The sequence below is a fragment of the Granulibacter bethesdensis genome (genome assembly GCF_001889545.1).
Classification (GTDB): Bacteria; Pseudomonadota; Alphaproteobacteria; order Acetobacterales; family Acetobacteraceae; genus Granulibacter; species Granulibacter bethesdensis_B.
This window is the reverse complement of sequence record NZ_CP018194.1, coordinates 1,765,247-1,822,540: the sequence shown is the minus strand read 5'-3', so window position 1 is coordinate 1,822,540 and position 57,294 is coordinate 1,765,247. Positions and strand designations below refer to the sequence as shown.

The 57,294-nt window shown below is 58.1% G+C and carries 54 protein-coding genes (2 of these 54 only partly in view); 40 read left to right on the top strand and 14 right to left on the bottom strand.

All coding sequences use genetic code 11. The features are described 5' to 3' along the window. The 4 genes from feoB to GbCGDNIH8_RS08265 all read right to left on the bottom strand — a co-directional run. Positions 1–185 carry the 5' portion of a ferrous iron transport protein B gene (gene feoB, locus GbCGDNIH8_RS08280; RefSeq protein ID WP_072572841.1) on the bottom strand. 1,663 nt of this gene lie to the left of the window's left edge, so 185 of the gene's 1,848 nt are visible here — the first part of the coding sequence; its start codon is at positions 183–185; the stop codon falls past the left edge of the window. A gap of 71 nt (positions 186–256) precedes the next feature. Further along, positions 257–517, bottom strand: coding sequence for a FeoA family protein (locus GbCGDNIH8_RS08275; RefSeq protein WP_072572840.1), 261 nt, complete (start codon positions 515–517; stop codon positions 257–259). Positions 518–747: 230 nt separating this feature from the next. Then, a complete protein-coding gene (locus tag GbCGDNIH8_RS08270; protein ID WP_072572839.1) occupies positions 748–3,345 on the bottom strand; it encodes a S8 family serine peptidase in 2,598 nt (865 codons plus the stop codon). Between the two features lie 153 nt (positions 3,346–3,498). After that, positions 3,499–4,419, bottom strand: a complete 921-nt coding sequence (locus tag GbCGDNIH8_RS08265) for a catalase family peroxidase (protein ID WP_253735992.1) — start codon at positions 4,417–4,419, stop codon at positions 3,499–3,501. A gap of 402 nt (positions 4,420–4,821) precedes the next feature. On the opposite strand from GbCGDNIH8_RS08265, the gene thrS reads away from it, so the two are divergent. The 3 genes from thrS (at position 4,822) to GbCGDNIH8_RS08250 (ending at position 8,758) form a co-directional block, all read left to right on the top strand. Then, entirely contained in the window at positions 4,822–6,750 is a 1,929-nt protein-coding gene (thrS, locus tag GbCGDNIH8_RS08260; protein ID WP_072572837.1) for a threonine--tRNA ligase, read from the top strand. Between the two features lie 239 nt (positions 6,751–6,989). Then, positions 6,990–7,511, top strand: coding sequence for a translation initiation factor IF-3 (infC, locus tag GbCGDNIH8_RS08255; protein WP_011632315.1), 522 nt, complete (start codon positions 6,990–6,992; stop codon positions 7,509–7,511). Between the two features lie 143 nt (positions 7,512–7,654). Next, positions 7,655–8,758, top strand: coding sequence for a hypothetical protein (locus GbCGDNIH8_RS08250; protein WP_072572836.1), 1,104 nt, complete (start codon positions 7,655–7,657; stop codon positions 8,756–8,758). Between the two features lie 20 nt (positions 8,759–8,778). On the opposite strand, the gene GbCGDNIH8_RS08245 is transcribed toward GbCGDNIH8_RS08250, so the two are convergent. Continuing rightward, the gene (locus GbCGDNIH8_RS08245) at positions 8,779–10,449 is read right to left on the bottom strand and encodes a Hint domain-containing protein (RefSeq protein ID WP_157692599.1); all 1,671 of its coding nucleotides are present in this window, start codon (positions 10,447–10,449) and stop codon (positions 8,779–8,781) included. A 373-nt stretch (positions 10,450–10,822) separates the two neighbouring features. Here GbCGDNIH8_RS08245 and ffh point away from each other — a divergent pair, with 373 nt between their 5' ends. The 8 genes from ffh to GbCGDNIH8_RS08205 all read left to right on the top strand — a co-directional run bounded on the left by ffh (position 10,823) and on the right by GbCGDNIH8_RS08205 (position 26,876). After that, positions 10,823–12,190 carry a signal recognition particle protein gene (gene ffh, locus GbCGDNIH8_RS08240; protein ID WP_072572834.1) on the top strand — a complete coding sequence of 456 codons (1,368 nt, stop codon included), beginning with the start codon at positions 10,823–10,825 and terminating at the stop codon, positions 12,188–12,190. 33 nt (positions 12,191–12,223) lie between these two features. Beyond that, entirely contained in the window at positions 12,224–12,808 is a 585-nt protein-coding gene (gene betI / locus GbCGDNIH8_RS08235; RefSeq protein WP_072572833.1) for a transcriptional regulator BetI, read from the top strand. A 459-nt stretch (positions 12,809–13,267) separates the two neighbouring features. After that, positions 13,268–14,785, top strand: coding sequence for a betaine-aldehyde dehydrogenase (betB, locus tag GbCGDNIH8_RS08230; RefSeq protein ID WP_216634439.1), 1,518 nt, complete (start codon positions 13,268–13,270; stop codon positions 14,783–14,785). Positions 14,786–14,801: 16 nt separating this feature from the next. Then, positions 14,802–16,505: a choline dehydrogenase gene (gene betA, locus GbCGDNIH8_RS08225; RefSeq protein ID WP_072572832.1), complete on the top strand. Its 1,704-nt coding sequence runs from the start codon at positions 14,802–14,804 to the stop codon at positions 16,503–16,505. A 471-nt stretch (positions 16,506–16,976) separates the two neighbouring features. Further along, on the top strand, positions 16,977–17,327 hold the full coding sequence (locus tag GbCGDNIH8_RS08220) for a hypothetical protein (protein WP_216634438.1): 351 nt from the start codon (positions 16,977–16,979) through the stop codon (positions 17,325–17,327). 252 nt (positions 17,328–17,579) lie between these two features. Continuing rightward, positions 17,580–20,255, top strand: a complete 2,676-nt coding sequence (locus GbCGDNIH8_RS08215) for an adhesin (protein ID WP_172822931.1) — start codon at positions 17,580–17,582, stop codon at positions 20,253–20,255. Between the two features lie 232 nt (positions 20,256–20,487). Then, positions 20,488–24,609 (top strand): AIDA repeat-containing protein, encoded by a 4,122-nt coding sequence (locus tag GbCGDNIH8_RS08210; RefSeq protein ID WP_253735991.1) that lies wholly within the window; start codon positions 20,488–20,490, stop codon positions 24,607–24,609. A gap of 53 nt (positions 24,610–24,662) precedes the next feature. Then, entirely contained in the window at positions 24,663–26,876 is a 2,214-nt protein-coding gene (locus GbCGDNIH8_RS08205; protein ID WP_157692598.1) for an adhesin, read from the top strand. Positions 26,877–26,929: 53 nt separating this feature from the next. Here GbCGDNIH8_RS08205 and GbCGDNIH8_RS08200 read toward each other — a convergent pair whose 3' ends face one another. Next, positions 26,930–27,928, bottom strand: a complete 999-nt coding sequence (locus GbCGDNIH8_RS08200; protein ID WP_301335575.1) for a Hint domain-containing protein — start codon at positions 27,926–27,928, stop codon at positions 26,930–26,932. Positions 27,929–28,510: 582 nt separating this feature from the next. Here GbCGDNIH8_RS08200 and GbCGDNIH8_RS08190 point away from each other — a divergent pair. Further along, a complete protein-coding gene (locus tag GbCGDNIH8_RS08190) occupies positions 28,511–29,080 on the top strand; it encodes a recombinase family protein (protein WP_072572827.1) in 570 nt (189 codons plus the stop codon). 33 nt (positions 29,081–29,113) lie between these two features. Here GbCGDNIH8_RS08190 and GbCGDNIH8_RS08185 read toward each other — a convergent pair whose 3' ends face one another. From GbCGDNIH8_RS08185 to GbCGDNIH8_RS08160, 5 genes are all read right to left on the bottom strand, one after another. Beyond that, complete coding sequence (locus GbCGDNIH8_RS08185) at positions 29,114–29,356, bottom strand: hypothetical protein (protein ID WP_072572826.1); 243 nt, start codon at positions 29,354–29,356, stop codon at positions 29,114–29,116. A 232-nt stretch (positions 29,357–29,588) separates the two neighbouring features. Next, positions 29,589–30,323 (bottom strand): hypothetical protein, encoded by a 735-nt coding sequence (locus tag GbCGDNIH8_RS08180; protein WP_072572825.1) that lies wholly within the window; start codon positions 30,321–30,323, stop codon positions 29,589–29,591. Positions 30,324–30,663: 340 nt separating this feature from the next. Continuing rightward, a complete protein-coding gene (locus GbCGDNIH8_RS08170) occupies positions 30,664–31,638 on the bottom strand; it encodes an AIM24 family protein (RefSeq protein WP_081368919.1) in 975 nt (324 codons plus the stop codon). Between the two features lie 63 nt (positions 31,639–31,701). Further along, complete coding sequence (locus GbCGDNIH8_RS08165) at positions 31,702–33,846, bottom strand: catalase (protein ID WP_095206443.1); 2,145 nt, start codon at positions 33,844–33,846, stop codon at positions 31,702–31,704. Positions 33,847–33,997: 151 nt separating this feature from the next. Continuing rightward, positions 33,998–34,612, bottom strand: coding sequence for an NAD(P)-dependent oxidoreductase (locus tag GbCGDNIH8_RS08160; protein WP_072572823.1), 615 nt, complete (start codon positions 34,610–34,612; stop codon positions 33,998–34,000). A 208-nt stretch (positions 34,613–34,820) separates the two neighbouring features. Between GbCGDNIH8_RS08160 and GbCGDNIH8_RS08155 the strand changes: the two genes are divergently transcribed. The 3 genes from GbCGDNIH8_RS08155 to GbCGDNIH8_RS08150 are packed head-to-tail and all read left to right on the top strand — an operon-like array spanning position 34,821 to position 36,114. Continuing rightward, positions 34,821–35,177, top strand: coding sequence for a hypothetical protein (locus tag GbCGDNIH8_RS08155; RefSeq protein ID WP_253735989.1), 357 nt, complete (start codon positions 34,821–34,823; stop codon positions 35,175–35,177). Next, positions 35,174–35,380, top strand: coding sequence for a winged helix-turn-helix domain-containing protein (locus tag GbCGDNIH8_RS13120; protein WP_216634437.1), 207 nt, complete (start codon positions 35,174–35,176; stop codon positions 35,378–35,380). Before GbCGDNIH8_RS08155 ends, GbCGDNIH8_RS13120 begins: the two co-directional genes overlap by 4 nt. Beyond that, positions 35,380–36,114: a restriction endonuclease gene (locus GbCGDNIH8_RS08150; RefSeq protein WP_216634436.1), complete on the top strand. Its 735-nt coding sequence runs from the start codon at positions 35,380–35,382 to the stop codon at positions 36,112–36,114. The genes GbCGDNIH8_RS13120 and GbCGDNIH8_RS08150 overlap by 1 nt, the downstream gene beginning before the upstream one ends. A 180-nt stretch (positions 36,115–36,294) precedes the next feature. On the opposite strand, the gene GbCGDNIH8_RS12920 is transcribed toward GbCGDNIH8_RS08150, so the two are convergent. After that, positions 36,295–36,606: a hypothetical protein gene (locus GbCGDNIH8_RS12920; RefSeq protein ID WP_157692597.1), complete on the bottom strand. Its 312-nt coding sequence runs from the start codon at positions 36,604–36,606 to the stop codon at positions 36,295–36,297. A 102-nt stretch (positions 36,607–36,708) separates the two neighbouring features. Next, positions 36,709–37,506 carry an XRE family transcriptional regulator gene (locus GbCGDNIH8_RS08140; RefSeq protein WP_072572821.1) on the bottom strand — a complete coding sequence of 266 codons (798 nt, stop codon included), beginning with the start codon at positions 37,504–37,506 and terminating at the stop codon, positions 36,709–36,711. A gap of 274 nt (positions 37,507–37,780) precedes the next feature. Between GbCGDNIH8_RS08140 and GbCGDNIH8_RS13115 the strand changes: the two genes are divergently transcribed. From GbCGDNIH8_RS13115 to GbCGDNIH8_RS08125, 3 genes are read left to right on the top strand one after another with little or no spacing between them, the layout of a single operon-like run. Beyond that, entirely contained in the window at positions 37,781–38,629 is an 849-nt protein-coding gene (locus GbCGDNIH8_RS13115; RefSeq protein ID WP_072572820.1) for a YdaU family protein, read from the top strand. Beyond that, positions 38,626–39,093 carry a hypothetical protein gene (locus GbCGDNIH8_RS08130; protein ID WP_072572819.1) on the top strand — a complete coding sequence of 156 codons (468 nt, stop codon included), beginning with the start codon at positions 38,626–38,628 and terminating at the stop codon, positions 39,091–39,093. The genes GbCGDNIH8_RS13115 and GbCGDNIH8_RS08130 overlap by 4 nt, the downstream gene beginning before the upstream one ends. Further along, a complete protein-coding gene (locus GbCGDNIH8_RS08125; protein WP_157692596.1) occupies positions 39,090–39,647 on the top strand; it encodes a DUF6456 domain-containing protein in 558 nt (185 codons plus the stop codon). Before GbCGDNIH8_RS08130 ends, GbCGDNIH8_RS08125 begins: the two co-directional genes overlap by 4 nt. Positions 39,648–39,725: 78 nt before the next feature. Here the strand turns inward: GbCGDNIH8_RS08125 and GbCGDNIH8_RS08120 are convergent, their stop codons facing one another. Further along, entirely contained in the window at positions 39,726–39,920 is a 195-nt protein-coding gene (locus GbCGDNIH8_RS08120; protein ID WP_157692595.1) for a hypothetical protein, read from the bottom strand. Positions 39,921–40,675: 755 nt separating this feature from the next. Between GbCGDNIH8_RS08120 and GbCGDNIH8_RS08115 the strand changes: the two genes are divergently transcribed. From GbCGDNIH8_RS08115 to GbCGDNIH8_RS08015, 22 genes are all read left to right on the top strand, one after another. Continuing rightward, a complete protein-coding gene (locus tag GbCGDNIH8_RS08115) occupies positions 40,676–42,085 on the top strand; it encodes an outer membrane beta-barrel protein (RefSeq protein WP_081368918.1) in 1,410 nt (469 codons plus the stop codon). Between the two features lie 152 nt (positions 42,086–42,237). Next, complete coding sequence (locus GbCGDNIH8_RS08110; RefSeq protein WP_072573742.1) at positions 42,238–43,071, top strand: c-type cytochrome; 834 nt, start codon at positions 42,238–42,240, stop codon at positions 43,069–43,071. A 469-nt stretch (positions 43,072–43,540) separates the two neighbouring features. Continuing rightward, on the top strand, positions 43,541–44,092 hold the full coding sequence (locus GbCGDNIH8_RS08105; RefSeq protein WP_072572815.1) for a terminase small subunit: 552 nt from the start codon (positions 43,541–43,543) through the stop codon (positions 44,090–44,092). A gap of 12 nt (positions 44,093–44,104) precedes the next feature. Next, positions 44,105–45,535 carry a phage terminase large subunit gene (gene terL / locus GbCGDNIH8_RS08100; protein WP_072572814.1) on the top strand — a complete coding sequence of 477 codons (1,431 nt, stop codon included), beginning with the start codon at positions 44,105–44,107 and terminating at the stop codon, positions 45,533–45,535. Between the two features lie 32 nt (positions 45,536–45,567). Next, positions 45,568–46,809, top strand: coding sequence for a phage portal protein (locus GbCGDNIH8_RS08095; RefSeq protein WP_072572813.1), 1,242 nt, complete (start codon positions 45,568–45,570; stop codon positions 46,807–46,809). A 27-nt stretch (positions 46,810–46,836) separates the two neighbouring features. After that, positions 46,837–47,814, top strand: coding sequence for a DUF2213 domain-containing protein (locus GbCGDNIH8_RS08090; RefSeq protein ID WP_072572812.1), 978 nt, complete (start codon positions 46,837–46,839; stop codon positions 47,812–47,814). Between the two features lie 2 nt (positions 47,815–47,816). Continuing rightward, positions 47,817–48,266, top strand: coding sequence for a structural cement protein Gp24 (locus tag GbCGDNIH8_RS08085; RefSeq protein ID WP_072572811.1), 450 nt, complete (start codon positions 47,817–47,819; stop codon positions 48,264–48,266). A gap of 24 nt (positions 48,267–48,290) precedes the next feature. Continuing rightward, the gene (locus GbCGDNIH8_RS08080) at positions 48,291–49,241 is read left to right on the top strand and encodes a DUF2184 domain-containing protein (RefSeq protein WP_072572810.1); all 951 of its coding nucleotides are present in this window, start codon (positions 48,291–48,293) and stop codon (positions 49,239–49,241) included. Positions 49,242–49,244: 3 nt separating this feature from the next. Then, positions 49,245–49,637: a DUF4054 domain-containing protein gene (locus GbCGDNIH8_RS08075; RefSeq protein WP_072572809.1), complete on the top strand. Its 393-nt coding sequence runs from the start codon at positions 49,245–49,247 to the stop codon at positions 49,635–49,637. Then, the gene (locus tag GbCGDNIH8_RS08070) at positions 49,634–49,939 is read left to right on the top strand and encodes a hypothetical protein (RefSeq protein ID WP_072572808.1); all 306 of its coding nucleotides are present in this window, start codon (positions 49,634–49,636) and stop codon (positions 49,937–49,939) included. Before GbCGDNIH8_RS08075 ends, GbCGDNIH8_RS08070 begins: the two co-directional genes overlap by 4 nt. 3 nt (positions 49,940–49,942) lie before the next feature. Continuing rightward, entirely contained in the window at positions 49,943–50,308 is a 366-nt protein-coding gene (locus GbCGDNIH8_RS08065; protein WP_072572807.1) for a hypothetical protein, read from the top strand. Positions 50,309–50,320: 12 nt separating this feature from the next. After that, positions 50,321–50,854: a phage neck terminator protein gene (locus GbCGDNIH8_RS08060; RefSeq protein WP_072572806.1), complete on the top strand. Its 534-nt coding sequence runs from the start codon at positions 50,321–50,323 to the stop codon at positions 50,852–50,854. After that, the gene (locus GbCGDNIH8_RS08055) at positions 50,847–51,923 is read left to right on the top strand and encodes a DUF3383 family protein (protein ID WP_072572805.1); all 1,077 of its coding nucleotides are present in this window, start codon (positions 50,847–50,849) and stop codon (positions 51,921–51,923) included. The genes GbCGDNIH8_RS08060 and GbCGDNIH8_RS08055 overlap by 8 nt, the downstream gene beginning before the upstream one ends. A gap of 35 nt (positions 51,924–51,958) precedes the next feature. After that, on the top strand, positions 51,959–52,396 hold the full coding sequence (locus GbCGDNIH8_RS08050; protein WP_072573741.1) for a phage structural protein: 438 nt from the start codon (positions 51,959–51,961) through the stop codon (positions 52,394–52,396). A gap of 14 nt (positions 52,397–52,410) precedes the next feature. Beyond that, on the top strand, positions 52,411–52,896 hold the full coding sequence (locus GbCGDNIH8_RS12915; protein WP_172822996.1) for a phage tail assembly chaperone: 486 nt from the start codon (positions 52,411–52,413) through the stop codon (positions 52,894–52,896). Between the two features lie 71 nt (positions 52,897–52,967). Next, positions 52,968–53,105 carry a hypothetical protein gene (locus tag GbCGDNIH8_RS12910; protein ID WP_216634435.1) on the top strand — a complete coding sequence of 46 codons (138 nt, stop codon included), beginning with the start codon at positions 52,968–52,970 and terminating at the stop codon, positions 53,103–53,105. 4 nt (positions 53,106–53,109) lie between these two features. Then, complete coding sequence (locus GbCGDNIH8_RS08035; protein WP_072572802.1) at positions 53,110–54,825, top strand: hypothetical protein; 1,716 nt, start codon at positions 53,110–53,112, stop codon at positions 54,823–54,825. A gap of 71 nt (positions 54,826–54,896) precedes the next feature. Then, positions 54,897–55,019 carry a hypothetical protein gene (locus tag GbCGDNIH8_RS13270; protein WP_301335563.1) on the top strand — a complete coding sequence of 41 codons (123 nt, stop codon included), beginning with the start codon at positions 54,897–54,899 and terminating at the stop codon, positions 55,017–55,019. After that, positions 55,003–55,491 (top strand): hypothetical protein, encoded by a 489-nt coding sequence (locus GbCGDNIH8_RS08030; RefSeq protein ID WP_072572801.1) that lies wholly within the window; start codon positions 55,003–55,005, stop codon positions 55,489–55,491. The genes GbCGDNIH8_RS13270 and GbCGDNIH8_RS08030 overlap by 17 nt, the downstream gene beginning before the upstream one ends. Before the next feature lie 101 nt (positions 55,492–55,592). Then, a complete protein-coding gene (locus tag GbCGDNIH8_RS08025; protein ID WP_072572800.1) occupies positions 55,593–56,294 on the top strand; it encodes a phage baseplate protein in 702 nt (233 codons plus the stop codon). An 18-nt stretch (positions 56,295–56,312) separates the two neighbouring features. Beyond that, positions 56,313–56,672, top strand: a complete 360-nt coding sequence (locus tag GbCGDNIH8_RS08020) for a phage baseplate plug family protein (RefSeq protein ID WP_072572799.1) — start codon at positions 56,313–56,315, stop codon at positions 56,670–56,672. A 313-nt stretch (positions 56,673–56,985) separates the two neighbouring features. After that, positions 56,986–57,294: the beginning of a hypothetical protein gene (locus tag GbCGDNIH8_RS08015; protein ID WP_157692594.1), read on the top strand. The gene runs 384 nt beyond the window's last position; 309 of the gene's 693 nt are visible here — the first part of the coding sequence; it begins with the start codon at positions 56,986–56,988; its stop codon lies beyond the right edge, outside the window.

The following is a 57,294-nucleotide window of genomic DNA, read 5'->3' as shown; positions in this document are numbered from 1 at the left end:
AAATCCAGCACCTGCACGGAGCGCCCGCTTGGTGTGGTCAGGCGGCCTGATTTCCGCTCGATGGTCACACCGGCATAGTTGGCGACTTTCTGGCGGCTGCCGGTCAGCCGGTTGAACAGCGCCGTCTTGCCACAATTAGGATTGCCGACCAGCGCAATCCGCAGCGGGTGTGTGGTAGTTGACATCGGATCCAGTCGTTACAATCAGGAAACTGAAATAACAGGCGCATCAGCAAGGCAGAGGCAGGAAGGAATGATTACTCAGCGGCCAGATGTTCGCCCGGATCACTGCGCAGAATAACGCGGTCAGCCTCGGCCTGACGCAGGGCAAAGCGGGTAAAGCCGATTTCTACTGCCACCGGATCGCTGCCCAGCGGGCCATGTGCGATCATCCGCACCGGTTCACCGGGGACGAAGCCCAGCTCCTCCAGACGTCGTGCGATGACGTCATCCGGTCCGAGCGGCTCGATATGGTCGATGACACTGTGGCTGGCAACCGACAACTGGGTCAGGCGCATGGGTCAACTCCTTGGCACGAGGGCCATGGGATCCTTCCACCCAATTCCAGACAGGAGGAGGGAGGAAGTTGAGAATGAGGATTAGTTAAATTCTTGTCTGATGTCCAATGCACTGCCGGGATGGGTTCCCTGCAAAAAGCCGCAAAGGCATAAAATATATTTCACGACGCCAAAAAGGCGATGCCCGGATGGAGCACCGCCTGTTCGTGGCTCAGGAAAAATAAGGTTTCTCAGGTCATAAAGCTGTATTGATTGATGCTGGTGACGCCGAGCAAGGTGATATGGGTATTGTCACTGAGCGTCAGGGACAGGCCGGATGCAGTCTGCTGAGCACCGGCGAGGACGTTCTGGACGACATTGTCGCCATATCCCTGTAACTGGATGAAGTCTTTCCCATCCTGGAAATTGCCAATGGTGACGTTGCCGCCGGCCTGTCCGTTGGCGAACAGGAACAGATCGGTGGAGGCACTGGCCCATGCGTTGCTGGTGCCACTGCCGAAGCCGACGGCGTAGGAGCCTGTCTCGCCGACGATATTGGCATTGGCGCTGTTGGTGAAGATGGCGGCATTCTGCCCACCGAACAGGGTGGTGGCGCCCTGATCCATCACCACCAGATCGTGGGAGCCATTGCTGAGGATGGTGCCGCCGCCAGCGCCCCCGAACACGGTATTGCTGGCCCCCTGCGTTGCGAGGGTGACGGCACCGGTTTTGCTGCCGAGCAGCACGTTGCCATTCCCATTGGCGAACACCGCGCTGCCCGCGCCATTGGCGGTGAGCTGACTGCCACCGGCACTGCCGCCGATGATGGTATCGGCGCCGGCGCCACCGAAAACTGTGATCTTGCCGGCCCCACCATTGACGTTCATCGCCCCTGTTCCACCGATCACGGTGCTGGCCCCGGCAGAACTGACGAAATTCAGCTGTGCCGCATTATTGAACACCATGGCATTGCCGGAGGCACGCACAGTTGCCGCACCTTGCGTTGCGGTGATGGTGTCTTGCCCCCTGGAGTTGACGATGTTGTTGGTAGCACCGAGCAGAACAGTATTATCGCCATAGCCAGGATTGAAAACCATGGCGCTGTTGCCGCCCACCAACGTATCATTACCATCGCCTGTATAAATCGCGGAAAGTGTGGTCGCCGGATCGATTGAAGCGGCCGTATTGCCGATGGAAAAGAAATGCTTCGGAATGTTAATGTTGACCGCCAGACTGACGGCCGAAGCATTGAAAATCGGCTTGCTCTGTGTGCTGGACAATGTCAGCCGTGATGCGCTCTGACCGGCCAGTGTCGGAAAGTCATTGGTATAGACGATGTCGTGGCTGGATGGCTGCGATCCTATCACGCTCAGCGTGGCATTGTTCAGCGTATCGGGGGTCCTGGGTGTTGAGAAATGCTCATTGTCGAGGATACTCAGCGTCCAGGTGCCCTGGGCATGCTCTCCCCAGAACAGCGGGGAAGTCAGTGTGAACCCTCCCTGTGCCCAAGGTACGTTCTGCATGTCGGGTACGTTCAGCAGCAGGGTTGCCGTCGTCCCGTCCGGAGAGGTCAGCTGCGCGCGGAGATTGCCTGAATCCGGCACTTTCATATTCAGATTGAGGCTGACATGCTCTACTGAAATGGCATTATCGATGGTGAATGTGATCTGAGTCGGCGCTGTCCCGTCCGGACCTTGCGCGATATCGATCGGGCTGGTGGGCTGATAGGCTGCGGTCAGCGTCTGCTCTGTTCCGGTGATGCTGCGCCCCCGGTAGCTTTCAGCGAGGCGTACTGCAGCACGCGCATCGACCAATCCAAATCCGTAATCAGAATTATAGAAATGGCCGCCACCATTCCAGTCGCTGGTATGGGTCTGGAACCATCCGGAGGAGCCTGTATCGTTGATGCGCGCTGTTTGCAGCAGAATTTGCTGCACATCACGATAATTCAGATTTGGATTGGCCTCGAGAATCAGGGCCACGACGCCTGATACGATTGGTGTAGAGCCGGAGGTACCGCTGAAATTATAGACATAATCTCCGGCAGCTCCAGCGAGGGTGTTGTATCCATCTGAGCCGGTACGATCAGTAGTGACCAGACCGGGGCCTGGTGTGCCAGTCGCCGGACCCATTCCCGAGCCACCAGGTGCTGTAATCAGCAGGCTGGCGCCGGGCGTGCTGTAATTTGCCACAATGCCTGTATTGTAGATGGCACCAACTGTAATAACATACTGCGAACTTTTAGTGGCGTTCATGATGGCGTTGGAGCCAAAGCTGCGGCTGTCGCCGCTGGACATTACGATGACTGTTCCCAGTCCGTGACGGCCCTGCTCTGCCAGTGTCTGGAGTTCGGACATGGAGCCTACGAAAGGCGCTCTTGTACCCCAACTGGCATTGACGACGTCCATCTTGTCGTTCAGTGCATGGGTCAAGGCAATCGCGAACTGGTTTGTCTTGACCCCGGATGTGTTCTGCCCCTCATCCACGTAATAGACGCCGAGAGTGGCGCCCGGTGCGACTCCTACTCCGCCAATGCTGTTATTCGCGGTGGCTGCGATCAGGCCAGCGACAGCGGTGCCATGATTGTCCAGGGAGACCATCGGATTGCCGCCTGGCTGATCATGGGCTGCGTCCCATGTAGCGTTCGGATCGATATTGGCAACCAGATCGGGGTGATTGAGCTGGGTTCCGGTGTCCACAACACCAACACGCACTCCTTTGCCGGTATATTGTGACCAGAGTGGTGTGACATCGATATCAATTCCCGGTGTGCCTCCTGATTGCCCTGTATTCAGCAGATACCATTCATATTGAAACAGCGGATCATTCGGCAGGCCGGAAAAAGACATTTATCAACCCTGAATATAAAAAATGAAACAAAGATACATAAATTATATTTTATCATTTCTTTCATTTCTTCAATGGAATCATTGTGAAAGAATGGCTGGCGCTGAAAAGCCGTACACACTGTGGTTTCCGTGCATGGCTTTTGCTGATATCGCTTACTGCCGACGCGAGAAGGACACTGCATAGGCGGCATTCCGCGCGTCGATCAGCGGATCGGCCGAGGCTTCGATCCCGGCTTCCAGATTGCTGGGCAGGAACAGGATGGAGGCTGCCTGTTTGGCGGCATCCTCGGGGATGCGTGTGATGGAGATCGTGCCGAGCTGTACCTGACGGCGATCTGCCGGGAAGGGCTTTGATCCATCCTCGATTGCGTCGCCTTTTTCAGCCAGAACGGCATACAGGGTGAACTTGGCAGGGCCTTTTTCCAGTCGTTTCGGCAGCTCATCCACCAGAAAATCCGGTTTCTGTTTCCCGGCTTTCTGCTGCGTCAGATGATGGGCTCCACTGACCGGTGAGACCTTGAACCGGAACGGATGTTGTTTGCCATTGCTGTCGGTGAAAATGAAGGTGTTGACGCCGTTATATGTTTCCCGCGCGAAGCTGGACGGGGTTTTGAGAGCGCCGACTGCTCCTGCCACGGCAGGATGGGTGGCGATGAATTGCTCGGCCGGGGTTGGATGAGGCGCATCCTTGCTCTTCGAAATGGCGGTCAGCAGTTGAAGAAATTCCTCCGGCGTGCGGACCGGGAAAAAGGGCAGGGAGTTGGTGATCACGTCGACATCTGTATTGCCCTTGTCGTGAAATCGGATTGCCATACCGTGCGGATTGGCATTCGGCGAGGCATCGGCGATATGCGGCAGGCCGGTGGCGTCTGAGAAGCGTACTGTGACAGGAATGGTTTCGCCCGCGAAAATGCCAGCCCGGCTGAGTTTTTTCGCGTCCAGAGAGGGGGTGAAGGTGCCTTCTGCCAGCACACCCTTGGCATGATTGGCACGCTGGCCGGGGGGCTGCTTGCCCCACATCGTATTCATGACATTCACGATCTGCTCGGGCGTGGAGGCGCCATCCTCTGCCATGGCGGGTTCTGTGGCTGACAGAGAGAAGGCAACTGCCAGCAATAGACCAGCCGCGGCGTAAGCAGCATGGCTATAGGGTGTTCGAGTACGGTGATGCGACACAGGATGCGACATGGGGGAGGAAACCCTTGTGGTGGATAGATGTCCCGGTGGATCCGGGTCTTGTCGGGTTTGGCTGAGGGACACAATAACGTGGATATGACCCTCACAGGCTGAGGATAATCACGCTTTCCTGATGCTGTCCTCCTCCATTTTTCCTGATTGTCGGCAGAAGAGAGGGGTGAGGGAAGGATTGAGGGATAGCGGAAGTAGGGCAGGTCTGACCCCATGGCGGTGGACAATCGGTTCGGCTGCGTTTAGGTGCAGCGCCTTCACCTTTTTTTCATCAGGACACCGTATATCATGCCAGCGATCACCCTGCCCGACGGCTCCGTGCGCCACTATGATGCGCCGGTGACGGGCACTACGATCGCGGCCGATATCGGTCCCGGTCTGGCGCGTGCGGCTCTGGCGATGAAGGTGGACGGCCAGATGATGGACCTGTCCCGCGCCATTGAGGCTGATGCGCAGGTGGTGTTCGTCACCCGTAAGGATGAGGCCGCGCTGGAGATGATCCGCCACGATGCTGCCCATGTGCTGGCGGAGGCGGTGCAGGAGTTGTTCCCAGGTACGCAGGTGACCATCGGTCCGTCGATCGAAAACGGTTTCTACTACGATTTCGCGCGCAACGAGCCCTTCACGCCGGAAGACCTGCCTGCCATCGAAGCGAAAATGCGGGAGATCATCGCCCGCAACGCTCCGTTTGAACGCGACGTGTGGGACCGTCAGGAGGCGATCCGGTTCTTTCAGGACAAGGGCGAGAAATACAAGGCCCAGTTGATTCAGGATCTGCCGGATACCGAGACGATCACGGTGTATCGTCAGGGCGAGTGGCTGGATCTGTGCCGTGGTCCACATATGCGCAGCACCGGGGATATTGGCCCTGCTTTCCGTCTGATGAAGGTGGCGGGCGCGTACTGGCGTGGCGATCACCGCAACGCGATGCTCAGCCGTATCTACGGCACCGCATGGCGCGATCAGAAGGAGCTGGATGCTTATCTGCACCAGCTTGAGGAAGCGGAACGCCGCGACCATCGCCGTCTGGGCAAGGAAATGGACCTGTTCCACATTCAGGAAGAGGCTGTCGGCTCGATCTTCTGGCACAAGAAAGGCTGGCGGCTGTATCGGGCGCTGGAAAACTACATGCGTCGCCGTCAGATCGAGGCGGGGTATGAGGAAGTCCGTACACCGCAGCTGGTGGATCGCAGCCTGTGGGAGGAGTCCGGTCACTGGGACAAATACCGGGAGCATATGTTCATCGCCACGGTGGAGGATGAGGAAAAGACCCTCGCCCTGAAGCCGATGAACTGCCCGTGCCATGTGCAGATTTTCCGTCATGGCCTGCGCAGCTACAAGGAACTGCCGCTGCGCATGGCGGAATTCGGGGCCTGCCATCGTTACGAGCCGTCCGGTGCGCTGCACGGGATCATGCGGGTGCGTTCCTTCACGCAGGATGACGCGCATATTTTCTGCATGCCGGAGCAGATCGCCAAGGAAACCGCGGATTTCGTGGCGATGCTGGCCTCGGTGTATCGTGATCTCGGCTTCGACAGTTTCCGCGTGAAATTCGCCGATCGTCCGGAGAGCCGCGCCGGCAAGGACGAAGACTGGGACCGTGCCGAGCACGAACTGCGTGAAGCCTGCCGTCTGGCCGGGGTGGAGTATGAATTGAATCCGGGTGAAGGCGCGTTCTATGGCCCGAAGCTGGAATTCGTGCTGCGTGACGCCATCGGGCGGGACTGGCAGTGCGGCACGTTGCAGGTCGATTACGTGCTGCCGGAACGTCTGGACGCGGAATATGTGGCCGAGGATGGCTCCCGCCGTCGACCCGTGATGCTGCACCGGGCCATTCTGGGCAGTTTCGAGCGTTTCATCGGCATTCTGATTGAGCAATATGCGGGCCGCTTCCCGCTCTGGCTGGCGCCGGTGCCGGTGGTGGTGGCGCCGATCGTCTCCGATGCGAATGAATATGCGATGGAGGTGGTGACGGCCCTGAAACGCGCCGGTGTCACCTGGGCGGAGGCGGATCTGCGCAATGAGAAGATCAATGCCAAGATCCGCGAACACAGCCTGGCCCATGTGCCGGTTATTCTGGTGGTGGGACGGCGTGAGGCCGAGCAGCGTCAGGTGGCACTGCGTCGTCTGGGCTCTCAGGAACAGCAGGTGATGGCGCTGGATGAGGCGATCGCAGCCCTCGCCGCGGAGGCGACCCCGCCCGATCTGCGCCAGTAACCCCGATCCGGAAAAGCAGGCCGAAACAGCAGGCCGAAACAGCAGGCCGAAACAGCAGGATCGTCGTCCTGATGCAGGGGCTGGGCTGTCATTCCTGTCTTTGCCCTTGATCATCGCCGGCTTGAGGGGCAAATAGAGCCATTGTAAAACCCCGTCTGTTTTCGGTTGCTTTCCAGGCAGCCGTGGCGGCGGGGCATTCGTGATAACAGATACAGGAGAGATCCATAGCCAGGCCGCCCTTGCCCGCACCGCCTAATCGCGACGGGCCCCGTGTAAATGAGGAAATCCGCGTTCCGCAGGTGCGCCTCATCGATCAGGATGGAGAGATGCAGGGGGTGATGAGCGCGCGTGACGCGCTGATCCGCGCCTATGCTGTTGGTCTCGATCTGCTGGAAATCAGCCCGAACGCCGAGCCGCCGGTCGTCAAGATCCTCGACTACGGCAAGTTCAAATATGAACAGCAGAAAAAGAAAAACGAGGCCCGCAAGCGCCAGAAAGTCATCGAGATCAAGGAAATCAAGGTCCGTCCCAACATCGATGAAAACGACTACCAGGTGAAGATGCGGGCGATGCGCAGCTTCATCTCGGAAGGCGACAAGGTGAAGGTGACGCTCCGGTTCCGTGGTCGCGAAATGGCGCATCAGGAACTCGGTGCCCGTGTGCTCCAGCGTATCCGTGAGGAGCTGGACGCGGAAACCAAGGTCGAGCAGATGCCGAAAATGGAAAACCGGCAGATGGTCATGGTGCTCGCGCCGCGCTGACCTGTCCGGTTTGACGCGATGTGATGGATGCGTAACGCCCCCGGAAGGTTTTCTTCCGGGGGCGTTCTGCGTCAGGGGGCGGCCTGTTCCCATCCTCTGCGCCATGACTTGCGCCGGATCAGGGCTTTGGCAATGATCGCCTTATGACACAGCCTTCTTCTGCTTCCTTATCGGATCAGAGTGCCCGGGAGATTTTCCGGGGTGCGCATTATCTGGCCCGTTTTCTGCCTGCCGATGCGGAGGTGGTGGTGCCGGATGGACCAGTGGTCGTGTTTTTCGAAACCTGGTTGCCACAGCCGGATATGGAGGCCCCCGTGACCGGGGAGACTTTCTTTACCCATCGCGGGCTGGATGTCATCGCCATTAAACCAGCCGCCAATGACTGGTATCAGCAGGACGAGATCACCGAATTGATCGACGCGGTACTGGCCGCCACGCACGGTCGGCGCCGGGTCGGCTATGGCGGCAGCATGGGCGGCTATGCGGCCATCAATTTTGCGGAAAGTCTGGCGCTGGACGATCTGGTGGCGGTGGCCCCCCAATTCTCCATCGATCCGGCCCTGATGCCGCAGGACTGGCGCTGGCGGCGGGAAGCGGAGGGAATTGCTTTCCGTCAGGATCGGATGCGGCTGATCGGTCGGTTACAGCGCGGCACCATCCTTTACGATCCGGATAGCGAGGACCGGCCGCATGTGCGGGCCATCCTGATGTATCATGACCTGACGCCGCTGCCATTGCGCTTCTGCGGGCATCACATGTTCCGGGCGCTTCAGCAGGCAAGGGTGCTGCCGATGCTGGCGATGGATCTTGTGCTGGGCCAGTTTGATCATGCGGCTTTCCGCCGTGCTTTCCGGGCCGGGCGGCGGAAAAGTCCGGTTTTCTGGCTGGAACTGGCGCGTGGTCTTTGTGCGAAATTCTGGTTGAAAGCAGCCTCTGCCGCGCTTGATCGGGCCAGATTGCTGGCTCCGGACGATGCCTTCGCACAGGACGTCGTGGCAGGGGAGATCGCCCGTGCCGGCGGCAACCGTCAGGCAGCAGACCGTTTGATGCAGCTCTGGCGCAGTCATGAGGATGCCGAACTGGCGGAGGCAGCCCGTTATCGCATGGCACAATGGGCCTGGTATGACACGCGATCAGCGGAGGAGATAGAATACGAAAGGGCCGCACAGGCGGCCGAGCATCTGCTGGCCGCTTCTCAGGCAATTCCGGATTTCGCATGGCCATTAGCGAGCAGGGTTGCTTCCTGACGGTCCTGATACGTATGTGGTCAGGCTGACGCGGCGATGTTGACCGGTCTATCCTCAGCCGCGGTTTCGATGATGTAGGGGCCTCCGGCCAGAACCTGCAATGACAACAGACCAATGTCTCCATCCTGACGTTTCCCCACTGGCAGTAGCAGTAGCGCATTGCCATTGGTCCAGCGCTGGCCTGAAGATGCTCCGGCGGATGCATCACGGGGGGGAAGATCATGCCATCCCTCCAGCCATTCCTGCTCCAGATGGATGTTCAGGATGTGGGTTGCCCCGGAATCATACAGGATGGCTTCACCGATCAGTACCCCGAGGTTGCGGCGATCATCCAGAAATGGTCCCGTTACGTCACAGGAGCGGGAGGCGTTGGAGAGAATACGCACGGTATTCACTCCGGCAGGAACCAGAAACAGCACTCTGTCATTGACCTCCTGTACCTGACGGAGCATCTGACCATCCTGCGTCCTGAGCTGAAGGCATCGATCCATGCTGATATCGTAGCGGGGAGGTGGAGCAAATCGGGTGGCGCGTGCTTCGATACGGCGGAACACTGGCTCCACAAGATCGGGTGTCACTGCCAGTTTTGCAGCGGCATCCTCGGTCCAGTTCGATTTCCGGCCTCCGAACATGGTGACGTTCCCGCTGGTCTGCTCCGTGCTGAAGGGGCTGAACTGCCTGCGATTGCCGGTATCCAGGTAGGTTTCCGTCAGTACCCCGTCCGCGCTGATGATCGCATGTTTTTCTGTTTCGATATGGTAATATTGATAGGACATAAAAGAACGATCATAAAAAATCGTACGTCCGTTCACCAGCAGATTGGCCGGGATGAAATAACCGTCCAGATACAGGCAGTGATCAGGGGTGATCAGCATGTCCTTGGATGGCACATGATCGCTGATGGCGTCTTTTCTGATCCGTACCGGATATCCGGCCTGCTCATCGGGCAGTTCCTGATTCACATGTGCGGTTGCCATCCCTGACCAGATGACCTTGTGTGCAACAGATTGGCTGTTTTCGAGGGCGAGAATGGTGTGGCCTGGATCAATGGTTTCGACTGGCTTTTCGCCTTCTGGCGTGCTGATCATACTGCCTGCCAGGAAGCAGCCTAGCTCCAGTGTTCCGTTCTGGTTGAGAGAGGTAAAATTATTGGCGGCTAGCCCTGCAGCAAGCGTCACATGGCTGCACAGGATGGAGGTCTGTCCATCCCATTCCGGTACTTGCTCTATCAGTGAGTAGCTTTCATCCATGTTGGCCTGAAGATATATCCGGGAGCCGTTTGTCGGCGCATTGGTCAGGATGATGGTGTCACGGGTGGTCAGGTTGGTGATTGACGCGAACATATTGGTTTTCGCGCCTTTGGAATTGACCATCACCGTGCTGCCGGAAACGCTGCCATCCGCATTATGTCGATCCTGAAAATCCAGCGTGGCTGGCATGTGGCTGCCATACTCAATTTCCAGTTGAGCCCCCTGAAGACGGATGGTGGCCTGACCGGAGGAAATGGTTGTCGTCTGCGTGACCAGATGGATATTATCCAGTACCAGCACCGATCTGCCTGCCAGTAAAAGCCGGGCATTGTCATTGTGCAGCGTATGCCCGTCAGAGGCGATTGTGACCGTTCCGGAGATCGAGATATCTTCGATATTGTGGTTACTCGACAGGAAAGCAGTGGCTCCATTCTGAAACATCGCACTTTGATAAGAGCAAGGGGGGCTGCCTCCTTGCCAGTTATCACCTGTGTTCCAATTGCTATTGGATAGGTCAACTCCAATCCATGCCACCATTAGTCTAAACTTTAAAATGAATGATAGCCTATTAGAAATTTATAAAAGTAAAATGATAGTGAATTTTGTGGAATATTTTGATTTTATCATAATTATAACTTGGTAATTAATTATTATATAATTGATACAATCGTTTAAGTGAGAGAATTCTTTTTCAAAGATGGTGTGCATTTATTATGGAGCTTGGCTTGCACAGTTAGCAGGTGGTGAACGCGCTTGACATACGGGGCTGCCCAGCCGCACACCCCCTGTTCCTGATGGATCAAGGGTTTGCGTTATGTTCGACACACTTTCGGGCAAGCTCACTGGCGTTTTCGACAAGCTGCGTGGCCGTGGCGCGCTGAACGAAGCCGATGTGGCGGAGGCGCTGCGCGAAGTGCGGCTGGCCATGCTGGATGCCGACGTCGCACTGTCGGTGGTGAAGGATTTCATTGCCTCGGTGCGGGAGCGTGCAGCGGGTGCGGAAGTTATCGACAGCGTGGCGCCCGGCCAGCAGGTGATGAAGATCGTGCATGATGCGCTGATCGAACAACTGGGCGGTGCGGGTGCGGTACCGCTGAACCTGAATGCAGTGGCGCCCGTGCCGGTGCTGATGGTGGGTCTGCAAGGCTCCGGCAAGACCACCACCAGCGGCAAGCTGGCGCTGCGTATGGCGAAAAAGGAACGGCGGCGCGTGCTGCTGGCCAGCCTTGATACTCAGCGTCCGGCGGCTCAGCTTCAGCTGCAGCAGCTGGCGGAGCAGGCAGGGGTTGCCTCCCTGCCGATTATTCAGGGCCAGACTCCGGTGGAGATCGCCCGTCGCGCCATGGAGACGGGGCGGCGCGAGGTCTATGACATTGTGATCCTCGACACTGCCGGCCGCCTCGCCATTGATGAGGAACTGATGGAGGAGGTCAAGGCGATCCGCGCCGAGACCAACCCGTCGGAAACCCTGCTGGTGGTCGATGCCATGACTGGTCAGGACGCGGTCAACACGGCCCGTGCCTTCAATGAGGCAGTGGGCGTGACTGGTATCGTTATGACGCGGATGGATGGCGATGCGCGCGGCGGCGCCGCCCTGTCCATGCGGGCGGTGACCGGCGCGCCAATCAAGCTGACCGGCTCTGGCGAGAAGCTGGATGCACTGGAGGATTTCCATCCGGAGCGTGTGGCGGGCCGTATTCTGGGCCTCGGGGACGTAGCCGGATTGGTCGAAAAGGCCGCCGAGACCATCGACGAGGCCGAGGCCGAGGAAATGGCGATGAAGATGCTCAAGGGGCGCTTCACGCTGGAAGATTACGCAAAACAGCTGAAACAGATTTCCCGGATGGGTAGTTTGTCCTCCATCATGGGGATGTTGCCGGGGCTGGGAAAATTCAAACAGCAGATTGAGAACGCCAATATCGATACGTCGATCCTGAAGCGTCAGGCAGCGATCATCAGCTCCATGACGGTGAAGGAGCGCCGTAACCCGGACATCATCAAAGCCAGCCGCAAAAAGCGCATTGCCGCCGGGGCTGGCGTGCAGGTGCAGGATGTTAACCGTCTGCTGAAGCAGTTCGATGATATGAGTCAGATGATGAAGCAGTTCAGCAAGCTGGGTCAGAAGGGATTGATGCGCAACGGCATGCAGGCGCTGATGGCCCAGAGGCACCGTCCGCAGTGATGGGGTGGTTAACAGGCGCAGGGGAGGGAAGTAATGCCTAAAGTGGGCATGCAACCGATCCGTCGCGCCCAACTGATCCGTGCCACGCTGCAATCGATTGACGAGGTGGGGCTGAGTGATACGACCGTGGCCAGGATAGCCCGGATCGCAGGGGTTTCCACCGGTATCATCGCCCATTATTTCCAGGACAAGGAGGCCTTGCTGGAGGCGGCGATGCGCCAGATTCTGGCGGATTTGTTCGCAGCCATGCGGGCCAGGCGGAAAGCGGCTGTGGATGATACGCCCCGTGTCCTGCTGCGTGCCATTGTCGAGGGTAATTTTGACGGCACACAGACCAGCGCCGCCGCGGCCAAGGCATGGCTGGCTTTCTGGTCATCCTCCATGCATCAGCCGCATCTGCGGAGGTTGCAGCAGATCAATGCATGGTATCTCTATCGTTTGTTGCGGACCCAGTTCCTGCGTGTGCAGATGAGGGATCAGGCGCATCGTTCCGCCCAGGGGTTGGCGGCGCTGATTGACGGATTATGGCTGCGGGCCACTCTTGCCGGACAGATTAATGAGGAAAATATTCAGGTTGCTTTTGATTATATAGACTTACAGCTTGCAGCAAATTTATAGGTAATATTCAGGTAATACCCGAATATTACTGTGCAAGGTAAATAGAGTGTGGTGTGTCGCGCCCATAATCTCAGGCTTAACATCTAGTCGGATACTGAAATATCCTTCAGTTGCCGACACACCATCCACCTATTTTAGGTATTAACATATCAATACTTACTTAACTCTGATTAACCCTAAGTCATTATTGGCTACTCTAGTAATAGACGTATAGGATCAAATTCAGCTATCGTTCTTAACTTTAGGTTTAGTTAATTCTTCATCAGATGACTGTTTTTTTCATAGAGGATGCCTCTATGTCAACTTAAAATTTCATGACCAATAAATCAAAGCCGCTTTTGATTGATAATCAGGAACAAGAACGCATTTTTTATTGAATGATCGTTCAATTTAAACTAAATAGTCTTGCAGAATCAAGGCTCCCACCCCGGCTGAGGCGCGTGCAAGGACATCCCGATCATGACCATTTCCACTCCTCCCACATCTCAGGTTGCGTTACAGGAGGCTCATGTTCCCGATTCCCTGACGCCGGGATTGTATATTCATGGCCGGGTTGAGGCTGGCGCAGGGGAGGTTTTTACCTCGGTCAATCCGGCAGATGGCAGCGTTCTGGCGCAGATCACCGCTGCCACTGAAGCTGACATTGCCCGTGCCGTGGCGAGTGCTCAGGAAGGGCAGCGCATCTGGGCGGCCATGACAGGTATCGAGCGTGGACGGATTCTGCGTCGGGCGGTGGATATTTTGCGGGCCCGAAACGACGTGCTCGCAAGGCTGGAAACGAAAGACACCGGCAAGCCGTTCAGCGAAACCAGTACGGTGGACATTGTGACCGGTGCGGATGTGCTGGAATATTACGCCGGGCTGGCGCAGGCGATCGAGGGTGAGCAGATTCCGCTCAACGCGACCCAGTTCGCCTATACGCGACGGGAGCCGCTGGGTGTGGTGGCCGGGATCGGCGCATGGAACTACCCGGTGCAGATCGCGCTGTGGAAATCTGCTCCGGCCCTGGCGGCGGGCAATGCGATGATTTTCAAACCCAGCGAGATCACGCCGCTGACGGTGATCGAACTGGCGAAAATCTATACCGAGGCCGGGCTGCCGGATGGCGTGTTCAACGTGGTGCAGGGTCGCGGTGATGTTGGTGCGATGCTGACGGCGCATCCGGTGATCGAGAAAATCTCCTTCACCGGCGGGGTTGAGACCGGAAAGAAGGTCATGGCGCTGGCCGGATCGTCCTCGCTCAAGGAAGTGACGATGGAGCTGGGCGGCAAATCCCCGCTGCTGGTGTTCGAGGATGCCGATCTGGATCGGGCTGCCGATATTGCGGTGATGGCGAATTTCTATTCCTCCGGGCAGGTCTGCACCAACGGTACCCGCGTTTTCGTGCAGGAAAGCGTTCTGCCTGCTTTCCGGGAAAAACTGCTGGCACGCGTTGCAAAGATCCGTCCGGGCCACCCTGAGGACCCTGCGACGGTGTTCGGCCCGCTGGCGAGCTTCCCGCATCGGGACAAGGTGCTGTCCTGCATCGCGCGCGGTGTGGCGGAGGGCGCGACCCTGCTTGCGGGCGGTGGAGCGCCACAGGAAGCGGAATTCTCTCGCGGAGCCTATGTGCTGCCGACCGTGTTCGGGGATTGCCGGGACGACATGGCCATTGTGCGGGAGGAGATTTTCGGCCCGGTGCTGAGCCTGTTGTCTTTCCGGGATGAGGAGGAGGTGATCACCCGCGCCAATGCTACCGAGTATGGTCTGGCGGCCGGTGTCGTGACGGAATCGCTCAGCCGGGCGCATCGTGTCATTCACCGTCTGGACGCGGGCATCTGCTGGATCAACACCTGGGGCGGCTCTCCGGCGGAGATGCCGGTTGGCGGCTACAAACAGTCCGGCGTCGGGCGGGAAAACGGTCTGGTGACGCTGGGCCATTATACCCGCATCAAATCGGTGCTGGTCGAACTCGGCGGTTTCCAGTCGGTCTTCTGAGGGGAGGGACAGCGCGATGAGCCATTTGCAGGAATACGATTATATTGTGATCGGCGCAGGCTCGGCGGGCAATGTGCTGGCCACCCGCCTGACCGAGGATGCCGGAACACGCGTTCTGCTGCTGGAGGCGGGCGGCCCTGATTACCGCTTTGATTTCCGCACCCAGATGCCGGCGGCGCTGGCCTATCCGCTGCAGGGACGGCGCTATAACTGGGCATTCGAGACGGAGCCGGAGCCGTTCATGAACAACCGCCGCATGGAATGCGGGCGCGGCAAGGGGCTGGGTGGTTCCTCTCTGATCAACGGCATGTGTTATATTCGCGGCAATGCCATGGATTACGATGGCTGGGCAGAGCGGGACGGGCTGGAGGAATGGAGCTACGCCCATTGCCTGCCCTATTTCCGCAAGGCCGAGACACGGGATATCGGCCCCAATGACTATCATGGCGGCGATGGCCCGGTATCCGTCACCACATCGAAGCTCGGCAGGCCGGGCGGCGGGGCAAACCCGCTGTTCGAAGCGATGGTGGAGGCCGGCGTGCAGGCGGGCTATCCGCGCACTGATGACCTGAACGGCTATCAGCAGGAAGGTTTCGGACCGATGGATCGTACGGTCACGAAACATGGGCGCAGGGCCTCCACGGCGCGGGGTTATCTGGATCAGGCGCGGAAGCGGAAGAACCTGACCATCCTGACCCATGCGCTGACCGACCGCATCCTGTTTGCGGGCAAGCGCGCCATCGGGGTTGCGTTTCTTCATGGCGGAGAAAGCAAAATCGCTTATGCAAGGCAGGAGGTTCTGCTGTGTGGCGGCGCTATTGCGTCTCCGGCGATTTTGCAACGCTCGGGCGTTGGTCCAGCTTCCGTGCTGAAGGCGCTGGATATTGCACCGGTGCAGATTATGGAAGGTGTCGGCAGCAATCTTCAGGATCATCTGGAGATGTACATGCAGTATGAATGTCTGGAACCGGTCTCACTCTATCCTGCGTTGCTGTGGTGGAATCAGCCGAAGATCGGCGCGGAATGGATGTTTCTCGGCAAGGGCCTCGGCGCGAGCAATCATTTCGAGGCAGGCGGCTTCATCCGCTCGCATGATGATTTCGCGTGGCCAAATATCCAGTATCATTTCCTGCCAGTCGCGATCAGTTATAACGGCACCAATGCAGTGCAGATGCACGGGTTTCAGGCCCATGTCGGTTCGATGCGCTCCCCCAGCCGCGGCCGGGTGCAGATCGTATCGCGTGATCCGGAAGTCTATCCGAGCATCCTGTTCAACTACATGTCCCATGAGCAGGACTGGCGGGAATTCCGCGCTGCGATCCGCATCACGCGGGAGATTATGGCCCAGCCTGCGCTGGATCAATATCGTGGTCGCGAGCTCAGCCCGGGCGCGGAGTTGACGAGCGATGCCGATCTGGACGCCTTTGTGCGCACCCATGCGGAGACGGCGTATCATCCGTCCTGCTCCTGCGCGATGGGTAAGGATGATGCGGCGGTGGTGGATGCGGAGGGTCGCGTGCACGGGCTGGAGGGACTGCGAGTGGTCGATGCCTCGATCATGCCCCTGATTACCACCGGCAACCTGAATGCACCGACCATTATGATGGCGGAAAAAATCGCCGACCGTATTCGCGGCCGTGCGCCTTTGCCGCCTTCCGACGCACCATATTATCGCGCGGATGGGGCGCCTGTGCGTGGGAAGCCGGTACGCGTGATGTAAACGGAGCCGGAGCCCTGATCTGAAAGCGCTGCAGTCCTTTAGGCTGCGGCGTTTTTGTTTTTAATTCGGATTGATTTCATTGATTTGGGAAATGGAAATATTTCCTTACAGTGTGGGTTATTATAATCAGTCCTTTTTCCTGTAATCGGATGAGATAAGGTTGTCACATGTTGTGCTAATTTATTTTCTTAAAAATCAAATTGGAATATTTTGTAAGCGAAATATATTATAACTAGACTAGTTTTTCTCGGTGTATTTTTAAGAGGATTAACTATTTCCTCAGGGAGCACCTGCGATCAATTAAACGTTTATGGTTATGTAGACACCACCCTTCTTGGATCTGATGGGGTGCCTCCAACACCGTAGTCTACTCTTCCGATTATGTGGGAGGTGTGCAGGTAATCTCTGCAGACGGTTCGGATATCGGAGCCGTTATTGCTGGTGGTAGCCATAATATCGAATCAAGGGGTAGTGCCAGTTCTGCTCCTTTTTCGGGCGGTAATCAGTCCGTTGCAGGAAGTGCTGTTTCGACGGTTTTCAGCCTGGGAGGGTCGCAGATTTTATCGTCTGGCGGTCACTGGCAATGATCTGAGGATCGGCAGCGCGATTGGAGAGGCAGTTGATATCTTTGCTTTTGCCAATGGTCAGGCTGGAGGCTCTGGTATGATCAGTGGTTTCAGGGCTGGTACGGATCATCTGGTCCTGAATGGTTTCCCCGGTGAACAGGTTGATGCGTCCTACGCGACGAAGAACGTGGACGGGGCCGCCAACATGCACTTTACGTTGACGGAACACCCAGATCACGCTGGTCGGCGTGACTGAGCTCAGCCGGAGCCAGTTCGGATGAGTGTCTGACTGAACAGGCTGTCGAGATAAAAGGAAGGGGGAGTTGGAGATAATCCGGCTTCCCCTTCCTTTTTATTTCAAATGAAACTTATTAAATAATACCAAAATTAAGACAATTTTGTTAATATGGATGTATATCGCTCATAAAAGAACGAAATCCCATTGATTAACAAACCGTAATGTATGTAAGGTTCCCTACATTATTCTGTCCGGATTTAAGGGGTGGCAATGGCTGATATCGTTGTTTCTGCGGGCGTTACGTCCAGTGGCGTGACGTTGAATGGCTCAACTGGCTCTGCCACGATGGATGTGTTCGGCACGACCAGCAATACGCAGCTCACCGGTTCTTCCGCTGAGACCGTTTTATCCGGTGGCTCTGCTGTTTCGACGACAGTTGGCAGCGCTTCACGTCAGAATGTTTCGTCTGGTGGTGTAGCGAGTGGCACGCAGATCAGTTCTGGGGGCTGGCAAAATGTTTCGTCAGGCGGTTCTGTCCTGTCGGCGAGTGTGAACAGCGGCGGCAGCCAGATTATCAGTGCGGGAGGGAGTGCACTCGGCACAGTCATCCGTCTTGGCGGTAATGTATCCCTTCTCAGTGGCGGCGTGGCGCAGTCTGCTGTTTTGTCAGGTGGGAACTTCACTGTTTCTTCCGGCGCCAGCGTATCAGGTGTTGATATCGAGAATCAGGCCAGCGACCTGATTGTTTCTTCGGGTGGTTCTGCGATTGGCACGCTGCTGAACAATGGCAGGACGGTGGTGCAGTCTGGTGGATCGGTATCAGGCACCCGCATAACCACCAATGGTGATCTGTATCTGAGCGGCGGCACGGCCAGCGACACTGTGCTGATCGGCGGCAATGCATTGATCAGCAGTGGAGGCATTGCATCCGGCACGGTGCTGTCGGGCGGGATGGAAAATATCTATTCGGGCGGTGTCGCGAGTGGCACGGTTGTCAGCTCCGGCAGCCAGTTCGTGGATGCGGGCGGTATCGCGAGTGGCACCCGGCTTCTGGGCACACTTCAGACATTGTCCGGGGTTGCGTATAGTGCGCAGGTAACCGGTAGCGGTGCGTTGCAAAGCATCCAGTCCGGTGGTGTTGCGAGCGGGACTGTTGTGACCTCTGGTGGTGGCCAGCAGATCTTTGCCGGCGGCGTTGCGTTGAATGACGTGATTGCCGGTAGCGGGACGGTCACTGTCAATAGCGGTGGTGTGCTCAGTGGCTCGTTGACTTTCTCGGGTGTTGGCAGTGGGACGCTCGTCATCGGAGACAACAGCGCGGTCGTCTCTGGTGCTGTGATCAGCGGTTTCCAGAGCGACGATGAGATTGATCTGACCGGTCTCGGCTATGACAGCCAGACCTATGTGACACAATCCGGCAGCACTACCAGCGTTGTGACGGGGAATGGCAGCTACAGTCTGAACTTTGCGAGTGACGGGCCTGGCAATCGTGTATTCCTTGCGCGGCAGGGTTCGAATGGTTCCACTGTGCTGTATGCAGCGGGAGGCATTCTGCCAGCACAGAGCATGTCTCTTGGTGGCACGGCCTCCAGTGTGACGGCTGATTTCGGCTTTGATGCTGCATATGCGGGAAGCTATGCAAATCTTGGTTCTGGTGAAGTCAGCACGGATGGCAAGACCTACAGCGTGACGGGCACGTCCGCCGAAGTATCAACGGCATTGCAGAACCTTGTATTCCAGCCGACAGGCAGTGGTACCTCTCCGACAATGGTGAAGCTGGTGCTGTCAAACGAGGCTGCACCGCTTGTGCTGCAACTGAGCACGACGCTGAACCAGTATCTGGCAGGTGGCGCGCAGGCTGACACGATCATTGGTGGCACGGGTGCTGATACGCTTCAAAGCGGCTCCGGAGGCGGTGTGCTGCAGGCAAGGGGCAGTGGCGATATCCTGATTGGCGGCAGCGGGGCTACGCTGTTCAATGACGGTGATGGTGCGGCCACGATCCGGGGTGGTCAGGGCCGTGATACGATCAATGCGGCGGCTGGCAGGGATACGATTGTGACAGGCAGTGCTGGCAGTCAGGTCAATCTTTCTGCTGCTGGCAACGTGGCTTGGAGCAAAGGCGCGGATACGGTGTCGGTCATGGCGAGCGCCAACACGATTGTGGGTGCTGGCGGAGCGACTTATGCCACGATCAGCAATAACAATGTTACGACCTTCATCCAGAGCACGGGTGCGAGCACGGTTGTCGGTGGTGATGGTGGGACGACGGTCTTTGGCACGGGTGGCACTGTTGACTATACGGCCAATGGTGGCAGGGACCTGGTCGTTGCCGGCAATGGTGGCACGGTAAACCTGTTTGGTTCGACCTCTGGTCCCGGTCTGTTGGCGTTTGGTCAGAGCGGTGCTGCGCTGGATTATACGGGGCATGGTGCTTCCGACACGATTATTGGCGGCACAGGCAGCGTGTCTGTCAGCTCCGGCAGTAACGGTCTGTACGTGGGCGGCAGTGCTGGTTTGAACATGATCATTGCCGCAGGTGACAGCACGGTTCTGGGTGGCGGCAATGGCGATGTTCTGAGCTCGACAGGCAAAGGCAACGTTCTGGTGGCCGGTGCCGGGAACGCGACGCTGACCGGAGCCGCCGGCAACGGCACGGAGATGTTCGCGGGGACTGGCAATGCCCTGATGATCGGCAGCACGAATGCTTCTGTGGTGGATGCGTTTGCGTTTGCCAATGGTCAGGCCGGAGGCTCTGACACGATCACCGGTTTCACGGCGGGTGTTGATCGTCTGATCCTGAACGGGTTCTCTGGTGCACAGGCGGATGCGTCCTATGCAACGCAGAGCGTGGACGGGTCCGGCAACATGCACTTCACATTGACCGATAACACGCAGATCACGCTGGTCGGCGTTTCCGCACTCAGTCGCAGCCAGTTCGGATGAGCGTCTGACTGAACAGGCTGTATTACAAGGAAAGAGAGCTGATCAATGTCAGCTCTCTTTTTTTGTCTGTTTTATAAATCAGCATAATGTTGATATTGAAACAATTAATCAAAACGATTAAAAAACAAAAAGATTGCGTAAAAAAGTTTATTAGGCAAAAAATCCGTAGCGTTTGACCGTTTGGCAGGCTTGGACGTTCCTTGAACGACAGCAAGATTGAATGTAATAATTAATGACCACTACCAATATTTCTTTTGGAACGACTTCAAGCGGCCTGACGATCGGTAACTCTGCAGGGGGCAGTCAAGCTGATCTGCTGAATGTCAGCGGTACTGCCATCAGCACCACGCTGAACCCGCTGGGAATCATGGAGGTGTTGAGCGGGGGCACAGCCAGCGGAACCCTCGTGAAGAGTGGAGGCACGCAGAGGATTGAAAATGGAGGCATTGCCGGCGATACGCTTGTCAGCGGTGGTGGCACGCAAGTCGTCTATGGCGGTGGAACCGCACAGGACACTATCCTGGCGGGAGAAAATGCTGCACAGCTTGTCGGCTTTGGCGGGGTTGCCTCGCATACGACGCTGAGTTCAGGTGGTACGCAGATATTAGTGTCTGGCGCTGTTGTCAGTGACACGGTTTTCGGCACCAGCGGTATCCAGATTCTGGTCAGCGGGGCCCAGACAAGCGGTGTTTTGATTGATACGCTGGCCTTTCAAGCTGTCTCGGTTGGCACCACAGCGACAGACACAGTGCTGGTTTCCAGTGGCACGCAGGTTGTGTTTTCCGGAGGCACGGCATCCGGCACGGTGGTGAGTGCGGGGGGGAGGCAGTTTGTCTCTTCCGGCGCAATCATCAGCAATACAGTGTTCGGCAGCGGCGGGTATCAGATTCTGGGGAGCGGGGCGGCCGCTCATGATTTTTCCTTGCAGATTTCGGCGTTCCAGTTGCTCTCATCCGGGGCGACCGCAACAGGCACTGTGCTGGCGAACGGCGGTATGCAGTTGGTGCTGGATGGTGCGTCGGCTTCCGCGACGTTGCTGAATTCTGGCGGCTCACAGCTTGTTTTGAGTGGGTATGTCACGGGTACAACGATCAGCGCCGGCGGTGTCCTGAATCTGTCAGGATTGGCTTCTTCAGCCGTCAGCCTGTTCAATACAGTTGGCACTGCGCTTGGGACAATCATCAGTTCCGGTGGAACCGAGATTGTCTGGAACGGAGGCCGGGATGGTATCCAGTGGAATTCCAATGCGTCTTCCGGTGGCAATAATCCACTGAGTGGCGCGATGATTCTGGACGGTGGCAGCCAGGTTGTCAGCGGGGGCAATGCGTATGGCGCAACCATCAGTGCTGGCGGTATCCAGATCATTCTGGCTGGCGGTAGCGATGGTGGATGGCGTTATAGTGATTCCGTCGTTGACCTGGTGGGAAATCCGCCTGCCGGCGGGGGTGCAACGATTCTGGCCGGTGGCAGGCAGGAGGTTTCATCGGGTGGCAAAACAATCGCAGCGCTGATTGCATCCGGTGGCACGCAGGTTGTCTCTACGGGGGGGTATGCTGTCAGTGCACTGGTCAACTTTGGTGGTGAGCAGATACTCTCTGCCGGAGGCGAGACGGCTTCCACGACGATTGGAGCCGGTGGCTTGCAGACTGTTTTATCCGGTGCTCATGACGGACGTCGGGTCGCTGTTTCCACCGCGTCCGGCAGTGCGGGGGGCTGGGGCTATTATTTCGGTGCTGCCATTTTGTCCGGCGGTCGTCAGGATGTGCTCGGCGGCGGTGTAGCTTATAGCGTGAATGTCAGCGCCGGTGGCCTTCAGACTGTTGTCAGCGGTGGAAGTACATTTCAGGTCTATGTCAGTTCTGGCGCCAATCAGACTGTTGCCGATGGTGGTGTCCTTAACTCTACATGGCTTATGTCTGGTGGTACGCAGACTGTGCTGTCTGGTGGTGTTGCCAGCAGTGATGAAGTCTATGGCATGCAGATTGTCTCTTCCGGGGGCGTTGCGAGCGGCTCATTCATCAACTCTGGTGGTCAGGAGACCATTCTGGCAGGCGGGACTGCAATCAGTGCCCAGATTTATGGGAGTGGAAAACAGAGTATTTCTGCTGCTGGTATTGCCAGCCTGACCACAATCCTGGGTGGTGGAACACAGGTGGTTATGTCGGGGGGGATTGCTGCCAGTACCACCATAAGCCGTGGTGGAACGCAGATTGTTTCTGCTTCTGGCAGCGCCACTGAGACGACAGTGAATCAATACGGTCGGCAGACTGTTGTGTCGGGAGGCTACGCAACTGGCACGATACTGATGCCCAATGCTCAACAGTACATTTCTGCCAGTGGTATCGCAGAGAATACAACAATCAATTCTTCCGCTTATCAGGTTGTCGAGTCTGGCGGTTCCGCCGTTGGCACGATGGTAAATGATTCCGGTACCCAGTTTGTTTCATCCGGTGGTTATGCGACCGGTGTCACCCTTCATTCTGCCGGCTATCAGTTTGTTAACGCGGGGAGTGTGGTCAGTAATACGACCATCAGTTCAGGCGGTATACAGTTTGTTGAAGGAACAGCGGTCAATGACCTGATTGCTGATCAGGGAACTGTCACCGTCTCCAGTGGCGGTACACTGAGCGGATCCCTGATATTCAGTGATGTCGGCAGTGGTACTTTGAAGATTCTGGATTACCGCACCTCTCTCTCCGGTGTGGTGATCAGCGGATTTAAAAGTGATGACCAGATTGACCTGGCCTGGCTTCGCTACAGCAATAATACCAGTGTCAAGCAATCTGGGGGAAGGGTGCTGATTGAAAATCCATATGCTTCTTCATACACGCTCAATTTCGCCAGCAGCCAGACAATCCAGATAAAACAGGATACTGATAACAGCACGCTCCTTTATATATCGGATGCTCAACCCACCCCGACCCCCACTCCTACACCAGAGCCGACCGGATATGCCCAGTTGATGAAGCAGGTCAGTTTGACCGGCACATCATCCGGTGGAACTCTGTCAACTGTATTCGGATTTGGGTCTGGTTATGCTGGCAGCTTCTCGAATCTCGGCAGTGGCGCGGTCAGTGCGGATGGAAGCAGCTACAGCGTTTCGGGAACGGCGTCAGATATATTGTCAGCTTTGCAGACTCTTGGGTTCCAGCCTTCATCCAGCAGTTCTACTCCATCTTCTGTGCGGGTAATTCTGAAAAACGAAACAGCACCGGTTGTGCTGAAACTGAACACTTCGCTGAACCAGTACCTTGCTGGTGGTGCGGCGGCGGACACGATCATTGGCGGTTCTGGTAATGATACGCTTGCCAGCGGTTCCGGTGGTGGTGTGTTGCAGGCGGTTGGCAGTGGTGATCTGTTGATCGGTGGAAAGGGATCAACGCTGTTCCATGATGGTGCCGGTACGGCGACGATCTTCGGGGGGCGTGGTCATGATACGATCGATGCTGCGGCGGGTAGCAATCTGGTTATGACCGGGGCTGGCGGTTCCACCGTCTATCTGAGAGCGCGCGGTAATTCGCTGTGGAGCTATGGCGCGGACAATGTCGCGGTCTCTGCCGGTGCAAATACAGTGATTGGTGCGGGTGGCTCGAACGCGACGATTTCTGGCGGGTCTTCCGGCGTGATGTTCATTGGGGCTGGCGGCGCCAGCACCATTCTTGGTGGTGATGGTGCCTCGACCCTGTTTGGCACGGCTGGCACCCTGACCTATGCGGCTGGGAATGGGGGCGGGTTTATCGTAACGGGTGCCGGCAGCACGTCCAATCTGTTCGGCGGTGCGGCTGGTGGCCTGCTGGCTTTCGGTCAGAGCGGAGCCGCGCTGTTCTACACGGGGGGCGGAGGCGCTGACACGATCCAGGGCGGCAATGGCAGCATCATGGTGAATAATGGCATCAATGGGACATATTTTGGTGGGACCGTGGGTTCGAATCAGATCTCTGTTGCCGGGCACAGTCTGGTGTTTGGTGGTGGGAATGGCGATGTTCTGACCGCGACAGGGAGTGGGAATGTGTTGCAGGCCGCCGGCGGCAACACGACGCTGAATGGCGGTGGTGCTGACGGCACTGTGATGTTCGCTGGCACGGGCAATGATCTGATGATCGGCAGTACGAATAGCGCGTCAGTTGATATCTTTGCCTTTGCCAATGGTCAGGCCGGAGGCTCTGACACGATCAGTGGTTTCACGGCTGGTACGGATCACATGGTCCTGAATGGTTTCTCTGGTGAACAGGTTGATGCGTCCTACGCGACGAAGAGCGTGGACGGGTCCGGCAATATGCACTTCACGTTGACCGATAACACGCAGATCACGCTGGTCGGCGTGACTGAGCTCAGTCGGAACCAGTTCGGATAAGAGTCCGGTTCATATGATTGGTTATATGCATAAATTTTACCGAGAACATAATAATGGCTCTTATCAGCATCTCATCGGGTGTAAGTTCGTCAGGTCTTGTGATTGGTCAGAGCGGGAGCCTCTCTGCCATTCAGTATGATACAGCTATTGTGAATGGAATTGTTACCAGCACGTCTCTCAATAGTTCAGGTACCATGACAGTCGCGTCGGGTGGCATTGCAGACCTGACAGTGATCAATGGCGGTGCGCAGGTCGTCAATTGGGGTGGCCGAGTCAGTGGCACGGTCATTGGCGATGCGGGTACACAAACGATCTTGTACTCGGGTCTTGCTGATGGAACGCAGATTAGCTCCGGTGGCAAGCAATATACTTATGGTCTTGCTACCAACACCGTTGTCGCGGCTGATACAGCACAACAGATTGTTGATAGTGGCGGTGTTGCCAGCGGTACAGTCCTGACGTCTGGCGGTCAGATGGTGATCAGGAAGAACAGTATCGGTGCCAATGCCGTCATCAATGGTACTGGAAAAATATCTGTAGCAAGCGCGGGCTGGCTGAGTGGTACTCTGACATTCACAGGAAATGGCAGCGGAACCCTGACTATTCTTGATCAGGCCGTGGATGTGTCAAACACCGTCATCAGCGGGTTCAGCACGGATGATGCGATTGATCTGGCCAGCATGAGTTACGTGAACAGCGCATCTGTCATACAGACCAGCCGAGCCGGTTTAGTAAAGGTTGTTGCCGGAACAAGCTCTACCTATTTTAATTTTGCCAGCAATAGTTTTGCGGGACAGGTATTGCTGGCGCAGAATGATGGTGCCGGTGGAACGCAGATTTATACAGCCAGCGGTATTCATCCTTTTACAGATGCCATCACTCTGTACGGCTATGCTGATGAGACGCGGGTGACGGCGCAGTTCAGCCTGAATCCGTCTTTTGTCGGAACCTATGCCAATCTTGGTACCGGAGATCTGAGTGCCGACGGCAAAACCTATATCGTGTCCGGACTGGCTACAGATGTGTCTTCAGCGCTGACAAATCTGGCGTTCCTCCCCACCGTTGGTGGTACGGCTCCAGCGTCGATCAGTCTGGTGCTGAAAAATGAGACGGCACCTGTGTATGTAAAATTGAATACGGCTCTGCCACAATATTTGGCGGGCGGTGCAGGAAAGGATACGATTACCGGTGGTGCAGGTGCGGATACGCTGGCCAGCGGTTCTGGTGGCGGATATCTGTATGCCAGCGGTCAGGGAGATATCCTGCTCGGCGGCAGAGGCGCCACTTTCTTCGAGGATGGTGCAGGCTACACCACTATTTTCGGGGGAAAAGGTCAGGACTCGATTCTGGCGTCTGCCAATCATAATCTGCTCATGACTGGACATGGCGGTACAGCTGTCAGTATGAGCGGGCAGGAAAATTCCCTCTGGAGTAATGGTTCCGATACCATTTTTGCCTATGCAGGCGTCAATACGGTGATCGGAGCCGGAGACGGCGCACGGTTTTTTACCGCACAGGGTAAATCATCGCCAGTATTCATCAGTATGGGAGGCAGCAATACCATTGCTGGTGCAGATGGTGCCTCCACCATGTTCGGTACGGCTGGTAGCCTCACCTATGCCGGCAATAGCTCAGGCAGTGCTTTGGTGCTGCTTGGTTCTGGAAGCAAGGCTGAGCTGTATTCAGGCAATGCCGGTACTATGCTGGCTTTTGGTCAGAGCGGTGCAACGCTGACTTACTTCGGCGGCAATGGAAGCCGTGATACGATCCAGGGCGGCAGTGGCAACATCACGGTTCAGGGTGGCACCAACGGCACTTATTTTGGTGGTAGTGCCGGATCGAACGTAATTGATGTCACCAGAAACAGCACTGTATTCGGCGGTGGTGATGGAGATATCCTGAGATCCCATGGGGCAGGTAATGTTCTGCAGGCGGGATCGGGTAATACAACCCTCAGCGGATATTGGGCGTCGGGTACGGTGATGTTTGCAGGAACCGGCAATGCACTGATGGCTGGCAGTGTTGGAATGAATGCTGTCGATATTTTTGCTTTTACCAATGGCCGTGGAGGTGGTTCCGATACGATCAGCGGTTTTGTGAAAGGGGTTGATCGTCTGGTCTTCAACGGCTTCTCGGAACAGCAGGTGAATACTGCCTACATGACGATGCGGCCAGACGCCGACGGAAATGTGCATTTCACTCTGCCGGACAATACTCACATCACGCTGGAAGATGTACCGTTTCTGTTCCGGAGCGAGTTTGGCTGAGACATCAAACCATGTCTGTCTGATGTTTCTTCAACCCTTATGTGCATGACGGTTTACAGGCATGAGGTCGTGCTCAGGTCGCGTTCGCCGATGACATAAGGGCCACCCGCCAGCAGGCGGATCGCCAGGAAACCGGTGGTATTTGATTGCCGTTCCGTAAGATTCAGAAGTGCGTCTCCCTGTGTCCAGCGTGCCGAGGAGAGGGCGTTATCGTGCCATCCCGGCAGACTGGCTTCGGTCAGATGGCTGGTGACGGGACGGCAGCAACTGTTTTCTGTCAGGGTAATTTCCCCTACCTGCACGCCGAACAGACGCTGGTCATCCACAAAGGGGCCGATCGATTCACACGGCCTGCTGGTACGGGATAGCAGACGCACACTGGAAACTCCTGGCGGAAGCAGAAATTCCTCCCAGCCTTCTCTCTTATTGAACAAAGGAGGGATGGGCCTGTCATCCGTTCCGAGCAAATAAAAAGCCGGGTCATGGGTCAGAACCGGCCGAAACAGGGTACGGCCAATGCCGTGTATTCTGGAGCGTTGGCGAAGCCGGTGAAAAATTGGTTCTACAACGGCACGCTCTGTTGTGATATGAGCTTTGGCGTTTGCAGCTATTGGAGTGGGAAAAGAGAACACCCCATCCTGCTGCCCTTCCTGTGTCCTGAAGCGTGACTGTCTGTTAATGACCGCAGCCGACATCATGGGAATCCCATTCACCACAATCGGCGTATACTGCTCTGTCACAAGCGTATAGGCATCGTATTCGCTGTATGTGCGATCATAGGCAATGCTCCTTCCGTTTACCAGAGTGCGGACTGGAATGGGATGCCCATCAATAATCAGGCACTGGTCAGGGGTCACGAAAGTGGTGCGGACAGGGACATGGTCCGCTATCGCATGGGGCAGAATACGGACAGGATAACCAGCCATGGCATCAGGCAGGATCACATTGGCCATGGTACGTTGAAATCTGGTCCAGCAATGGGACGCATTAACCACGGGGACACCCTGATCAAACTGCTCCACGGGAACTTCTCCCTTCGTGGTCAGGATCATGTTTCCCTTGAGAATGCTGGCTGCCACATTGCATGGCTCTCTTCCGGTTATGTCTGCCGGAGAGAACTTTTTAGGCATACAGCCTATGTCAGGGACATCGAGAGAATAAAAAGCGTGATCATCATTCAAGAGGGAGCAACCATTTTCTGCTGCCAGAACCAAGATAGATCTGGAATATTGTTAAAACATACAGTGAAAAAATAAAAATTTGTTTCATCAATTTTTTGAAATAATAAAAACAAAGAAAAATACAAATTAAATTTTAAAAATCAAAATAGAACACATTTGACACCCGATATTTAAATTTATGTTATGAATTTTCATCCTCAATGTAGCATTGATACCAAAAATCATTTTCATTCCATTGATGCAAAATTCGTGATTTTTGATATCATAAAAAAGATAAATTAATTTTGATATAAAGTCAACCACTATTCTACTTTTGATTAAAAATATATACACCATTGCCTGCAAAATCATTTATGAGATGGAAAAAGCAAGTAAATGCTACCCTGAAATCCTTGAAAAAATCACGAATTTCGATACATGCCTAGAGACAAGCTTTCCCGAATTCACACGTAAATGATTGAAAAAAAGCTGACGGGCCGCAAAATTGGTTACGCACGGGTAAGTACAATTGGCCAGACACTGGATGTTCAGATCGCCCAGCTGACAGCGTTCAGCTGTCACCGGATTTTCATGGAAAAAGCCAGCGGTGCTGACGCAAGCCGGGAGGAACTGCACCGGATGCTGCGGTTTCTGCGCTCTGGTGATACTGTTGTGGTCACGCGGATTGACCGCCTGGCCCGCAGCACGTTCGACCTGTTCGCGATGGTGCGAGAGATTACACGGAAGGGCGCACAGTTTTTGTCCCTTGCCGAGCCGTGGGCGGATACCTCAACCAGCACCGGGCGTCTGATGCTGGCAGTTCTGGGCGGCCTTGCGGATGTGGAGCGTGATCTGATCCGCATCCGCACGGCAGAGGGGCGGGCGCGGTCGGTTGCCCTGGGCATCCGCATGGGGCGTCCGCCAAAGCTGTCGGAGGAGCAGAAGGTGGATATTCGCCGCCGACGTCAGGCGGGCGAGTCTCTGCGGCGTCTGGCGGAAGAATATTGCGTCAGCGTCAGTTCCATTTCCCGGGTGGCTGCCTGACTCCGCAGCCTCCCTGGAAAGGGCTGGCGGAGGTCAGCCTTCCGGGGGCGAGGAAGAGTGGCTGATGGTGCTGAAGAAATCCATCACCAGATGATCCGGTGCGCAGAAGACAGCGTGAGGATGATGGCCGGTTTCGCTTCTGGCGAAGCTGAGCGCGGAGTCACGATTCCTGAAAATACCCCCGACGGCTCCGCGCTGATCGCACACCACCCATCGTCCCTTGCTGTCATGGCCGACGATGAACTGTCTGGTGTCACTGTGACTGATATTGCCCATGATCAGGCTGGTCCTTTTCCGGTGCGTATGAAAGCTCAGACCACGCAGTCCGGGCCGGGGCAGAAGGAGGGCAGGGTGTGCTGAAAGGAAAACCCGGTCATGTTGGCTCCATCATGGATCATGCGCGGGGACGGATGCGTCCTGCGCCTTCCTGACGGTATCCAGGCGGGCATAGGGTTTCCATGCCATGCCCGCCTTGCCGGAATAGGAAAGTCATAGAAGGAGAGCTGGCTCAGCTTTTTTTCTCTGCCCCTTTCGCCGGTGCGGGCGGCGGAGGCGGCGGTTCATGCGGTTGCGGCATGGGAGTAGTGGTGAGCAGATCCAGCCCCTCCTGTCTGGTGTCGGACAGTTTGCTCATGAACGTGGTCAGCCCGTCCTTGCCGTAGGCGCGGCGGCTCAGTCCGAGCAGCACGACGCCGCCATCCTTGCTCAGTGGGGCATAGCGATAGGCATTCCACTCGACGATGGGGCCTTCCCTGGTTTCGCCACTGATGACGAAGTCCAGCATGGTGTCGCCGGTTTCCTGATTATTCACCACTGTCAGCCGTGTGAGCGGATCGTGAGTCTTTCGGCTCTGAAGCTGAAGGGCCATCAGATTGACGGATTGCTCGACCGTCATCGGTCCGCTGATGCGCTCGATCAGGAGCATGCTGTCGTAATGGGTGACGGTTTCGTCGGCTGGGATGTATTCCTGCTTGACATAGGCGGCGGTAGGGTGGGCACTCCACACCAGATGGTACAGCTTTTTCCCCAGCAGGATCGGGCCGGGCAGGCCGAGATAATCGGTCGGCTTCTCTGCCGTTTTCGCGGTGTCAGCAGGCGGAGGGGAAGGCAATGGCGGGGGTGTGTAGGCCGGCGGGGAAGCCGCCTGAACCAGAGCAGGCCGCACCGTGACAGAGGCCGCCATGATTCCGCAGACAGTCAGCAGCAGCGGGCGGTGGCGATAGCGGCGTGTTCTGGCATTCATGGTCAGTCTGGTTCCGGCAATGGCTTCTTCGCGTGCAACAGACCAAACCGGGGCGGGAGTGGCAAGAGGGAGAGTGTGTCTGGAGGAGGATGAGCGGAGGGGGTGTACACAGTGTCGAGGCAGATGGGATGATGGGTATGGCAGGCGACAAAACTTTTTATTTCCCCAGTCTCCTCAGCTTTTTGGGAATATGGGCAGATATAAAAATCAAACTGCGCGATGTTGGGTAGCGGTTGGTTTATCAGGTCTATGATGACAGAGTTCCGGTGGTCGCCATCACTGTTGGAAAACGTGACAAGAATGCGGTTTATAAGGTGGCGGAAGGACGGGGGCCTGCAGTTTATCGCCAGTCGGAACTATCATTGTCAGATAACGGCATCGTATTGTTATCCGTTGGCTTATCATTTTCGAATGTTGTGCCTGAAACAGCCACCCCAGCTGTAACGCCTGTCGACATGGCTGCCACCATGCGTGAAAAAGGCAGGCTTTGAAGCCAGACCCGGCCTGGGCCGGTCAGACGCGCAAAGAAAAAGCCCTGTCCACCAAAGAACTTTGATTTGATGCCACTGACGGGTGTAACGTCAAAATGAATACTTTGCGTAAAGGCGGCGATAGACCCTGGGTGGACATGAATTTCTTCATTCTCTTCCAGATCCCGTTCGTATATGTTCCCGCCAGAATGAATGAAAGCCCACTCAGAGCCGTCAATTTTTTGAAGAATAAAACCTTCACCGCCAAAAAAGCCGGTCAAAATGTTCTGTCGAAACGCAATACTAATATGTGCACCGCGTTGAGCGCACAGAAACGATTCCTTATGGCATATGATTGTGCCACCAAAATCCGCTAGTCGAAGGGGGATAATTTTCCCGGGTACAGGTGCGGTGAAGGCTACCCTCGAAACATGAACCGGATCTGCATTCGTAAAGACAGTTGAAAAGACAGTGGCTCCGCCAAGAATACGCTTGCCTGCATTCGCAATTTTTTCCCACAGACTGTCCGATGGCGAGGATGCATCGCCGAATACAGTTTCCATCTGTATGGCGGCATCCTTAAAGATCATGGCCCCTGCTTCGGCAATTGCGGACATGCCTGGTGCAAGATTGATCAGGACATATTGCATTTCATGTCCCATAATCTCGAAATCGAAGTCTGTGGTCCTTGTCGCCTCTGGTTCTGCCGATCCAAAAGATGTCTGAAAAAACGTTGACATTGGCAACCCTGTCATTTCGATTTTTGGATTACTTCGATGTGTTCCGTTCCATATGGACAATAATTTCTTCAAAATAAAGTAAATATAGAATAACCTTTTTTTCATGTTGAATCAAAGAAGCGGCCCCTTCCGGAGCCGCTTCCTGATCCCCTTAGTAACGTCCCTGCTTCAAGCCGGCTTCTTCGCCTCCCGTTCCCAGAACCGAAGGGCACCACATGTCTTGAGGAACCCCGCTGCATCGCCAGGTTTTTCCAGTCTGACGAACCCTTTATCCCGCAAAGCGGGTTTTATCCCGGCGGCTTCCAGCAAGGTCTCGGCCTCCTTTGTGAAAGCAATGAACTTTGCATGAGCAAAGGCGTCGCTGACGAAATCCCGGGCTTCCGGTTTTTGCGACAGCAGCGCCGCGCCCTCGGCAGAAAGCAGCACAGCCACCGCGTCATACAGGACCGAGGGACCGCCCTCCACACGCTGTTGGGCCTCGTGGGAGACACCTTTGCTGTCGGTGATGCCGCTGACGGTCGGGGCGATCAGTTCCAGTTGCGCCCCTTCCTTGTCGACCGCCTGCACCAGCGCTTCCAGCAATGCAGCATCAGCGCCGTCGCTGGCGAGGATGCCGAGTTTGCGGCCCTCGAAACGCTGCGGGCCATTCGCGATGATACTGAGTGCTGCAGAGGGAGGCAGGTCGGTGAGCGGCGCCCGTGCCGGTTTGGGAGCATCCGGTAAAGCCTTCAACCCCAACCCGCCTGCCACCGCATCGGCCAGAGCCTCATCCACCAGCCGCAGATGTCCGACCATCCGCGCGCGGATGGCTGGTGTCTCCACCTTGCTGAGTTCAAAGGTGAAGGCATCCGCGATATGCCGTTGCTCGATCGGGGTCTGGCTGAGATAGAACTGGCGCGCCTGACTGTAATGATCGGCGAATTTCTCCGGCCTGGCACGGCGCTTTTCGCCGCTTTCCTGCGCGGGAAAGCTGGTATGGCCGCGTTGAGGGTCTTCGCGAGGCCCCCCTTCGGCTCCCCAGCTGTTCGGCTCATAATTGGCGCGGCCTTTGGGGTTGCGCATCGCCATGTGGCCGTCCTGCTGGAAATTCTGCACCGGCACATGGGGCGCATTGATCGGAATATGCGTGAAATTCGGCCCGCCCAGCCGCTTCAGTTGCGTGTCCAGATAGGAGAAATTACGCCCCTGTAACAGAGGATCATTTGTGAAGTCGATGCCCGGCACGACATTCTGGGTGCAGAATGCGACCTGTTCGGTCTCGGCGAAGAAATTGTCCACCGGACGGTTCAGCACCAGGCGACCGATGATGCGCACGGGCACATCTTCTTCCGGGATCAGCTTGGTGGCATCCAGGACGTCGAACGGAAAGGCATCTGCGAAGGCATCATCGAAAAGCTGAACGCCCACCTCCCATTCCGGGAAATCACCGCTGTTCAGGGCGCTCCATAAATCGCGGCGGTGGAAATCCGGATCGGCGCCGTTGATCTTCACGGCCTCGTTCCAGGCCACGGATTGCAGGCCCAGCTTCGGCTTCAGATGGAATTTGACATAGGTCGAGTGCCCTTCCGCATTCACAAGGCGGAACGTATGCACGCCAAACCCCTCCATAAAGCGCAGGGAGCGTGGAATGGTGCGGTCCGACATGATCCACAGCGCCATATGCACTGCTTCCGGCATCAGGGAGATAAAGTCCCAGAAATTGTCATGTGCGGTCTGAGCCTGCGGAAAAGCGCGATCAGGGGCTTCTTTGGCGGCATGGATCAGGTCAGGGAACTTGATCGCATCCTGAATGAAGAAAACCGGGATGTTGTTGCCGACCAGATCCCAGTTGCCTTCTTTTGTGTAGAATTTGATGGCGAAACCACGCACATCACGCGCCAGATCGGGTGATCCCTTATTGCCCGCCACAGTGGAAAAGCGCACGAAAACGGGCGTTTTCTCGCCCTTGCGCTGGAAGATGTCGGCTCTGGTGACGTCGCTCAGGCTGTCGGTCAGCTCGAAGAAGCCGTGAGCGCCATAGCCGCGGGCATGCACGACGCGCTCCGGGATACGCTCATGGTCGAAATGGAACATCTTCTCGCGGAAGTGGAAATCCTCCAGCAGCGCAGGTCCGCTTGCGTCAAGACGCAGCGTATTCTGATCATCACTGACCGGGATGCCCTGTTGCGTCGTTAAAACCGGATTATTCTCTCCGGCAAGCTGATGAAGCTCCCCGCCCAGCCCGTGCAGGAAGGGGCAGCCTCCACCGGAAGGCGGTGGAGACACAGAGGCAGGGGAGGAAGCCGGACGGGAGGAACGGGTGGGAGGGGCCATGGACGCGATCTCCTGTATCTCTCAACGTGTTCCGCGCCTTGCCGTTCAAGGGGAGGAGACGAGCCGGATCGGCCCGCAACAGCGAGGCATGTGCACGACAGCAGAAACGCAGCCCCCGCCGCTCCGGTGGCATCACGAAAAAGAGAGGAGATCAGTACCCGACCGTAAAACGCTGCCGGATATGGGCTGGGTGTTCCAGCTCATTGACCAGCGCGATGGCGTAATCCTCATAGGAGATGGAGGAACCGCCCTCATGCCGCAGCACCTGATCTCCGCCGAGGCGGAATACACCGGTGCGCCCGCCGGGGCCGAACAGGATGGAGGGGGATATGAAGCTCCATTCCAGATCATCGGCGGTGTTGCGGAGCAGATCGAGAAACGCGACCCCGTGTGAGGCCTCGAATTTATATTCAGTCGGGAAATCGGGGTGGTCGATCAGCTTGACGCCCGGCTCTGCCTCCAGACTGCCCGCGCCGCCGACCACCAGATAGCGTTTGATGCCTGCTTCCCGCACCGCGCGCAGCAACCGGGTGGGGTCAATTGTGGAAAAAGGCAGTGCGCTGATCACCGCATCATGCCCGCGCAGCAGAGGCACGATGGTTTCAGTGTCTGCCGCATCTCCCGCAACAGCGGTAACGCCGGGCAGGGGAGGGACCGCAGAGACGCTGCGCGCAATCGCTGTCACGCGATGGCCACGATCAGACAGCTCTTTCAGAATATGCGATCCGGCATTCCCGGTGGCACCGAGCAGAGCGATAGAGGACATGGAAAAGTGTTCCGGAAAATGGCTTGATGAGTGTGCTTTCATTCCTGATGTGGGGTGGAGCACAGGAACCGGCAAGAGGTTTCTCTCTGACCTCTGTCGCCGATCGCCCGGATTGACCAGAGGTCTCGGTATGGTCAGTCTCACGCTCTATTGCCATGGCTTATATGGTTCCAGGATCAACATCAGCACCGCAACGAGGCCGCAGGGTATGAATGACGCACCGGTTCTGCCACCGGACAAATACATCGTCATGGGCGGTGACCTGACGCATTGTCTGTGGAGCAGCAAGGGAGAGATGATTCTCCTTGCCAACCTGCCCATTTCCAGTGACCTGAAAACCAGGTTGCAGGAATGGGAGGATTGGGCTGACGATTTCGAGGATTTCCTGCCGCCCGAGGAATGTTCGCCATTTGATCTGGAAGGATTTACAGCGGCCGGTCTGGAAATCGCACGGGCCTTGAAAGCAGAATTACCAGACTGCACCATCATATATTGCGATGAAGCCAGATGGCAGGCTCAGAAGGAGCTTGGCCTGACGCCCGCCGAATGCCGATACGAGGTTTGACCAGCACCAAGGCTGTTCCTGATTATCAGTCCTTGATGGTCCCTGTGCTGCGTCTGTCCGCAACCGAGATACGCCGCGTGCCAGCGCTGGCTGAGATGATTGCCGATGAGCTGGCCCTGTCCGCAGAGGACCGTGCCGCCATGTTGCCGAGCGTGACGCAACGCTTGCTGTGCAACCGTGTTCACTGGGCCAAACTTATCTGATGAAAGCGGGTCTGCTGTTTTCTCCAGACCGTGGTGCATTTACCATTACACCGGCAGGGCGGGAGTTGCTTGCGACCAATCCGCCACGCATCACGAGCACTCTGTTAGAGCAATATCCGTCTTTCATCAGCTTTATCACTGCAAAAGTCGGGCATAATATCAAACAGGGAGCAGCGCCTGTTCTGTCTTCTCCCACTGATGCAGAGCACCAGACCCTGGAAGAACGCGTTGAGGCAGCGCATGAGGAACTGATGTCCGAGCTGCGCTCCAACCTGCTGGAGCATGTGCTGAATCAGAGCCCTGCTTTTTTCGAGCAATTGATTGTCGACCTTCTGGTCGCGATGGGCTATGGCGGCAATCACGAAGATGCCGCACAACGTCTCGGCGGTACGGGGGATGGCGGCGTTGATGGCGTGATCAACGAAGACCAGCTCGGACTGGATAGACTTTATGTGCAGGCCAAGCGTTATGTAGCCAATAACAGCGTTGGTCGTCCCGACGTGCAATCCTTTGTTGGCAGTCTGGTCGGTCGTGGTGCGCAGAAAGGCGTGTTCTTCACAACCTCCTCATTCAGCACCCATGCAATCGAGTTCGTGCGCAATCTGACACAACGCATTGTTCTGATTGATGGTACAACGCTGGCTGATCTGATGATTGAACACGGTGTCGGTGTCCGCGTCAGCCGCACGATCACAGTCAAGAAGATCGATATCGACTTTTTCGATCCGGAATGAACAGGACGGATAAGCTGATCCGTCTTCGTCATCATGGCTGGGCCTTCAGTCAGAAAGGGAGCAGCGCCTGCGCTTCCAGATAGGGAACCAACGACATATTCATGCTGCATATGAGCAGGGATTTCTGTGGGTCATGGAGGATGCAGTGTGGGGTAGGATCTACTTATCTCTGTTTTCGTCTTACCGCCCCACCATCCCCCTCGTTCCTGTCCTCTCAAACGGCCGGAGCATGCGATCCATCCGTGGATCGCTCCAATCTTCGGTGAGTGTATCGGCGAAGCGGGCGAGGGGGCCGGTCATGGGCAGGGGGTGGCCGGTGCGGGCATCGGTGATGTGGGTGGGGACGAAAATGGGCGCACAGGATTGGCCGTTTTCGTCCGGCCATGCGCCGGGATCGAGGCGGCCATGGATCTCCAGCGGCGTGATCTGCGGATCACCCTGATGATCGAACCAGTGGAACTCCGCCTCCACACTGGTGGGGTAGCTGGGCATCGTGAAACCTCGGTCAAACGGAACGGGACATATCGGGCCGTTTAACTGTTCTAACCCCATTGCGTCAACACCAAAAGGTGTTAAATAGAGTTTGATGGGGGGTTAAACCCCGGCGACCTCGTTCCACGGGATGACACGGTAGATGCGCATGACAGTCCGCGCGTCGATTTCGATCTCTCCGGCGGGGTTGTACTGGTGCAGCACCAGCCGCCCGGTGGTGCGGCGCACCAGGCGTTTCAACAGCGCGCGCGGTTCATCGTATTCTCCGTCCTGCACCACCACGACGACGTGGTCTCGCGGGGCGGCGGGGCGGGTGGGGTGGATGTAGATCAGATGGCCATGCTCCACCCATGGCTCCATGCTGTCACCCTCGACATACAGCGCGAACAGGCCGGGAATACCGGTCAGGGGGGCGGGGAGCCGGGCCCAGTCCAGCGCCTGTGCACTGTCCGGCAGGCCCGTCGCCCCCAGCGCCCCGCCCTGCGCCGTGCCGAAAACCGGCACATTGCGGGGAGAAAAGCCCGTGATCGGCGGCGGGATCGGCTGATCAGGGATGCGAGCCTGACTCTGGAACGTCGCGGGGGGCGGGGGTGGCGCCTCCGCCTTCATGACCGAAGGGGGGGCTGCAATACCCGGCGGGACTGGCTGGTAATCGCCGAGGTAATCCGGATCCAGCGTCAGTAAATCCACCCCCAGACATTGCGCCAGACGCGGCAGGGCGCGGGAGCGCTGGGTCAGGTTACGCTCGATCTTGTCGATCGTGGTCTGGGAGGTTCCTGCCTCCTTCGCCAGTGCGTCCTGAGACCACCCGCGCTGTAGTCTGGCATGTCGCATCCGTTCGCCCACTGTCATTTCTGTGGGGAAGGAAAGTGGGGACCGGGCATCGGATGGATGGCTCATACCGGCCTCTGTAGCACAGCGTAAAGGGGTTGAAAACCACCGTTTTAGTTATTTCGGTGTTGACGGGGTTAACCCCATAAGTTTTTAATGCGCCGCATGGTCGAGTCACATTCCCCTTCCGCTTCGTTACCTGTCTCCCGGTCCGCTGATGCGGAGGGGAAAGCAGGTCTGCCGCCGCGTCGCTGCTTGTATTGCCGCGTGCTGTTTCCGCGCTCGGCGGAGGAGCGGTTCATTTTCCGCTGCCCGGAGCACCGGGTGATGGAGGATTAGGCGGATGACTCATGAAGCACTTTCCTCCCCTTTGCCTCCCCCTTTGACCCCGCCGGAGAGCGATCTTCGCGGCCTGCCTTTCATGCCGCTGGATGTGGAGCGACTGGCGGATAGCGATATGGTGGCACTGTCCAGCGGGGATGAGTTCAAGGCCGCCCTGCTGCTGATCCTGAAAAGCTGGACCCAGCGCCCGGCGGGCAGCCTGCCGGATGATGACCGTGTGCTGGCCCGGCTGAGCGGGGCGGGCAATCGCTGGCCGAGGCTGCGGAGCATGGCGCTGCATGGTTGGCAGCGTTGTGCGGATGGGCGGCTTTATCATGCGGTGGTGGCGGAAAAAGCCTGTCAGGCATGGGCGATGCGCCTTGCCCAGCGCAGCCGCGCCCGTGCCCGGTGGGAGAAACATGCTTCATCCGCTTTGCCCCCGGATATGCGGGCGCAGATGCAAGGGACAGGGACAGAGAAAGGGACAGAAAGAGACAAAAATAACGCTCTCTCCCATCAGGCAGGCTCCCATCAGATGGGATCTGAAGGATGCCGTCTGCCACCGGATTGGCAGCCGGGCGAGGAAGAGCAGGGCTTCGCCTCCTCGTTGGGGCTGAGGGCGGAGGAGGTGTTGCCCCGGTTCCGGGATTACTGGCAGGCCCGGTCGGGGGCGTCCGGTCTGCGGCGGGACTGGTCGGCGACATGGCGCATCTGGTGCCGTGGCGATGCGGAGCGGTCAGCCTCCGCCTCACCATCTTCCCGCAACAGGCGCGGCCAAAGAGCCGGCAGCCGTCAGGACGCTTTACTGAGGGAGCATGCGGCATGGCAACCCGGGCATGCGGCCTCCACCACGGGCGAGGAAACCCCATGACACTTCTGTCCCGGCCTGATCCCCTCCCGCCGCATCAGCGCCTGATGGAGCGGCGCGACTGGTTTACGGCGCTGGCGCAGCTGACCTACCCGACCGATCCGGCGGAGGCTTTGCGGGCGTTCCGCGCCTACGCCCCTTTGCTGCGGAGCATGCCGGATGCAGCCTTTACCGAGGCCAGTCTGGAACATGTCGCCTGTGCGCCGCGGCGGATGCAGATGCCGGGCTTTGATGATGTGCGCAACGGATTGTCGGCGTGGTGGCGGGCGCATCGCCCTCCCTCCCGCGCTTTGCCTCCGTCAGGAAGATTTTCGTCCCCTCCGATCCCGGAACGCAAGCCGCCATCACCCGAGGAAATCGACGCCGTCAGAACTCTGCTGAACGCATGGCGTCAGGAGCGCGCGGCGCGGGTTGAGGATCCGGCTTCCCCTTTCAGAACGCCTTTATCACGCAGGAAACCTACATGATGAGCTATCTCTCCGCCCCGTCCGAGCTTTCCCCGCGTATCCTGCGGGAAACAGTGATGCTGTCCTTGCCGCGGGAAAATGCACCAGAGGAGAAGGGAGAAGCCAGTCAGGCCCCTGCGATCCGGCTGCGTCGTCGTCGCGACGGACTGCAACTGATGCATGCACGCGGTGATCTGCCGCAGGCCCTGTTCTGCGCCGCCGAGCGGTTCCGCGACGAGTATGCGCGGGCGCAGGGTATTTCCACAGGATGCCGGATGACCTCTCTGGCGCTGGGGCGTGTGACGAGTTCGGCCGGGCCGGGTCATGGTCCGGCCGAGCGGCAGCTTCTGGCGCTGCGCCGCTGCCGGGCTGCTTTGTCGGCGGTGCCGGAGCGCTCGCGGGCGGTCTTTGTCTGGGTCGTGGTGGACTGGAAAACGCTGGGGGCGTACGAACAGGCGCATCATATGCGCAATGGGCGCGCCCGCCCGTGGTTGATCGAGGCGCTGGATGCGCTGGCCGATCATTATGCGGGGCGGCAGCCTGCCTCCCCCTCCAAACCAGAGGAGGCGCGGTGAGGCTTCATCAGCCTCGCCACGCTTCTCTCTGTCTCCCGCACTGATCCTTTATCGGGGCCTGATAAAAGGGGGAATTCATCACTTTTCGCAGACATGCCTGATTTGTGGGCGTTTCTGCGGGCCCCACATCAGCTTGTCCTGGCAGAAACCGGCCTCATGCGTATCCATGGTTTCTTCCATGACGGTCTGCCCGTTCAAACCGTCATTAGCCGTCCCGGCGCAGGCCGCAGCACCCAGAACCACAAAGGCAGCCAGAACAGCCTGAGTCATCATGCTGCGGATCGGGGATTTCCCATTGTTGTTTTGAAGTACAGGGCTGGTAAAGACTGGCATTTTTATTCTCCCGTATCTTTATTGTTATCCTCAATATAGAGGGGCATTTCTTAAACAGTCTGTCTGGAATGTGAAAAAATATGACTGAATGGGTGTCGATAAGGGGCGGAAGAAGCTTTCGTGGGTCTGTCTGAATTGATCCGCTTCTAAAACGGTTTTGCATGCCAAACTTAAAATTAATGTTATGATTTGTTCATCATGACAAAAAAATAGCCATTTTCTGATGGTGTGCCATCCACTTGGGCGGGGGTGCTCAAAGGAAATGGCCCTGTTTGCTGGGCTATCAGGAAAAAAAATTACCTGACAGGAATTGTGGCATGCCAGTTGCTTTGCAGTTGGCAGACACACGCTTCGCCGCGGAGTGGCCCTTGAACGGGTGCTGATGGGGTGAGGCAGGAAAGCAGCGCGGGGGATCATGATGATGATAACAAAAGGGCTTTTGTTAATCGGGAAACAGTCCAAAATCGTGATGGATCGGTATCAGCGGCTAAAAATAGGTCTGTTCGAAGCAGAAATAAAAGTATGTGTCGGCTTTGTTCAATAAGCGGGCTTTGGCTCCATGAAATTTTGGTAACACCACTGTCATCCTGATGCAGTTCGTTGACGCAGGTCAGTGATCATGGGCCAACGGATACAGGGGTGGAAGAAAATCTGAAAATATAGACAATAAAAAGGTTGTATCCGTGAGTGGAAAAATGATCTGGCGGGCAACGACTGCACTCTGTTTCGGAACCGTTCTGTTCGGGCTGGCGGGGCAAGGCCGCGCCCAGGTGCCGGAGGAACCAAAGGGGGACGAAATGCGCCCCACCATCAGCGAAATTCCGGCCGAGCAGCAGCAGGCGATCGCAGCCGCACAGAAGCCGAAACCCAAGGCCTCCTACTGGGATAATACGGAGGCGCATCTGACCATTCAGGCCGGTATCACCGGTAACCCGTGGACCAAATCAGGCCGCAACTTCGGTCAGTTCTATGCGGACCGCGCCAACACGGTCACGATGAACCAGATCATGGGCAATCTGTCACATCCGATCCAGGATGTCGGCAAAGGCTATGGTGTCGGTTTTGTGTTCGAGATGATGTACGGCTCGGACGCCCGTTTTGACCCCACCATCGGTATGGCGGATGGTGTGCTGACCGGGCTGTATCAATGGGTGCCCACACAGGCCCATATCGACTTCCACCTGCCGTGGTTTACCAAGGGCGGCGTGGATATCCAGGTCGGTCAGATGTACGGCCTGCTGGGTTCGGAAGGCACGCCGGCTCTGTTGCGGCCGTTCTATACGTTCAACTATGCCTCTGACTACATCGTCCCCTTCGAAATGATCGGGGTGATGACGACGACACATCTGACCGACAAGATGGATTTCATTCTCGGCGTTGATGCAGGTAATTCCACCAGCTTTGGCAATGCGGGCAATAACAATCGCCCGAAAGGCACCATCGGGGTTCAGTGGAACAACCTGATGGATAACAAGCTGAATTTCCATCTGATCGGCCATTTCGGCCCGCAGGGGAATAACAGCTATCCGGTGACCTCGCCCGACGGACTGTGGACCAGCGCCGGTGTTGGCCCCCGCGCCAATGACGAGATGCAGTATAACGCCGACTTCCTCGCCAGCTATAAGGTGAACGAGAAAACGACCGTGACGGTCGATGCCACCTATCTGCATGACGATCTGCTGCGGGCCGATGCGTATGGTGTCACCACCTATCTGGCCTATGATATCAATCCAAACCTGACCTTCAACGCCCGTGGTGAAGTGTTCCGCGATAATACCGGCCTGATCATCGCTGAATATGCCAGCTTTACGTCCTTCACCCGTGCGATCAGCAACAAGCCTTACCCGTACTATATAGCACCACCGACCACCTATGGCGAATTGACGCTGGGCGTGACCTATCGCCCGGATTTTGTGAACCGCCATATGTTCTGGGGCGGGAAGTTCACGGTGCGCCCGGAAATCCGCTATGACCGGTCGCTGAACGGCACCAACCCGTTCAATGAATCCGCCATTCCCACGGCCGCCAATAACTACACCCCGGTGGTCAATAACGGTACCAACGACATGCTGTGGTTCAACCTGGATATGATCGTGAATTTCTGATCGCAGTCTCCGCTTTGATCTGATAGTTTTTTCAGGTTTCTTCTCTTACTGTTTTGTCCGCTCCATGCCGGTTTTTCACCGGGATGGAGCGGTTTTTTTATGGGATGAGGACAGGGGCAGGTCGGATGTGGCGCAGGCTCTGGAAGGCGGGTATGGCCATGACGCTGGCGGCGTGTCCCGTCATGGCGGTCTCGACGGTGGCTCCGGCAGCGGAGACGCTGTTGCTCAGTCCCTCTACAGGGCAGGAACAGTCGCTGTCTGCGGCCTCCCTGCTGGCACGGTCTGATGCACAATGGGTTACGGTGCGGGATGTGAGCTATGGCGGACAGCGGCGCTATCGTGCCGTCGGCCTTGCCACCTTGCTCGGGAAAGCGGCAGATGATGGTGGTGTGCTGACCGCCACGGCCTCGGACGGGTTCAGCGCCGATCTGCCATTGCGCATGATCAGGGAGGCGTCACAGGATGCATCCCGACCGCAACCATGGCTGGCGGTGGAGGATCCGCAGCACCCATGGCCAGCTTTACCGGGTAAGAAAGCCAGCGCCGGACCATTTTACATCATCTGGAGCGGTGAGGGTGCGGAGCATGTCCCCAGCGAATACTGGCCTTATCGCATTCTGCGCCTGACCATCAGAACGCCGACCCTGCAACGCTGGCCGCAACTGGAGCTGTCTCCTGATGCATCGGCGAGCATAAAGCAGGGACAGGATGCTTTCATCGCTTTCTGCCTGCCCTGCCATCGGCTGAATGGGGCGGGGGATGGTGATCAGGGGCCTGATCTTGGAAAACCCATGAACCCGACAGGTTATTTTCAGCGTTCGGCGCTGCATCGCTATATACGTGATCCGGCCTCGGTGCGGGACTGGCCGGGGCGGCAGATGCAGGGTTTCAGCGCCACCACCCTGCCGGATACGACGATCGAGGCGATCATCGACTATCTCGATGCGATCAGGATGAAGTCGGCTCCGTCACGGGTGAAACCTTGAGCATCCGTGACGGACACTGCCGTGCCCGTGGGGAGCCAATGCCGATCCGGTACGGGGTGGAGCATTTTTGCGTCAGGGAAGAATCCTGCGCCAGCATTTCCTGATGCGCGGGTGCGTATCCACAGGCTGTCAGAAATGTGAGCGCCAGAAGGGAGCAAAAATACATTCGCATCATGTTTTCCCTTATTGGAAAAGTGGTTGTGGATACAATTCCATATTGAAATGATAGAGGCATCATGCTGACAGCAAGAGGGACACAGTATGAAGAGACTGTCATGTTTGCAGATGCGATCAGGACAGGAAAAAAAACTTGACGATGGCGGGATGATAAAGTAGGGTTTTTATATCAAATCGGAATTTTGTCCGGTTCAGAAGATTTTCCCTCAAATCCGGTCTTTGCAAACCCTGTGTAAAAAACACGGGGTTTTTTATATGCGTGCCCGGACAGAACGACCCGAAGGATCAGGGCGTGACACGCTTTTCTCTTACGGATCGGCAGCAGCAATTCGTGGCGGCCTACGCCGCGCTGAAGGGCAATGCCGAGCAGGCTTATGCTGTCAGCTATGGTCCTGATCTTTCTCCGGCGCAGATTGCCGCGGGAGCAAGGCGCTGTCTCAACAGTGCTGCCATCCGTGCTGTTTTGGCGCAGGAGGTAAAACAGGAAACGACAGCAGATAAAAAAAAGATGATCCACCCTGTGACAAAGGAAAACATAGTGTCGGCGTTGGCGCGTCTGGCATTTTATGACGCGCGGGACGTGCTGGAATGGTCGGAGGACGGTCTGCGCGTCAAGGCTTCTTCCTCGCTTGATGACGATACAGCTTTTGCGATCGAGGAAGTGGTTGAAACGCCACGTGGTCTGCGGGTGAAGCTGGCTGACAAACGGGCGGCGCTGGTCGAGCTTGGCCGGGCGCTGGGATTATTCAGGGAAACACCCTCCCGCGATCCGGCGCAGGCCATGAGCCGTGCGGAGATCGAGGCGGAACTGGATTCCCTCCGCGCCCATCAGAAAAAAACCTAGGATTCATCTTACATGTCGATGCAGACGGCGGATACAGCGCTCAGACGGGAACTGGCGCTGCGTCGCCGTCTGCGCGATCTGACAGCAAGGGAAAGCCTTCCGGAGTTTGCCCGGCTGGTCATGGCGGAACAGAATCTGCACCCGGCGGCGCATCATCATCTGCTGTTGAAAGAATTGCAGGCGGTGGCGCATGGAACCGTTGATCGTCTGTTGATCACCATGCCGCCCGGATCGGCAAAATCGACGTATGCCAGCCGCATTTTTCCCGCGTGGTTGATGGCTCTGCAATCCGGAATTCGTATCATTGGTGCGTCACACACGGCTGATCTGGCTGATCATGTCAGCCGTGGGGTACAGTCCTGTCTGCGTGATTACGCCCCTGTTCTCGGCACCGGATTGCGGCGGGAAAATGCGCGGGACTGGGAGGCGGCAAACGGCTCGGCCTATAAGGCGGTTGGTATTGGCGGCCCGATTGCCGGGCGGCGTGCCGATGTGGCAATCATTGATGATCCTGTCAAATCAAGGGCTGATGCCGATAGTCGTGCCTGCCGGGAGCGTGTGTGGAACTGGTTCGGGGCCGATCTGCGCACGCGCATGAAACCGGGTGGCCGCATCGTGGTGATCATGACGCGCTGGCATGAGGATGATCTGGGCGGCCGTCTGCTGCTGCGTCAGGGATCGTCATGGCGGCGCGTCAATCTGCCCGCGCAGGCCGAGGATAATGATCCGCTGGGTCGCGCACCGGGAGAATGGCTGTGGGGAGATGATTCCTACGGTTACGCGGGCGAATTGCAGCGCGTGAAGGCTGAGTACGAACGCGGCGGTGCAATGCGGGACTGGGCGGCGCTGTATCAGCAGCAGCCGCGCCCTGCGGAGGGGGCGTTGTTCAAAACGGCTGCTCTGTCCTGCATTCTTGCGTCACCGGCCTCTGTACAATGGGTGCGCGCCTGGGATCTGGCGGCGACGCGTCAGACCGGCACCGGTGATCCAGACTGGACGGTGGGGGCACGGCTGGGTCGTGATGTAGCGGGGCGTTTCGTGATTGGCGATATTGTGCGTCTGCGTGGCGGGCCGGAGGATGTGACGCGCATCATCGCTGCTACGGCCAGCCGGGATGGCGCGTCGGTGCGTATTTCCATCCCGCGTGATCCCGGTCAGGCAGGCAAGGCGCAGGCGGCTTATCTGGCACGGATGCTCAGTGGTTACGTCGTCGAGACCTCGCCCGAGAGTGGTGATAAATCTACCCGCGCCATGCCGTTTGCGGCGCAGGTGAATGCGGGCAATGTCGATATGCTGCCGGGTGCGTGGCAGGCGGCGTTGCTGGATGAGCTGGCGGGGTTTCCCTCAGCCCGACATGACGATCAGGTGGATGCGCTGTCCCGCGCCTTTCTGGCGCTGATGCAGGGGCGGGACACGCGGGCATCGTTCCTCGCCTATCTTTAAAATCAGCTTTCATTTTCTGCAAGGATGACATCATGAGCACGCGGCTCGATGATTATCTGTCCGGCGTGCTCGGTGCTGCGCCGTCGGCAACGATGATGGTGCCGGGCGACACGCGCACGGCCGGTACGGTTTTATCGGCCTATCTTCAGGGAGGGCTGGCGGCACGGATCGTCGATGCTCCGGCGGAGGATGCGCTGGCACGCGGTGTCACCGTTCTATGCGATGGTGACACGGCGGCGGAACAGGCCATGGCGGCGGAGATTGCCCGGCTGCATGTTCCGGCGCGGATGACGGAGGCGTTGCGATGGGCGCGTCTGTTCGGCGGCGCTGCTGTGATGCTGTTCGCTGATGATGAGGCCGATCCGCAACGTCCTCTGCGCCTCTCTTCCCTGTCCGGCATTGCCGAGCTGCGCGTGTTCGATGCCGAGGAAGTCACGGTGGATCAGCTTTACGATGATCCCGCCGATGCGCGCTGTGGTCAGCCGATGTTGTATCGCGTGACACCGCGTGGCGGTGGTACGGTGTTCACAGTGCATGAAACACGGTTACTGCCGCTGCCGGGTGCGCCGCTGCCGCATGGCATGAGCAATGGTCTGCCCTGGCGCGGACGCTCGGTGCTGAGCGGCTGTCTGGAGGAGGTGCAGCGTTATCAGGATGCGCTGCGGTTGTCGCGCGGGATGCTGGAACGCAAGCAACAGGCGGTGTTCGGCATGGCCGGTCTCGGCGACCTGCTGCGTCAGGCGGCGATGGAGGCGGGTGATCCCGCAGGCTCGCCATTGCTGGAAAGCGTGCGGGAGCGTGTGCGTCGGGTTGATCTGGCGCGCAACGTGTTGAACACCGTGGTCATTGATGCCGGGGATCAGTGGCAGGTTCACGATCTTAATCTTTCTGGTGTCAGCGACCAGATTGAAGCATTCGAGATTTCCATTGCTGCCTGCACCGGTATTCCGGTGACGCATCTGTTCGGACGCTCTGCCGCCGGTCAGAATGCGACCGGAGAAGGAGACCGGGAAGTCTATATCGCGCTGGTGCAGGCAATGCAGCGGCGCGTCCTGGTCCCGCCCCTGGAACGTCTGGTGTCCTTGTTATGGCAGCAGAGAGGATTGCGGGCCTTCACACCATCGGGGTGGCAATTATTTTTTCCGCCGCAATGGATTCCCAGTGAAACGGAACAGGCGGATGCGGCGCTGAAAAACGCACAGGCCGCTCTGGCCAGGGTGCAGGCGCAGGTGCAGGCGAAAACCTTGTCCGGCACCGCTTCACAGACTCGCTGAGTCACAATTTCACAGTCAGGAGCAAGCATGATTACGGAGCGCCATGATATGGTGCCGCTGCCGCGCGCGCATCGCGATGATGACGGGTTCATCACCGATACGCCGGTACTGACGCGCACCGGTATCTTTACCTACACTGATCCGGCAACGGGCGCCCAGCGGCGTGAATATCGTCCACCGGAAGAAGTATTCCATGCGGACAGCCTTGCCAGTTTCCGCGGGCGTCCGATCACGGTGGGTCATCCGCCGCCGACATCCGGCCTGATCACCGCCGCCAATGCCGCCGGAGCTGTGGTCGGTGCGGTGATGAGCGAGGGACGGCAGGATGGAGACAACCTTGTTGCCGACATCGTAATTCATGATACCGCTGCCGTTGATGAAGGGCTGCGTGATCTGTCGGTTGGCTATCGCCTCGATCTGGATGAAACGCCTGGTGAGGTGGATGGCGAACCCTATGATGCTGTGCAACGCGGTATTCGGGTCAATCACGTGGCGATTGTCCCGCGTGGGCGCGCGGGGAATGCACGGCTGAATCTGGATCGTGCCGATACAGCGCCCGCCTGCACGCCGGATTGTCCGCTTCATGCGGCATTGGCGGTGATGACGGCGGAACGTGATGCCGCCCGTGCTGATGCGGCGCGGCTGGAGCAGGAAAAAGTAAGGCAGGCCCGTCGAAATCTGGAACAGGATGCTGCCGGTCTTGGCGTCACGCTCCATGAGGATGCCTCCGATGATGAGCTGCGTATTGCTGTGATCCGCGCTGTGCGGGGCGATGCGCTGGTGCTGGAGGGTCAATCCTCCGCCTATCTGCAAGCTGCATTCGATCTCTGTGTCGCAGAGGCCCGGATGCAGGCAGGCGCAGTGCAGGCGCAATACAGCGTCGCACAGCGCCGGGATGAAGCGGCATCCCGTCAGAAAACTCCGCTGAGTGCCTATGAAACCTACAAGGCAACCCTTTCCGCTGCGTGGCGCTCCACGCGGCCTTCCCATGCAGGAGAACACTGATCATGCCGCCGCTGCAAACCAGCTACGCCGCCCGTCATCCCGATGCGTATGAGGGCATGCAGGCCAATGCCGAGCCGGTCACCATCCTGACCCGCATTGCCGACACCGATATTGCTTTTGGAAAACCCGTGGTCCAGGGCGTGAAAGATCAGAGCGTGCGTCTGCCTTCCGCCACCGCTGCGCGGTTTCTGGGGATTGCGCTTGCCGTGCATACTGTCCCTGCGCTGATGGGGCAGGCGGTGGATACCTATCCTGCCGGATCACCGCTCTCCGTGCTCAACAAGGGCGTGATCTGGGTGCGTGTCGCCGCCAGCGTCAGCGCCGGTGCGGCCGCCTATCTGACCTCTGCCGGGGCGATCACGGCTTCGTCCTCCGGCAATACCGCTATTCCGAATGCGACCTTTGACACCAGCGCACCGGCGGGCGGTCTGGCCCGTCTGCGTCTGTCCTGATCCATACAAGAAAGTTTTGGAAGAATGAACAGCCCCCTTCAGCATGCCCGCTTCGATGCGCAGACCGGCCTGAGCTTTCTGGTCAGTCAGGCCGCCGCGCTGGAAGCCGAAATCTATCGTATTCAATATGCCGATATTCTGTATCCGTCCCTGATCCCGGTGGATACCACCGCGCCGGAATGGATCCAGGTGGTGGAATATGTCTCCGCTGACACGGTGGGCCGCGCCCAGTGGTTCAACGGTCAGGCGCAGGATGTGCCGCGTGCCGATATCGTGTGCGACAGGCTGCGCGTCACCGTGTCCATGGCCGCGATCGGCTATGGCTATGATCTGGCCGAGCTGGAGCATGCGCGTCAGTACGGCATTGATCTCGGTCCGGAAAAAGCCGAGGCCGCACGCCGTGCCTATGAGGAATTCGTCGATGACATCGTGCTGCGTGGCGATGCAGCGCGCGGGTTCAGCGGTTTGCTGTCCCATCCGGCGGTGACGGCAGGTACGGTGGCCAATGGAGCCTCCGGCAATCCGGACTGGGCGCATAAAACCGTTGATGAAATCATCGACGATGTGAACGCGGCCCTGACCGGTATCCAGACCGCATCGCTGCGGGTGGAGATGGCCGATACCGTGCTGCTGCCGGTGGATCGCTGGCTGAAGCTCTCCCAGACGCGCATTCCCGCCACCAGCGAGACCGCGCTGAGCTTCCTCGCTCGTACCAATATCTACACGCTGACCACCGGCCTGCCGCTGACTGTGCGCGGTATTCCCGGTCTGGAAAGCGCCGGAGCCTCCGGTGTTGGCCGCATGATCGTCTATCGCCGGGCGCCGGATGTGATGAAGCTGCATATCCCCATGCCGCTTCAGTTCCTTGCCCCCTGGCAGAGCGGGCCGATGCGGTTCGAGGTACCGGGGATTTTCCGTCTCGGCGGGGTCGATATCCGCAAGCCGGGTGCAATCCGCTATCTGGATGGGGTGTAGGCGATGGGTGACGCATCAGCGCCTTATCCGGCTCCGGTGCTGCTGGCCATTCTGGCACCGGAATTCGCCGACGTCCCGGCGCAGGCGGTGACGGATGCGCTGGGCGTGGCGGCGGCACATTGCCCCACCACGCTTTCCCCCGGTCGCAGGCAGGAGGCCATGGCGCTGTATGCGGCATGGCTGCTGAGTCTGCGGGCGTCCTCCCTCTCCGGTGGCGGTGCAGCCGGGGCGGGGCAGGCGCTGCGGCGGGAAAGGGAAGGCGATCTGGAGATTGAATATCTCCCGCGCGCCCTGACTGGCGCCGAAGCCGAGGCAGCAGGCAATTACAGGGCGCGGTATGAGGCGCTGCTGCGTTCTCTGTCGACCGGTGCGGTTCTGACCGGGGAGCCGGGATGATGGACACTCTCACCAGCGCTTTATCCCGTCTGGAGGGGCTGCGCCTGTACATCGGCCCCAGAGAAAGGCAGGGTGAGCAAACCGCGGATGTCGCCGCAGCCGTGGCGGCGGAGTTCGGTTCCGGCACCATGGGCCCACGCCCCTATCTGCGCGCCTTCACCGATGCGCAGGCCGACAGCATCGCCGATGCCTGTGCGGAGGCCGCCGCCCTCGCGCTGGCGGGGGGTGAGCCGGATGAATGGTTGCTGGATCAGATCTCGGCCATGGTCGATGGCCGGTTTCCCGTCAGTATGGGGGAATGAGGCATGAAAACCATCTTCCGCCAGTCCATGACGGTGTTGAGGGAAGGAGCGGGCAGCTATGTTGCCGGCCGCTTCGTTCCGGCCTCCCCGGTGACGCAGACCATCTCTGCCACGGTCCAGCCTGCCTCTGTCAGTGATGCGGAGCAGGTACAACCTCTGCCCGGTGGTCAGGCGATCACTGCGCTGATCCGGATTTATACCGATGCCGTGCTGGGTATTGGCAATGCATCCGGTCAGCGCGGAGATTGCGTGCTGTATACCACTGCCGGAGACACCGCTCCGCGCCGCTATCGCATTATCGCGCGGCAATCCTGGGATGCCGGGATGCGGGTGGATCATCACCGTTACCTCGCCTCGCTCGAACCGTAAGGGAGTTCTATCATGCTGGATGATGGCACGGTGCACGGTTTCGTGCAGCCGATGCTTGACTGCGCGCTGATCTGGGCGGAGCAGAATGCACCCCGCCCGGATTTTCCCTACGCCACCCTGCGCTGGCTGCGCAGTGAGGAGGGGGGCAGACCCATCGCACGACCATGGTATGGCGCCGTCGATGCGGATGGGCTGATGATGGTGGAAACACCCATGCAGGACACGCTGGAAATTCAGGTTTTCGGCCCATCTGCACTCAATATTCTGGATACACTGCGTCAGAAACTGGGTTTTCCCACCACGCAGGACAGTGCCTTTCTGCACGGTATTGCCGTGCTGTCCTGTGGCCCTGTCCTCAATATCTCCGCCTTGCTGGAGACGACATGGGAGGAGCGGGCAGCCATGGAGCTGACGCTCGGTCATGTCACGCGTGGCACGGATAAGGTCGGCCTGATCGAAAAGGTTCAGGCCGCCGGAACATTGCCGGGGGGCGGTGCGCCAGTCCCCCTTTCCCTGAACATCGAAATGGAGACGCCGCATGGCTAATCTCGATCGCCTCGTCACGGTCAATATCGCGCTGCAATCTGCTTCCGTGAATACGCAGGGCTTCAGCGACATGCTGATCGTTCTGAAAAGCACAACCTCTTTGCCGCGTACGGGTATTATTACCTCTGCCAGTGACCTGCTGTCTGCTCCGTACAGCCTGACCGCCACGCATCCGGCCTATCTTGCCGCCGCGGATGCGTTCAGCGTGACACCGCATGTCTCGCAGATTTATATCGGCTTCTGGGATGGCAGCAGCCAGAATGAAACACTGACGACCGCACTCTCGGCCATGAAGACCAGTGATAATAGCTGGTACGGCCTGATCCTGCCGAGCCGTGATAAAAACACTATTCTGGAAGCTGCCGCATGGACCGAAGCCAACGGTAAGCTCTTTGGCACAGCGATTGCGGAAACCGATGCGCTGGATTCCAGCAAGACCACCGATACGCTGTCCCTGCTGAAGGCTGGAAATTACTTCCGCACCTTCTGCTTCTATCACGCGGCTGCGGCGACCGACTTCCCGGATGCGGCGGTGATGTCGAAGATGTTCACCCTCTATCCGGGTCAGGAAAGCTGGGCCAACTGCACGCTGCCTGGTGTCAGTGCCGATACGCTTGGTGAAGGACAAAGCAGCGCCGTACGCGGCAAAAATGGCAATACGTTCGAGAGTTTCCGGAACGTTACCATCACGCAGGGCGGAAAAACGACAGGTGGAGAGTGGATAGATGTCATCCGCTTCCGTGACTGGTTGCAGGAAGAGATCAAGACCAGCGTGTTCCAGCTGATGGTCGATAACCGCATTCCCTATACCGATCAGGGTATTCTGATGGTGAAAAGCAAGGTGCAGGCGGCGCTCGATCTGGGTGTCCGTCGGGGTGGGATCGCGCCGCCGGAGCTGGATGGTGATAACAATCCAATTCCTTCCTACACAATTTCCGTTCCGCTTTCCGCCAATATTTCCGCCAATACCAAAGCCAGCCGTGTGCTGCGTGACATCAGTTTCCGGGCGCGTCTGGCCGGTGCGGTGCATCTGGTCCAGATCAACGGCACGCTGTCCTACACAATCTGAGCGCAGAAATTTCTATTTTTTGAGGAATGATGATCATGGCAGGCAATGTCTATAATTATTCTCCGTCCAATGTGTACGTCGTGATCGGGGGAGTGGCGATCAGCGGATTTTCCAGCGACAAGTTCATCACGGTGGATGAACAGAGCACCGGCTTCGACTCCAGCGTCGGTGCTGATGGAGAAGTCATGCGCAGCTTCAGTGTTGATCCGCGGGTCAAGATCACGCTGACACTGCTGCAAAGCAGCCCGAGCAACGAACATCTTGATGCACTGTATACAGCGGATCGTCTGTCGAATGGCAGTATTCCGGTGCCGATCCTGATCGAGGATCTGGGGGGTGGCCTGCTGTTCTCCGCCGGTACCTGCTGGATCAATGGCCGTGCCGGTCATGAGCGCAGCGCGAAGGGATCCACGCGGGTATGGAGCATCACGGCTGTATCCCCGCAGCTTGCCACCGCCTTCCGTAAATCCTGAAGGTCATGAAAGCCATGTTACAAGGCGGATCAATTCAGGAAGGGCGCGAGAGCGTCACGATCGGGGCGCAGGTTTATCACATCAAGCGGTTCGATCCGTTCCGTGCGCTGCGTATTCTCGGCTCGTTGCAGGGGGTGTTGCTGGCACCCTTTGCCGCGCTGATGGATACGGCGCGTGGAGAGGAAGCCATCATGCAGGGCCTGCGCGATCTGTCGCGCGGGCTTGATGGAGATGCGCTGGAAAAACTGGCGCGTCTTCTGCTCGACCCTGACTGCATCGCGGTGGGGGATGATCCCGCCACGGCGCGTCGTCTGAGCCATGCCATGGCCGGTTCGGTGTTCTCCGACGTGTCGGAGGCCATCGAGCTGTGCATGGAAGTGGTGAGGATCAACTACGCGGGTTTTTTCGAGCGCGGCAGAACCCTCATTGGACAGGTTCTGCCGAGTGGGATGAACCGCAAAGCGGCAGCGGAAACGGTGGACAGCTCTCTGAAGAACTGAGGTCAGAACTGCTGATCTGGCGTCCCCTGCTGGCCGGGCATGTCTCGCTGGGCGAGCTGCGCGGCGGCGTGGTGACGCTGGATGACCTGCTGAAGCTGAACGCATTGCTGGACATGCGCGCGCAGCAGCATGCGGCGGCCAGACGGGACCAGATGGGGCGGGACCAGATGGGGCGTTACCAGACAGACGGAACGGCAAGAAGGAGATAGGGAAATGGCCATTCTGCGTGAACTGGTCACGCTGATCCGGTTTCAGTTCGACCGCAGCGGCATCGATGAGGCGCGTGCCGAAACGATGCGTCTGCGCGAGGAGATGGAACGCACCGCCGCCATGGCTACGAAACTGGGTGGTTCGGGCAGTAATCCCGGCACCGGTTCCGCAGGACAGCCGGATGCTGCTTCCGGAACACTTCTGTCCGGCCTGTCGGTGGTGCAGTCCATGTCCCAGACAATGCTGGCCCTGTTGCGGGGGGCTGCCGATACACCGGGTAATACCGCTGCTTCGGCGGCCGCAGGGAGCAGCGGGACGGCTGATGTCGGGGCTGCCTCCCTGTCTGCCATGGCGCAGACAATGCGGGGGGCGTTGATGCAGCTTGTGCCAGCCGCCTCGCTGGCGATGATGGGGCAGTTTGCAACTGCTTCCGGTTTTTCTACCCCTCCCGGCTTTTCTGCCCCTCCCGGTCTTTCTTCTGCCGAGCAGGTTTCCTCTGCTGAGGGAGAGATGTCCCCCCTGCACAGGATGCTGTCGGCGCTTCAGCCAGCTTCTGCATCACAGGAGACGGTACCGGAGACCTCGCTGACCGAGCGGATCATGCGGCAGGCGGAGACCCTGCTGTTGCCGCAACTGCCACCCGTCTCCTCCTCGCCGGAGCGGACGGCAGGGGAACCCTCCATAGCGCAGGGGGCGGGTGATGATCCGGCTTCCGCTTTCCGTGCTTCCTTGCGGCAGGAGATGCTGGAGGGGGCAGTTGCAACTGCCGGAGCATCGTCCGGCCTTTCTGCGGGGCCGCTGCCAGCCGTGCAGCTCACGGAGCCTGCCGTGGCAGAGCGCGGGATCGACCTGACCGGCGCGTTGCGCGAAGCCATGCAGGCATGGGCCGTGAGGCCAGGGGATGCCTCTCTTTCCCAGATGTCTGATGGCATCAGGCCGGGTAATACTACGCAGTCAGAGCTTGACATTTTTTCTGATTTGGTACTGGCGCTGAAATCTTCTCAGGCCGGGGCAGGTATCAGCCCGGACGGACATGAGACTGCTTTGTCCCTGCCGCTTCTTCTGACCTCCCTGCTGCCCGTCACGGCGCATCCGGACAAGGCGGCTCCCTCTTCTCCTGCGACAGATGATGAATGGGTCTCAGCCGAGGCGCAGGGCAGGCATCGGTCTGGCTCGGCCATGGCGGAGGAGGCGTCCTCCCTGCTGTCCGGTCTGACGGCTTTGCGGGCGGCGCTGCTGCCATCCTCGCTTTCTGCTTCCGGAGAAAACCGTGCCGGAGGGGAGGGAAATGAGCACAGGGAAGCGTCAGAACCCCTTTCTTCCAGCCAGCAGAGCGCCGGCAGGGAAGGAGCCTTCTCCATGGAGGCTGACGCTGTGCCAATTGCTGTGCCCCCCGCGTCTCTGGCACTTCCGCCAGCGCCTTTGCCCGGTCTTGCGGCGCTGAGGCAGGTGCTCGGCGACATGCTGCCACCGGTCAGCCTGCTGCGCGATCCACTGCATGGTGCGGCAGAGCCAGACAGCATTGGCCGCGCCGGAGGGGCGGTCAGCTACGTCACCAATGTGTCGGTTGGTGCGCCCTCCATTTCCATCACTGCTCCATCCGGGGATGCCGACACCATCGCAGCCCTCGCTGCACAGGGTGTGTCCGACAGTCTGGAAGGCAGCGCTGACAGCTTCGCCCGGCAGACCAATAGCGGGGACAAGCGGTCAGAAGGTTAAATTGTATAAAAAAAGAGAAAAATAAAACATACGCTTTATTTTCATAAAATAACGCTAAGGTAAAAAAGCCTATGGTTCATTTCGCGCCATGGGTGATGACACCGACCGACATGCTGCAACTGGCTGCATTGAACGAACCCACAACCGTTCAGAGCAGCGATCAAGAAGGGGCCGCTCATGGCCAAAAAGACTGACAGGAAAAAACAACTGTCCTCGCTTTCTGCCGAGGCAGGAGGCGAAGCAGAGAATGATCCCACACCACGCCGGCAGCCCAGGCCGCCTTTTGCGGCATGGACGCCGCCCTGTGTGGCGCTGGGGGTGTCTCAGGCCGATCAGGCTGTTGCGCAGGGTCTGCACACTCTGCCCTTCGTGCGGGTGGCCGGGGATGGCAGTGGCACGCAGTTCTGGGCGCCGGAGCCAAGCGGCGATTACCTGACCGATTGCGGGCTGGGGGCGGCCTATGGTCAGGCATTGCTTGCGACGCTGCGGGCCGAGCCGGAAGGGCCGAGCCATGTGCTGGCTTTCCTGCTGCATGACCTGCTGCGCCATGGCGATATCCATCGTGATGGCGGTCTGCTGGCCGGTATGGCCACCGTGCTGAGCGATGCGCTGCGTCAGCCGCTTGCCAGGGCTGGCTCTGCCTCACCGGAGGAGGCGCCCGGCTGATCAACACTGCCTGAGTACGATCCCTCCGCCCTGATCTCTCCCCCTCCCTGTTTCCTGCGGGAAGCAGGGCGGAGGATCATTTTTCCCATGAGGCTTCCCCCATGCTGAACACGCTGGATCTGATTTTTGGCGCCTCCGGCCAGACCTATCTGGAATATCAGGCGACTCCCAGGCGCATCACGCCTTCGCCCGAGCATAAAGGCGGAGGAGAGGCTGCCAATGTGGAACAAGCCAGACCCGGCATTGTGCCGGCGACAAAGGGGGCGCTGCATCTGGATCTGCTGAGTATGGAGACCTACCAGCTGCCTTCCCTCGCCACACAATATCCGGTGGAGCAGGGCATGCCGATTTCCGACGGCATCATCCCGCAATCGGCGCGGCTGACGATAACGGGGGCGGTGTCCTCAGCCAATGCCACGCTGTTCCAGCCATGGAATCTCGGCCTGCGCGGCATTTCCCGGCTGGAGGATACCGTCAAACTGCTGGAGAATATCCACACCGCCCATCTTCCCGTCACGGTGGTGACCGGGCTGCATGTCTACCCGAACATGGCCATGACCGGTTGCGATATCACGCGCGGTATCTCCAAAGATGGCGAATCCCAGAGCCGCACCCTGAAGATCAAGCTCGATTTTCTTCAGATACGCATCGTGCAGGCCGATGTGGCGGTCAGCGGCAATACCGCCGCCGAGGTCAGCGGCAAGACCGGATCCTCCGCCATTCCTTCAGGAAAGGCGCAATCCGCCACCCCACCCCCAAGCCTGATCACGCGGGTTGCAACCGCGCTTGGCCTGACGGCCTGACTGTAAAGGAAACCGGATATGCAACTGATTTCCGTGCCCGATCTGAATGACAGCGTGATGGAGGCGGAGCTGGATGGCCAGACCTTCTTCCTGCATCTGTCCTGGAACAGCGAGGCCGGATTCTGGACCATCGGGCTTCAGGATGCCACCCGCACCACTCTGTTGGAGGGGCTGCCGGTGCTGGGCAACACGCCCCTGATCGGGCGTTACCGCACCGAGGCCATGCCGCAAGGAGAACTCGTCGCTATTCCGCCTGATACCGCGCTGGAAATCGGGCAGGAACGCATCGGCCGGGCCGATCTGCCGGGTGAGGGCGGGGCGTCGCTGGTTTATGTCTCCGCCGCAGAAATGGCCGCCTCCCTGGAAGGGGCGGCATGACGGAACGCCATAAATGCTTGGCAAACGCCGCCGGAAAACATTAGAAAGGGCCTGCACCAACCAATGCAGCCTACAGAGAAGGGGGGAGGGAGCCGTAAGGCTGCCTCCCCCCTTTCTGCGTTTCGGCCCTGATCTGAGGTTCCGGCGCTGGCTGATCCAGTACAAAGCCGCGTGGTGACGCCACTGTTTTGCTTTTGTTCGGCCTTATTTCCGCCCGTTGAACAGCGGTTGATGAGGCAGAAGCCGAGAGGCGCTTTTCCGCCCCGGCCTCCGCCTCATCTCTGCCTGTCCCTGTATCGAGCGGTCCGTTCCCATGCCGAAAACACGCCCCTTCTGCCCTGCTTCCAGACTGATTTCATTGCGTTTCCGCGATGTTGCCCAATGGCAGGAGCGGCGGAGGGAGCGGAAGGGTGCCCGCTGTAGCGCCCTATGCGGCATTGCACTGGCCATGTCGGTGCTGATTCTGGCCCCTGCCATGGCCCAGACGCGGGATGTGGCCCCTCATCCTGCCCCTGCTTTGGCCAGTATCGGCGCGGTACAACGGGCGGAGCTGCATGCCCGCGCTCATGAAGCCCCTGGTGCGGCTGCCGCGCCGCCGATTCGCGTGAGTCAGCAACCCGTG

Bases quoted from the DNA above. Each gene is read 5' to 3' on its own strand.
- GbCGDNIH8_RS08275 (WP_072572840.1), bottom strand. From the start codon at position 517: ATGCGCCTGACCCAGTTGTCGGTTGCCAGCCACAGTGTCATCGACCAT.
- GbCGDNIH8_RS08270 (WP_072572839.1), bottom strand. From the start codon at position 3,345: ATGTCTTTTTCCGGCCTGCCGAATGATCCGCTGTTTCAATATGAATGG.
- GbCGDNIH8_RS08265 (WP_253735992.1), bottom strand. From the start codon at position 4,419: ATGGCAGAGGATGGCGCCTCCACGCCCGAGCAGATCGTGAATGTCATG.
- thrS (WP_072572837.1), top strand. From the start codon at position 4,822: ATGCCAGCGATCACCCTGCCCGACGGCTCCGTGCGCCACTATGATGCG.
- GbCGDNIH8_RS08250 (WP_072572836.1), top strand. From the start codon at position 7,655: ATGACACAGCCTTCTTCTGCTTCCTTATCGGATCAGAGTGCCCGGGAG.
- GbCGDNIH8_RS08245 (WP_157692599.1), bottom strand. From the start codon at position 10,449: ATGTTTCAGAATGGAGCCACTGCTTTCCTGTCGAGTAACCACAATATC.
- ffh (WP_072572834.1), top strand. From the start codon at position 10,823: ATGTTCGACACACTTTCGGGCAAGCTCACTGGCGTTTTCGACAAGCTG.
- betI (WP_072572833.1), top strand. From the start codon at position 12,224: ATGCCTAAAGTGGGCATGCAACCGATCCGTCGCGCCCAACTGATCCGT.
- betB (WP_216634439.1), top strand. From the start codon at position 13,268: ATGACCATTTCCACTCCTCCCACATCTCAGGTTGCGTTACAGGAGGCT.
- betA (WP_072572832.1), top strand. From the start codon at position 14,802: ATGAGCCATTTGCAGGAATACGATTATATTGTGATCGGCGCAGGCTCG.
- GbCGDNIH8_RS08215 (WP_172822931.1), top strand. From the start codon at position 17,580: ATGGCTGATATCGTTGTTTCTGCGGGCGTTACGTCCAGTGGCGTGACG.
- GbCGDNIH8_RS08210 (WP_253735991.1), top strand. From the start codon at position 20,488: ATGACCACTACCAATATTTCTTTTGGAACGACTTCAAGCGGCCTGACG.
- GbCGDNIH8_RS08205 (WP_157692598.1), top strand. From the start codon at position 24,663: ATGGCTCTTATCAGCATCTCATCGGGTGTAAGTTCGTCAGGTCTTGTG.
- GbCGDNIH8_RS08200 (WP_301335575.1), bottom strand. From the start codon at position 27,928: ATGATCCTGACCACGAAGGGAGAAGTTCCCGTGGAGCAGTTTGATCAG.
- GbCGDNIH8_RS08190 (WP_072572827.1), top strand. From the start codon at position 28,511: ATGATTGAAAAAAAGCTGACGGGCCGCAAAATTGGTTACGCACGGGTA.
- GbCGDNIH8_RS08185 (WP_072572826.1), bottom strand. From the start codon at position 29,356: ATGGGCAATATCAGTCACAGTGACACCAGACAGTTCATCGTCGGCCAT.
- GbCGDNIH8_RS08180 (WP_072572825.1), bottom strand. From the start codon at position 30,323: ATGAATGCCAGAACACGCCGCTATCGCCACCGCCCGCTGCTGCTGACT.
- GbCGDNIH8_RS08170 (WP_081368919.1), bottom strand. From the start codon at position 31,638: ATGAAAAAAAGGTTATTCTATATTTACTTTATTTTGAAGAAATTATTG.
- GbCGDNIH8_RS08165 (WP_095206443.1), bottom strand. From the start codon at position 33,846: ATGGCCCCTCCCACCCGTTCCTCCCGTCCGGCTTCCTCCCCTGCCTCT.
- GbCGDNIH8_RS08160 (WP_072572823.1), bottom strand. From the start codon at position 34,612: ATGTCCTCTATCGCTCTGCTCGGTGCCACCGGGAATGCCGGATCGCAT.
- GbCGDNIH8_RS08155 (WP_253735989.1), top strand. From the start codon at position 34,821: ATGAATGACGCACCGGTTCTGCCACCGGACAAATACATCGTCATGGGC.
- GbCGDNIH8_RS08150 (WP_216634436.1), top strand. From the start codon at position 35,380: ATGAAAGCGGGTCTGCTGTTTTCTCCAGACCGTGGTGCATTTACCATT.
- GbCGDNIH8_RS12920 (WP_157692597.1), bottom strand. From the start codon at position 36,606: ATGCCCAGCTACCCCACCAGTGTGGAGGCGGAGTTCCACTGGTTCGAT.
- GbCGDNIH8_RS08140 (WP_072572821.1), bottom strand. From the start codon at position 37,506: ATGAGCCATCCATCCGATGCCCGGTCCCCACTTTCCTTCCCCACAGAA.
- GbCGDNIH8_RS13115 (WP_072572820.1), top strand. From the start codon at position 37,781: ATGACTCATGAAGCACTTTCCTCCCCTTTGCCTCCCCCTTTGACCCCG.
- GbCGDNIH8_RS08130 (WP_072572819.1), top strand. From the start codon at position 38,626: ATGACACTTCTGTCCCGGCCTGATCCCCTCCCGCCGCATCAGCGCCTG.
- GbCGDNIH8_RS08125 (WP_157692596.1), top strand. From the start codon at position 39,090: ATGATGAGCTATCTCTCCGCCCCGTCCGAGCTTTCCCCGCGTATCCTG.
- GbCGDNIH8_RS08120 (WP_157692595.1), bottom strand. From the start codon at position 39,920: ATGATGACTCAGGCTGTTCTGGCTGCCTTTGTGGTTCTGGGTGCTGCG.
- GbCGDNIH8_RS08115 (WP_081368918.1), top strand. From the start codon at position 40,676: ATGATCTGGCGGGCAACGACTGCACTCTGTTTCGGAACCGTTCTGTTC.
- GbCGDNIH8_RS08110 (WP_072573742.1), top strand. From the start codon at position 42,238: ATGGCCATGACGCTGGCGGCGTGTCCCGTCATGGCGGTCTCGACGGTG.
- terL (WP_072572814.1), top strand. From the start codon at position 44,105: ATGTCGATGCAGACGGCGGATACAGCGCTCAGACGGGAACTGGCGCTG.
- GbCGDNIH8_RS08095 (WP_072572813.1), top strand. From the start codon at position 45,568: ATGAGCACGCGGCTCGATGATTATCTGTCCGGCGTGCTCGGTGCTGCG.
- GbCGDNIH8_RS08090 (WP_072572812.1), top strand. From the start codon at position 46,837: ATGATTACGGAGCGCCATGATATGGTGCCGCTGCCGCGCGCGCATCGC.
- GbCGDNIH8_RS08085 (WP_072572811.1), top strand. From the start codon at position 47,817: ATGCCGCCGCTGCAAACCAGCTACGCCGCCCGTCATCCCGATGCGTAT.
- GbCGDNIH8_RS08080 (WP_072572810.1), top strand. From the start codon at position 48,291: ATGAACAGCCCCCTTCAGCATGCCCGCTTCGATGCGCAGACCGGCCTG.
- GbCGDNIH8_RS08075 (WP_072572809.1), top strand. From the start codon at position 49,245: ATGGGTGACGCATCAGCGCCTTATCCGGCTCCGGTGCTGCTGGCCATT.
- GbCGDNIH8_RS08070 (WP_072572808.1), top strand. From the start codon at position 49,634: ATGATGGACACTCTCACCAGCGCTTTATCCCGTCTGGAGGGGCTGCGC.
- GbCGDNIH8_RS08065 (WP_072572807.1), top strand. From the start codon at position 49,943: ATGAAAACCATCTTCCGCCAGTCCATGACGGTGTTGAGGGAAGGAGCG.
- GbCGDNIH8_RS08060 (WP_072572806.1), top strand. From the start codon at position 50,321: ATGCTGGATGATGGCACGGTGCACGGTTTCGTGCAGCCGATGCTTGAC.
- GbCGDNIH8_RS08055 (WP_072572805.1), top strand. From the start codon at position 50,847: ATGGCTAATCTCGATCGCCTCGTCACGGTCAATATCGCGCTGCAATCT.
- GbCGDNIH8_RS08050 (WP_072573741.1), top strand. From the start codon at position 51,959: ATGGCAGGCAATGTCTATAATTATTCTCCGTCCAATGTGTACGTCGTG.
- GbCGDNIH8_RS12915 (WP_172822996.1), top strand. From the start codon at position 52,411: ATGTTACAAGGCGGATCAATTCAGGAAGGGCGCGAGAGCGTCACGATC.
- GbCGDNIH8_RS08035 (WP_072572802.1), top strand. From the start codon at position 53,110: ATGGCCATTCTGCGTGAACTGGTCACGCTGATCCGGTTTCAGTTCGAC.
- GbCGDNIH8_RS13270 (WP_301335563.1), top strand. From the start codon at position 54,897: ATGGTTCATTTCGCGCCATGGGTGATGACACCGACCGACATGCTGCAA.
- GbCGDNIH8_RS08030 (WP_072572801.1), top strand. From the start codon at position 55,003: ATGGCCAAAAAGACTGACAGGAAAAAACAACTGTCCTCGCTTTCTGCC.
- GbCGDNIH8_RS08025 (WP_072572800.1), top strand. From the start codon at position 55,593: ATGCTGAACACGCTGGATCTGATTTTTGGCGCCTCCGGCCAGACCTAT.
- GbCGDNIH8_RS08020 (WP_072572799.1), top strand. From the start codon at position 56,313: ATGCAACTGATTTCCGTGCCCGATCTGAATGACAGCGTGATGGAGGCG.